Source organism: Mesorhizobium sp. M0296, from assembly GCF_040321675.1.
Taxonomy (GTDB): Bacteria; Pseudomonadota; Alphaproteobacteria; order Rhizobiales; family Rhizobiaceae; genus Mesorhizobium.
The window spans coordinates 56,995-114,665 of sequence record NZ_JAMYRZ010000014.1; the positions used below are offsets into that span (position 1 = coordinate 56,995).

Genomic DNA, 57,671 nt, shown 5'->3' on the forward strand with positions numbered 1-57,671 from the left:
CGTCGCCAAGGCCGGCGTCGAGGGCCTCACCCACAATTCCTTCATCGCCGCGACAATCGTCGTACTGGCATGGCTGAACTATCGCGGCGTGCTGATGACGCTCAACGTCAACTTCGTCATCACCGCCATCGCCTATGTCTCGATCGTCATCCTGTTCTTCTCGGTCAGCCCGTGGACGCAAGGCGCCGTGCTCAAGCTCAACGAGTTGGTGACCCCGGGCAACGCCCTGCCCTACGGCTGGATCGGCGTCATCGCCGCCTTCCAGTTCGGCATCTGGTATTATCTCGGCATCGAGGGCACCACGCAGGCCGCCGAGGAAGTGCGCTCGCCGGCGCGCTCGCTGCCCTACGGCACGATGGCCGGCATGATCACGCTTCTGATCGCCGCCGCCATGACCTGGTATGTCTGCGCCTCGATGATGCCCTGGGAATATCTCGGCATCACCTATTATCCGCTGTGGGACGCGGGCAAACTGACCGGCAGTGCGCTGCTGGAAAACCTGTTGTTCATCGCGACGCTGCTTGCCGCGCTCGCCTCCGCCAATGGCTGCATCAACGACGCCGCGCGCGCCTGGTTTTCGCTCGGCCGCGACCGCTATCTGCCGACCTGGTTCTCGGCGGTGCATCCAAAATACCGCACGCCCTATCGCTCGATCCTGTTTCTGCTGCCGATCGCGCTTGCCTTCGCCTTCATCGCCGACCTCAACCAGGCGATCACCTTCTCGATCCTGTCGGGCGTGCTGCAATACACTTTCATGAGCATCAACATCATCATGTTCAGGAAAAAGTGGCCGCTCGGCTCGATCCGCCGCGGCTACACCCATCCGTTCCATCCGCTGCCGGCTATCGTCTTGTTCTGCCTTTGCGTGGTCACCTTCTTTGCGATCTTCCTCGGCTTCGGCTCGCAGCTGATCGCCATGGTCGCCTTCTACTTCCTGATCTCGCTGTGGTTCCACTTCTACCGCTACAAATTCGTGCGCCGTGGCGCCCAGTTCACCATGCCGTGGCCGAAGCCGCAGGGCTACTGACGGCGCGCCCGGTCTGGGCGGGCATTTGTGTGACGAGGTGCGTTAGGTGATCTCAGCATTGCTCGCCGGGGCGGTTGCCCTGGCTCTCGTCCTCCACGTAGCCTGGCTTGCGCGGGCCAGCCGCGCCAAGGCTTCGACCGGGCTTGCCGCCGACGAAGCCGGCGTCCGCGCCGTCATCCCCGACGCGGCCAACGTCTCGGACGGCACTGCCGGCGTCGTTACCTTCGCCGGCTCGTGGAACGGCCGGCGGGTGCAGGTGCGGACCATCGTCGACACGCTGGCGATCAGGAAGCTGCCGGCGCGCTGGCTGAGCGTTTCGATCACCGAAAAGGTCGCGATACCAGGCACTTTCGATATGATGATGCGGCCGGGATCGCCGACGACTTTTTCCAATTTCGATCATCTCGTCCATCCGCTGCCGAAGGCGGCGGGGTTTCCGGCCGAGGCGGTGCTGCGGAGCGACCGCAAGGGCGTGCGCTTCCCCGAAGCCATCATCGTCGATCACCTCGATGTATTTGCCGAGGAGCGTGCCAAGGAATTGCTGATCACGCCGAACGGCGTGCGCATCGTCTGGCTGCTGGCCGAGGCCGAGCGGGCGCGCTACGGCGTATTCCGGCAAGCCGAATTCGGCGCGGTCAGGCTCGATCCGGTGCTGATCGAGAGGCTGCTGTCGTCGGCTTCGGCGCTGCGCGACGCCATCAATCAAAGCGAACGGCAAGCGGCATGACCAGCCAGATCACCACCTCCCCCGCACCACCGAGCCCCTATCTGGTTCTGGGCGCTGCGATCGTCTTGCCGGCAAGCGGGCATGTCGTGCTCGGCGTGCCGGTGCGCGGCCTGCAATTCCTGTTCTTCATGGTGATCCTTGCCTGGGTCACCGCCAAGATCGCGCCGCCCGACGCCAGCTTCGTCGGACGCCATGCCGGCGGCTTCCTGATCTATGCCCTGTCGATCCTGGATGCCTACAAGATCGCCCGCATCCGCTATGCCAAATGGGTTCACAATGGCGGCCAGCGCAGCGATAGTGCGGCCGGCGGCGCCTCAGCCGATATATAACGACAGGAAAATTTTTTTCATACCAATTGAATTCCCGGGACTCATTCGATACATCTCGGAGGGAACAAACTCGCGGAGGCTGACATGTGCGGAATCGTCGGACTGTTTTTGAAGGACAAGTCGCTCGAGCCCCAGCTTGGCGCGATGCTGTCGGAGATGCTGATCTCGCTCAGCGATCGCGGTCCCGACAGCGCCGGCATCGCCATCTATGGCGCGTCCTCCAATGAAGCCAAGATCACCATCCAGTCGGCCAAGCCGGAGCGCGATTTCCGCGGCCTCGACGCCGAACTCGCCAAGGCAATCGGCGCGTCGGTGAGCATTGCTGCGAAGTCGACGCATGCCGTGGTCCGGACGATGCCTGCCAAGATCGACGAAGCGCGCGAGGCGATCCAGACGCTGCGCCCCGACATCCGCATCATGGGCGCCGGCGACGTCGTCGAAATCTACAAGGAAGTCGGCTTGCCCGAAGCGGTCGTCGACCGTTTCGGCGTCCGCGAGATGACCGGCACCCACGGCATCGGCCATACCCGCATGGCGACCGAATCGGCGGTGACGACGATGGGCGCGCATCCGTTCTCGACCGGCGCCGACCAGTGCCTGGTGCACAATGGCTCGCTGTCCAACCACAACAATGTCCGCCGCGAGCTGATCCGCGAAGGCATGACATTCGAGACCGAGAACGACACCGAGGTCGCTGCCGCCTATCTCTCCTCGCAGATGGCGCATGGCAAGAATCTCGGCGAGGCGCTGGAAGGCACGCTGAGCGATCTCGACGGCTTTTTCACCTTCGTGGTCGGCACCAAGAACGGCTTCGGCGTAGTGCGCGATCCGATCGCCTGCAAGCCCGCCGTAATGGCCGAAACCGACCAGTATGTCGCCTTCGGCTCGGAATATCGTGCGCTCACCAAACTGCCCGGCATAGACAATGCGAAGGTCTGGGAACCCGAGCCCGCAACCGTCTATTTCTGGGAGCATTGAACCAATGCCGGCAAGCAATGCCTTCAATACGGGCAACCTCTCCAAGGCCGCGCGCGAGCCGGGCCATGCGTCACGGGTCTTCGACCTGGCCGAAATGTCGCTGCGCGAGCTCAACCAGGCGCTGCACGATCTGGCGCCCGGTTCGAACGAGACCGCCTGGGAGGTGCTCCACCCGCGAGGCAGCCATTCGGTCGCCGTCGGCGTCGACCAGCCGGTCGCCATCGATGTGCGCGGCAGCGTCGGCTATTATTGCGGCGGCATGAACGACGGCGGCACCATCACCGTGCATGGCTCGGCCGGGCCCGGCGTCGGCGAAAACATGATGTCCGGCCAGATCGTCGTCAAAGGCGATGCCAGCCAGTATGCCGGCGCCACCGGCCGGGGCGGGTTGCTCGTCATCGAAGGCAATGCGTCGTCGCGCTGCGGTATCTCGATGAAAGGCATCGACATCGTCGTCCATGGCAATATCGGCCACATGTCGGCCTTCATGGCGCAGTCCGGCAACCTCGTGGTGCTGGGCGACGCCGGCGATGCGCTCGGCGATTCCATTTACGAGGCGCGGCTTTTCGTGCGCGGCAAGGTCGAAAGCCTCGGCGCCGACTGCATCGCCAAGGAGATGCGGCCCGAGCATCTCGAATTGCTGCAAGGCTTGCTCGACCGCGCCGGTGTGACCGGCGTCAAGGCGGCGGAGTTCAAGCGTTATGGCTCGGCTCGTACCCTCTACAATTTCAATATCGACAACGCCGACGCGTATTGAGGCTCAATGACCTATCGCAACCCGCCGACGACGCCGCGCAAATCCGCGACCTTCGACGACTACACGCTTTCCGAGATCCGCCGCGCCGCGGCGACCGGCATCTATGACATCCGCGGCGCCGGCGCCAAGCGCAAGCTGCCGCATTTCGACGACCTTCTGTTCCTCGGTGCCTCGATCTCGCGCTACCCGCTCGAAGGCTATCGCGAGCGCTGCGACACCAGCGTCGTGCTCGGCTCGCGCTATGCGAAAAAACCGATCGAACTGAAAATCCCGATCACTATTGCCGGCATGAGCTTCGGCTCGCTGTCCGGCCCGGCAAAGGAAGCGCTTGGCCGCGGCGCGACGCTGTCGGGCACCTCGACGACCACCGGCGACGGCGGCATGACCGAGGAAGAGCGCGGCCATTCGAAGACGCTGGTCTACCAGTATCTGCCGTCACGCTACGGCATGAACCCGCGCGACCTGCGCCGTGCCGACGCGATCGAGGTTGTAGTCGGCCAGGGCGCCAAGCCAGGCGGCGGCGGCATGCTGCTCGGCCAAAAGATCTCCGACCGCGTCGCCGAAATGCGCACGCTGCCGAAAGGCATCGACCAGCGCTCGGCCTCGCGCCACCCCGACTGGACCGGGCCGGACGACCTCGAGATCAAGATCCTCGAATTGCGCGAAATCACCGATTGGGAAAAGCCGATCTACGTCAAGGTCGGCGGCGCGCGGCCGTATTACGACACCGCGCTTGCGGTGAAATCGGGCGCCGATGTCGTCGTCGTCGACGGCATGCAGGGCGGCACGGCGGCGACCCAGGAAGTGTTCATTGAAAATGTCGGCCAGCCGACGCTTGCCTGCATCAGGCCGGCGGTGCAGGCGCTGCAGGATCTCGGCATGCATCGCAAGGTGCAGCTGATCGTCTCCGGCGGCATACGCAACGGCGCCGACGTCGCCAAGGCGCTGGCGCTCGGCGTCGATGCGGTGTCGATCGGCACGGCAGCGCTTGTCGCGCTCGGCGACAACGACCCGCGCTGGGAGGCGGAATACAACGAACTCGGCACCACCGCCGGCGCCTATGACGACTGGCATGAGGGTCGCGACCCGGCCGGCATCACCACGCAGGATCCCGAGCTAATGAAACGGGTCGATCCGATTGCGGCCGGCCGACGGCTGGCGAATTATCTTAAGGTGATGACACTTGAGGCGCAGACAATCGCCCGCGCCTGCGGCAAGAACAGCCTGCACAATCTCGAGCCCGAGGATCTTGTGGCCTTGACGATCGAAGCCGCCGCCATGGCCGGCGTGCCGCTGGCCGGCACCAACTGGATACCGGGCAAGAACGGCTTCTAAAACAAACCAAATGCCAGTAAGCGAGGAACTATAATGGGGAACGATCTCGCCGCCTTCGCCAAGGAAAAGGGCGTCAAATATTTCATGATATCCTACACCGACCTGTTCGGTGGGCAACGCGCCAAGCTGGTGCCGGCGCAGGCGATCGCCGACATGCAGCGGGACGGTGCCGGCTTTGCCGGCTTTGCCACCTGGCTCGACCTGACGCCGGCGCATCCCGACATGCTGGCGGTGCCGGATCCGGCCTCGGTGATTCAGTTGCCTTGGAAGCCGGAAGTCGCCTGGGTCGCCGCCAACTGCATCATGGACGACAAATCGGTCGAGCAGGCGCCGCGCAACACGCTGAAGCGGTTGATCGCGGAGGCCGCTGGCGACGGCATGCACATCAAGACCGGCGTTGAGGCCGAATTCTTCCTGATCTCGCCGGATGGCAAGACGATTTCCGACGAATATGACACGGCGTCGAAGCCCTGCTACGACCAGCAGGCGGTGATGCGCCGCTACGATGTGATCGCCGAGATCTGCGACCACATGCTGGCGCTCGGCTGGGGCGCCTACCAGAACGACCACGAGGACGCCAACGGCCAGTTCGAGATGAACTGGGCCTTCGACGATGCGCTGGCGACCGCCGACAAGCATTCCTTCTTCAAATTCATGGTGAAATCGGTCGCCGAAAAGCACGGCCTGCGCGCAACCTTCATGCCTAAACCCTTCCAGGGCCTGACCGGCAATGGCTGCCATGCGCACATCTCGGTGTGGGACAAAGACGGCAAGACCAATGTCTTTGCCGATAATGCGATGGAGCTCGGCCTGTCGGCCAAGGGCAGGAATTTCCTCGGCGGCATCATGAAACATGCGTCCGCGCTTGCCGCCATCACCAACCCGACGGTCAATTCCTACAAGCGCATCAACGCACCGCGCACCATCTCCGGCGCCACCTGGGCGCCGAACACGGTGACCTGGACCGGCAACAACCGCACCCACATGGTGCGCGTGCCCGGCCCCGGCCGCTTCGAGCTGCGCCTGCCCGACGGCGCGGCAAACCCGTATCTGCTGCAGGCGGTGATCATCGCCGCCGGGCTCGACGGCGTCCGCTCGAAGGCCGATCCCGGCCGGCGCTACGACATCGACATGTACCAGTTCGGCCATACGGTCGAAGGGGCGCCGAAGCTGCCGCTCAACCTGCTCGACGCATTGCGCGAATTCGACAATGACAAATCGCTCAAGACGGCGCTGGGTGAGGAATTCTCGTCGGCCTATCTAAAGCTCAAGCAGCAGGAATGGAATTCCTATGCTTCCCACTTCACCCAGTGGGAGCGCGACCACACGCTCGACATCTGATCCGGAATTGTTGCACGCCCGGCGCGAAACAGGTTCATGAAATACTCGATCTTCTCCCTCGCCCGGGCGGCATTTTCCGGCCACAAGAACTGGCAGCGCACCTGGCGCGACGCCAGCCCGAAGAGCCACTACGACGTGGTGATCATCGGCGGCGGCGGCCATGGCCTGGCGACGGCATGGTTCCTCGCCAGCGAATACGGCATCAGGAATGTCGCGGTGCTGGAAAAGGGCTGGATCGGCTCCGGCAATGCCGGCCGCAACACCACCATCATCCGCTCCAATTACGGGCTGCCCGGCAATACCGGCTTCTACGAGCTGTCGATGAAGCTGTGGGAGCGGATGGAGCAGGACCTCAACTACAACACCATGGTCAGCCAGCGCGGTGTCATCAACCTCTACCATTCCGACGCGCAGCGCGACGCCTATGCGCGGCGCGGCAACACCATGCGCATCAACGGCATCAATGCCGAACTGCTCGATCTGGCGGCGGTCAGGAAGATGATGCCGTTCCTGAACTTCGACAACGCACGTTTCCCGGTGCAGGGCGGCCTCTTGCAGCGACGCGGCGGCACGGCACGACACGATGCCGTGGTCTGGGGCTACGCGCATGCGGCGAGCGCGCTCGGCGTCGACATCATCCAGAATTGCGAAGTGACCGGCTTTGTCCGCGATGGCAGCGGCAAGGTGACCGGCGTCGAGACGAGCCGCGGCAGGATCGGCGCGGCCAAGGTCGGCATGGCCGTCGCCGGCTCCTCGTCGCGCGTCGCGGCGATGGCCGGCATGCGGCTGCCGATCGAAAGCCATGTGCTGCAGGCCTTCGTCTCCGAGGCGATCAAGCCGCTGATCCCCAATGTCATGACGTTCGGCGCCGGGCATTTCTACGTCAGTCAGTCCGACAAGGGCGGCCTGGTCTTCGGCGGCGACATAGACGGCTACAATTCCTACGCCCAGCGCGGCAATCTGCCTGTCATGGAAGACGTCTGCGAGGGCGGAATGGCGCTGATGCCGATGATCGGCCGGATACGGCTGCTGCGTCAGTGGGGCGGCATCATGGACATGTCGATGGACGGCTCGCCGATCATCGACAAAACACCGGTCGACGGGCTCTATCTCAACGCCGGCTGGTGCTATGGCGGCTTCAAGGCGACGCCCGGCTCCGGCCTGGTCTTTGCCCATCTGCTGGCGCGCGACGAGCCGCACATGGAGGCTATCCGCTTTCGTCTCGACCGCTTCCGGCGAGGTGCGATGATCGACGAAAAGGGCCAAGGCGCCCAACCGAACCTGCATTGAAGGCTGGCTGAAGAAGCATGCGCATTGTCTGTCCCTTCTGCGGCGAACGCGAACTCGGCGAGTTCACCTATCTGGGCGACGCCAAGCCGGTGCGTCCGGCGGCCGGCGCCACCGAAGACCAGGTCTTCGACTACGTCTATCTGCGCGACAATGTCGCCGGGCCGATGAGCGAATTCTGGTATCATGGCGGCGGCTGCCGGGCCTGGCTGAAGGTCGCCCGCAACACGCTGACGCACGAGATTTCGGCGGTCGAACCGGCTGCAGGCGTTGGTGCCGCCGAGGTTGGGGCCTGATGGTTGGCCCCGCGCAGACACACCGGCTGGAGAGCGGCGGTCTCATCGATCGCGCCGCGCCGCTGGCCTTCCGCTTCGACGGCAAGAGCTTTGCCGGCTTCCAAGGCGACACGCTGGCCTCGGCGCTGATCGCCAATGGCGTCAAGCTGGTCGGCCGCTCGTTCAAATACCATCGGCCGCGCGGAATCCTGACCGCTGGTTCGGAGGAGCCCAACGCGCTGGTCGAACTGCGCAGCGGAGCGCGGCGCGAGCCGAACACCAAGGCGACCACGGCCGAACTTTATGACGGGCTCGAAGCCGCCAGCCAGAACCGCTGGCCGTCGCTGCGCCACGATCTGATGGCGGTCAACCAGCTGTTCGCGCCGATCTTCGTCGCCGGCTTCTACTACAAGACCTTCATGTGGCCGGCGAAATTCTGGGAAACGATCTACGAGCCAACGATTCGCCGCGCCGCCGGCCTCGGCCGCGCTGCAGGCGTCGCCGATCCCGACCATTACGACAAGGCGTGGGCGCATTGCGACGTGCTGATTGCCGGCTCCGGCCCGGCCGGGCTTGCGGCGGCATTGGCGGCCGGGCGCGGCGGCGCCCGCGTCATCCTGTGCGAGGAAGATTTTGCGCTTGGCGGCCGTCTGCTCGCCGACGGCGGCATGATCGACGGCGCGCCGGCGGCCGAATGGGTTACGCGCACGCTGGCCGAACTCGCCGCACTGCCCGATGTCCGCATCATGACCCGCACGACATTGTTCGGCGTCTATGATGGCGGCACCTACGGCGCCATCGAGCGGGTCAACGACCACCTGCCCTCGCCGCCCGAGCACCAGGTGCGCCAGCGGCTGTGGCGGATCGTGGCCAAGCGCTGCGTCGTCGCCGCCGGCGCCATCGAGCGGCCGATCGTGTTTGCCGGCAACGACACACCCGGCGTGATGATGGCGTCGGCGATGCGGACCTATGTCGCGCGCTACGCGGTTACTCCTGCCAAGAGGATCGCGCTGTTCACCAACAATGAGGATGGCTGGCGCACGGTCGAGACCGCGCTTGGCGCCGGTTTGCAGATCGCGGCGGTCGTCGATGCGCGCCCTGACGTCTCCGCCGCGCATCGCGCGCTTGCCGCCAAAGGCGGCTTTGCCGTGCTCAACGGCTCGGTCAGCGGGGTCGAAGGCGGCAAGGACGGGGTCCGGAAAATCGTGGTGGCGCTGACCGGCGGCGCACGGGCGGAAGTCGAAGCCGACGGGCTTGCCGTGTCCGGCGGCTGGAATCCGGCGGTCGGGCTGACCTCCTATCATCGCGGCCGGCCGAAATGGCAGGACGATATCGCAGCCTTCGTACCGGATGGTGCGCCGCCCGGCATGGTGGCCGTCGGCGCCGCCAACGGCGCCTTCGGGCTGGGCTACTGCCTGCGCCAGGGCTTTGCCGCGGGTGCTGTGGCAGCGCAGGGTGCTGGACGCAGCGGCAATGCCGGCACATCGCCGGTCGCCGACAGCGAGGCGTTTTCGCTGACGCCGCTTTGGTATGTGGCCGGCAAAGGGAAAGCCTTCGTCGATTACCAGCATGACGTGACCGCGTCCGACATCGAACTGGCGCAGCGCGAAGGTTTCGAATCGGTCGAGCATCTCAAGCGCTATACGACGCTCGGCATGGCCACCGACCAGGGCAAGACCTCGAACGTCGCCGGTCTCGCCATCATGGCGGCAATCAGCGGCAAATCGATCCCCGAAACCGGCACGACCATCTACCGCCCGCCCTATGTGCCGGTCGCCATCGGCGCCTTCGCCGGCCATCATCGCGACGAAGACTTCCACGCGACGAGGCTGACGCCGTCACATCACTGGGCAGCCGAACATGGCGCGGTGTTCGTCGACACCGGCCTGTGGAAGCGCGCGCAATGGTATCCGCGCGCCGGCGAAAAGGACTGGCTGGAATCGGTCACCCGCGAGGTCAAGGCGGTGCGCTCCGGCGTCGGCTTCTGCGATGTCTCGACGCTCGGCAAGATCGACGTGCACGGCCCGGACGCCGGCGCCTTCCTCGACCGTGTCTACATCAACACCTTCTCCAGTCTCGCCGTCGGCAAAGCCCGCTACGGGCTGATGCTGCGCGAGGACGGCATCGTCTATGACGATGGCACGACGTCACGGCTGGCCGAGGACCACTATTTCCTGACCACCACCACCGCCAAGGCCGGGCTGGTGATGCAGCATCTCGAATTCTGCCGGCAGGTGCTGTTCCCCGAATTCGACGTGCAGCTGACATCCGTCTCCGATCAATGGGCGCAGTTCTCGATCGCCGGGCCGAAGACCCGGGACCTGCTTCGGGAAATGGTCGATCCGGCGGAGGATTTGTCGAACGAGGGCTTTCCCTTCATGGGGGCGCGCGAAGTCGCGCTTCGCGATGGCATCAAGGCGCGGCTGTTCCGCATCTCGTTTTCGGGCGAAATGGCGTTCGAGATTTCGGTTCCCGCCCGCTATGGCGAGGCGCTGGTGCGCAATTTGATGCTGGCCGGCAAGCCATTCGGCGTTACGCCCTACGGCACCGAGGCGCTCGGCGTCATGCGCATCGAAAAGGGCCATGTCGCCGGCCCGGAGCTGAACGGCACGACGACCGCCGCCGACCTCGGGTTGGGCAAGATGATGTCCAGCAAGAAAGATTTCATCGGCCGCGTCATGGCCGGGCGCGAGGCGCTGATTGCGCCGGACCGCCAGGTCGTGGTCGGCATCAAGCCGGTCGACAAGACGCGCCGCCTGCGTTCCGGCGCGCATATCATCCCGAAGGGCGAGACGCCCGGTCCCGATAACGACCAGGGCTACGTCACCTCGGTCTGCTTCTCGCCGACGCTCGACCAGTGGATCGGGTTGGCACTGGTTGAGCGCGGCCGCGAGCGCATCGGCGAAATCGTCCATGCGCACGATCCGCTGCGCGGCGAAGATTACGATGTCGAGCTGTGCAGTCCCGTCTTCTACGATCCGGATGGAGGGCGCCAGCGTGGCTGAGTTTTCCTGGATTGCCCGCAGTCCGCTGGAGAAAGCGCTTGTTGTCGGCGGCTATGGCGCGCGCGGCACGGCGGCCGGCGTATCGCTCACCGAGATCCGCAATTTCGACCTGATCCAGGTGATGGCGCGGCGCGGCAAAGCGGCAGAACTGGCGAAGGCTGCCGAAACCCGCTTCGGCGTTGCCGCCCCGGAAACGCCCAAGGCGACCCGAGCTCCCGACGCTACGCTGATCTGGTCGGGACCGGATCAGTTCCTGGTCCTGTCCAATGGCGGCAAGCACGCGAGCGAACCGCTGAGCCAGGCGTTTGCGCAATCCGCCTCGTTGTCCGACCAGTCGCATGCCCGCGCGCTGATCAGCGTTTCCGGAGAAAAGGCGCGCGCGATGCTGGCCAAACTGTCGTCGCTAGACCTGCACCCCGCGGCGTTCCCGGCCGGCACCGCTGCGGCGACCTCGGTCGATCACACCAGCATCCATCTCTGGCGCGGCAATGACCGGCCGGACGGACAGGCGGTGTTCAATCTTCTGGTGTTCGCCACCTTCGCGGAAAGCCTGTGGCATACGATGCTGGACGCTGCCGCCGAGTATGGCGTCGAGATCAGCCACAGCGAGGAGTTGGCATAGCCTTGGCGCGTCTTCCCTTCTCCCCTTGTGGGAGAAGGTGGCCGAGCGAATCGGTCGGATGAGGGGTGCTCCAGCTTGGCTATGACGGCACTCCGTCCAACACCCCTCAACCGTCTCGGCGCTGCGCGCCGATCCACCTTCTCCCACAAGGGGAGAAGGAAGAGGCGCGCGCCTCGCCTTCACTTGCCAACTCCGGCTCTTCTATCCTATTCTTCCCGCTAAAATAATTTCACACACAGGCAAACTTGTTTCTCGAAACCAAGGTTGAGATGAGCCAGTCGCCCTACCCCGCCGTCGTCGCCGGACCGCCCCGGCCGAGCCTGATCCTGCGGCCAGGCCAGATTACGCTGCCGGCCGGGATGGAGCGCTACTCGGTTCAGGGCAATGGCGCGGTGCTGATCGAGGTCGAGGCCGGCGACATTGTCACCGTGCGCGATGTCGAGGGCGGGCAGGCCTGCGAGCTGCTGGCATGGGACAGCAGCGACGCGACCGATTCCGGCATTCTCGGCGAGAAATCGAACAGCAATGCCGCCGGCATCAAGGCGATGCTGGCCGAGGGCAACGATAACCTCGCTTCCTTGCGCCGAGGCCTCGAGCGGCGCCAGGTGCAGCTCGATCAGGCAGAGGCGGTTCGCATTTTCGGCGGCGCCACCCCTGCCGGTACCGAACAGGCTTTTACCGTCGCCCGCGATGGGTCGATGCTGATTGCCGCGCCCGGCGGGCCGATGCCGGTCGACGGCCACGATACGGCGACGCCGCTTAGCGTCATCGTCCGCCGCGCCACCATCCGCCCGACGGCGAAATCCAGGCTTGCCGACCCGCTGGCCGATCCCGTGCTCGACCTGCGCGTCCACTCGGCGACGGCGGAGGCCTACTTCGTCAAGGCGGGCGACTATCTGCAGATCATCGATGTCGACGGGCGCCAATGCACGGACTTCCAGTGCTTTTCGGCGCGCAAGCTGGACAAGGGCCGCGATCATCCGCTCGACGTGACGACGACGCGCACGCTGATGGGTTCGAGCTATCCGATGCCCGGTCTGCACTCGAAATACTACGACCAGGACATGGAGCCGCTGGTCGAGGTTGTGCAGGACACTTGCGGCCGCCACGATGCATTCGCGCTCGCCTGCGCGGCCAAATATTACGACGACATCGGTTATCCCGGCCATCCTAACTGCTCGGAGAATTTCAACCGCGCGCTGGCCGACAAGGGTGTCACGCCTCGCGCCGGCTGGATGGCGATCAACTTCTTCTTCAACACGGCCATCGACGCGCATGGCGTCGTGGTATCGGACGAGCCGTGGTCGCGGCCGGGCGACTATGTGCTACTCAGGGCGCTCACGGACATCGTCTGCGTCTCGTCCGCCTGCCCCGACGATACGACGCCGGCCAATGGCTGGAACCTGACCGACATCCATGTGCGAACCTATTCCGGCCAGCACAAATTCTCGCGAGCGATCGCCAGACGCATGACGCCCGATTCGGAACCGAAAATGACCCGCGAGACCGCCTTTCATTCGAGCTTTGCCAAGCACACCCGCAACTTCGTCGAGTACAAGGGCTATTGGCTGGCCAATTCCTTCGCCAGGCAAGGCCCGATCGATGAATACTGGGCCTGCCGGCAGGACGCCGTGATCATGGACCTGTCGCCGCTGCGCAAGTTCGAGGTCACCGGGCCGGACTCCGAGGCGCTGCTGCAATACACGCTGACCCGCGACATCAAAAAGCTCGGCGTCGGCCAGGTCGTCTATTCCGCCATGTGCTACGAGCATGGCGGCATGATCGACGACGGCACGCTGCTCAGGCTCGGCAAGGATAATTTCCGCTGGGTCGGCGGCGACGATCTATCCGGCGAATGGCTGCGGGAAACGGCGCAAAAACTCGGCCTCACCGTGCTGGTGCGCTCCTCGACCGACCAGATGCACAATGTTGCCGTGCAGGGACCGAAAAGCCGCGACGTCCTGCGGCAGATCATCTGGACCTCGCCGCTGCAGCCGTCGATCGACGAGCTCGAATGGTTCCGTTTCGCCGTCGCCCGCATCGGCGGCGGCAACGGCATTCCCGTCGTGGTTTCGCGCACCGGTTACACTGGCGAGCTCGGCTACGAGATCTGGTGCCATCCGCGCGACGCCGAAAAGGTGTTCGACGCGATCTGGCAGGCCGGCCAGCCGCACGGCCTGAAACCGATGGGGCTGCAGGCGCTCGATATGGTGCGCATCGAGGCCGGGCTGATCTTTGCCGGCTACGAGTTTTCCGACCAGACGGATCCGTTCGAGGCCGGCATCGGCTTCACCGTACCGCTGAAGACCAAGAGCGACGATTTCATCGGCCGCGAGGCGCTGATCCGGCGCAAGGAAAACCCGCAGAAGAAGCTGGTCGGCCTCGACATCGACGCCAATATCGCGGTCGGCCACGGCGATTGCGTGCATGTCGGCCGAGCCCAGATCGGCGTCGTCACCTCCGGCATGCGTTCGCCGGTGCTGAACAAGACCATCGCGCTGGCCAGGCTCGACGTCGCGCATGCGGCGATCGGCACCGAGATCGAGATCGGCAAGCTCGATGGTCACAGCAAGCGGCTGCCGGCGCGCGTCGTCGCCTTTGCCCATTACGACCCGCAGAAGACCAGGCCGCGCTCCTGACCGACGCTTCCTGGTTCTTCCCTTCTCCCACAACAAGGGGAGAAGGAAAGACCGCACCCGTTGGCAGCGCCAGCGAAGCTCGATTGTTTCACAAGCGCAATGTGCACAGCGTCACAAAGCGCTTGACGTGAAAGCGCGTTGGGTCAATCTTCACTGCTAAGAAAAAAATACTACTGAGCGGAAAACGCCTGGGGCCGTTCAACGTGAGCGTCGATGACGCCTCGCGAGATTGCGGCTGTTGCCGATGGGGAACATCAAAAATGGGGAATCCACGTAAATGAGCACGATAGTCACCACCTTGGTCTCGCCTGCCGAAGGGCAGCTGCACCGGAACATCGACTGGCGCGGCGCCTTCTGGGTGGCAAGCGGCGTTCCGGCCCTTGTCCTGTTTTCGATCGGCGGCATCGCCGGCACCACCGGAACACTGGCCTTCCTGATCTGGGCCGTATCCATGGTCATGGGCTTCCTGCAGTCCTTCACCTATGCGGAGATCGCCGGGCTGTTCCCGAACAAATCCGGCGGCGCCTCGGTCTACGGCGCCACCGCGTGGCTGCGCTATTCGAAATTCATCGCGCCGCTTTCGGTGTGGTGCAACTGGTTCGCGTGGTCGCCGGTGCTGTCGCTCGGCTGCTCGATCGCCGCCGCCTATATCCTCAACGCACTGGCGCCGGTGCCGCTGTTCACCGACACGTCGCCGGAGGTCGCCGCCTATATCGCGGCCCATGCCGGAACCAGCGCCGCCGACGCCATCACCGCGGTCACCGCGGCGGCGACGCCGGCGATCCGTAACTGGACGCTCTACGGTCACACGCTTGGCCCGGTTTCCTTCACCTTCAACGCCACCTTCTTCATCGGCGCGGTGCTGATGCTGATCATCTTCTCGATCCAGCATCGCGGCATCCTGGGCACGGCCAACGTGCAGAAATATATCGGCCTGCTGGTCATCATCCCGATGCTCATCGTCGGCGTGGTGCCGATCGTCACCGGCCAGATCAACTGGGCAAACTTCTCGCCGCTGGTGCCGCTCGCGGCAGCCTATGCGCCGGAGCCCGGCGCGTGGAACATCGCCGGCTGGACGCTGGTGCTCGGCGGCATGTTCATCGCGGCGTGGTCGACCTACGGCTTCGAGACCGCGGTCTGCTACACCTCCGAGTTCAAAAACCCGGGCACCGATACCTTCAAGGCGATCTTCTATTCCGGCCTGTTGTGCATGCTGCTGTTCATCCTGGTGCCGTTCACCTTCCAGGGCGTGCTTGGCTTGAACGGCATGCTGGCGACGCCGATCGTCGACGGCTCCGGCGTTGCCGATGCGCTGGCCGGCATGGTCGGCGGCGGACAGCTGATCCACAGCCTGCTGGTGATGCTGATGATCCTGGCGCTGGTGCTCTGCATCATGACGGCGATGGCCGGCTCCTCGCGCACGCTCTATCAAGGTTCGGTCGACGGCTGGCTGCCGCGCTATCTCAGCCATGTCAACGAGCACGGCGCCCCGACGCGGGCGATGTGGACCGACCTGATCTTCAACCTGATCGTGCTGGCCATCGCTTCGGCCGACGCAACGAGCTTCTTCTTCATCCTGGCGGTGTCGAATTGCGGCTACATCATCTTCAACTTCCTCAATCTCAATGCCGGCTGGATCCACCGCATCGACAATGGCCACATCGCGCGGCCTTGGAAGGCGCCGAGCTGGCTGCTCGGCCTCGGCGCCATCTTTGCCTACGTCAACGCGGTCTTCATGGGCGCCGGAGCCAAGGTCTGGAACCCGATGGCATTGTGGGCCGGGCTGATCACGGCAGCCTTGATCATCCCGGTGTTCTGCTTCCGGCATTACATCCAGGACAAGGGCAAATTCCCCGACCACATGCTGGCCGATCTCGGCATGAGCTCGTCCGACCTTGCGGTGAAAAAGGCGGGGATGCTGCCCTATCTGACGCTCGTCGCCGGCGTCGTGGTGATGCTGCTCGCCAACTGGCTGTTCGTCATCTGACGGCTTGCCTTGAGGGATCGGGCGCGCAAGGCGCGCTCGGTCCCTGCATTTTGTTCTTGCTTTGTGCCGGCAGCTATGCTACTAATTTCCGTATGGTGCTGATTCGCCCCGAGACCCCCCGCCGAGGCGGGTTTTTCTTTTTAGGGGCTATTCGGCAGCGGTGCCTGCGCGGGAGCGACCGCCAAGCGCTGCACCGATATCCTCGAGCACCTGTCCGACGCGCGCCTGGATCGTCTCGGACGCAAGCACGCCGTCGATGAAATCCCTGTCCGAAGCGTAGATCGCGGTCGGCAGCGTAAAGGCCTCGAAGAAGCCGAACAGCGGCCTCAGCTGGTGCTCGATGATCAGCGCATGCCGGTCGCCGCCGCCGGTCGCCAGCAGCACCACCGGCTTGCCCCTGAGCGCCGTTGGGTCGACAAGATCGAAGAAGTGCTTGAACAGGCCGGTATAGCTGCCCTTGTAGGTGGGCGAGCCAACGACGAGCACGTCCGCCGCGACGACGCGCTTGAGGATATCGCCGCTTGCGCATCCAGTTCACGCGCCCATTTGGCGCCACCGAGGCTGGGGCCGAGGTCGACGACGTCATGCGTGCTGGCGGCCAGGCCATATCTGCCGGCTACCTCGTTCACGATACGATCGACGAAGCCGCGCGTCTTGGACGGCCGGGTGAAATTGCCTGAGAAACCGACAACGGCCGGATTGGTCATGATGCAAAGCCCTCGCGATGATTTCGGGCTGCCAGCCCGCTGCTCATGACCCTATGGACATTCGGACCGAACGAAAAGAACGGATGCTTGCCACGGTCTAAAATCATTGCCGGTTCTAACCAGCTTTGCGGATCGCTGCCGTCTCAGGTTGGAAGAACCGGTTTGGCGGCCGCTTCAGCCCAAGATTTTCGCGCAGGGTCGATCCTTCGTATTCGCTTCTGAAAATGCCGCGCCGGTGCAATTCGGGCACGATTTTCTCGACGAAATCATCCAATCCGGCGGGAAGATAGGGGAACATGACGTTGAACCCGTCCGAGCCTTCGGTGACCAGCCATTCCTCCATCTCGTCGGCGATGGTTTTCGAAGTGCCGACGAAGGCAAGACCGGAATAGCCGCCCAGCCGCTGCGCAAGCTGCCTGACGGTCAGGTTTTCCTTGCGCGCCAGTTCGATGACGCGCTCGCGGCCGCTCTTGCTGGCGTTGCTTTCCGGGATTTCGGGCAAGACTGAATCCGGATCGAACCGCGACGCGTCGTGGCCGAGCGCGATCGACAGCGAGGCGACGCCGCTCTCGTAGTAGACGAGGCTGTCGAGCTTGGCCCGCTTCGTCTGCGCCTCCTCGACGGTCTCGCCGACAATGACGAAGGCGCCGGGCAGGATCTTGATGTCGTCGCGCGACCGGCCAAGTTTTTGCGCACGTTTCTTGACGTCGGCAAAGAAGCGCTGCCCCGAGGCGAGATCGGCATGGGCGGCGAAGATCACCTCGGCCGTTTCCGCGGCGAGCTGCCGTCCGGCCTCCGACGCGCCGGCCTGCACGATGACCGGCCAGCCCTGCACCGGCCGCGCGATATTGAGCGGTCCCCGCACCGAAAGATATTCGCCCTTGTGGTCGAGCACATGCAGCTTCGCCGGATCGAAATAGAGCCCGCTTTCGGCGTCGCGGATGAAGGCATCGTCGGCAAAACTGTCCCACAGGCCGGTGACGACATCGTAAAACTCCCGCGCCCGGCGATAACGCTCGTCGTGCTCGACATGCTCGTCGAGGCCGAAATTCAGCGCGGCGTCGGGATTGGATGTGGTGACGATATTCCAGCCGGCGCGCCCGCCGCTGATATGGTCGAGAGAGGCGAAACGACGGGCGATGTGGTACGGCGCGTCGAACGTCGTCGAGGCGGTTGCGATCAGCCCGATACGATCGGTGACGGCGGCAAGCGCCGACAACAGCGTGAACGGCTCGAAGGACGTGACCGTGTGGCTGCGCCGCAGCGCCTCGATCGGCATGTTGAGCACGGCCAGGTGGTCGGCCATGAAGAAGGCGTCGAACTTCGCCGCTTCCAGCCTTTGCGCGAAGTGCTTGAGATGCGCGAAATTGAAGTTGGCGTCGGGATAGGCGCCCGGGTAGCGCCAGGCGCCGGTATGAAGGCTGACGGGCCGCATGAAAGCGCCAAGCCGCAATTGTCGATTTTCTGCCATGGAAAAACGCACCGATGACGACGAGCGTAACGCTCCAATTGCTCGAGCATGGGATGGCTTTGCGGCCATGGGAAGGAATTCTGTTTTGCAAAACCAGCGTCGGGGAGCATTTTTTGTGCGGGCGGCGGACCGATCAATCGATCTTGATGAACACGCCCTTGGTGTTGAGATACTCGGCGAGGTGCTCGGCGCCGCCCTCGCGGCCGTAGCCGCTCATCTTGTAGCCGCCGAAGGGCACGGCCGGATCGATGGCGTGATAGGTATTGACCCAGACCGAGCCGGCGCGGATCTTGCGCGACAGCTGGTGGGCGGTGGCGAGATTTTGGGTGAAGACCCCTGCAGCCAGGCCGTAAGGCGTGTTGTTGGCCCGCTCGACCGCCTCGTCCAGCGTATCGAACGGCAAGGCTGAAATCACCGGCCCGAAGATCTCCTCACGGGCGATCTTCATGTCGTCCGAGACCCCGGCAAAGACGGTCGGCGCGACGAAATTGCCAGCGGCAAGCGCGCCTTCCACAAGCCGGGTGCCTCCGGTGACGAGTTTCGCCCCTTCCGCGGTGCCGGCCTCGAGGTAACCGGTGACCCGTTGCAGCTGCTTTTCGGAGACGAGCGGACCGATCTCGGTCGCCGGGTCGATGCCGTCGCCGACCCTGAGACCCTTGGCGTATGCCGCGAGCCGCTCGACGAACTCGTCATGGACGGCGCGTTCGACGAAAAGGCGCGAACCGGCGATGCAGATCTGGCCGGAATTGGCGAACACCGACATCGCCGCCACCGGCACCGCCTTGTCGAGATCGGCATCGGCGCAGACGATGACCGGCGACTTGCCGCCGAGCTCCAGGGAGACGCGCTTGAGGTTGCCGGCCGAGGCCCGCACGATCGACTGGCCGGTCGCCGTCGAGCCGGTGAAGACGATCTTGTCGACGCCCATATGCTCGGCGAGTGCGGCACCTGCCTCGGTGCCGGTGCCGGTGACGATGTTGACGACGCCTTCCGGAACGCCGGCCTCGTTCATGATGTCGGCGATCAAAAGTGGCGTCAGCGGCGCCTCTTCCGATGGTTTCAGCACGATAGTGCAGCCGGTCGCCAGCACCGGGCCGATCTTCCAGATCGACGCCGCCGTTGGCGCGTTCCAGGGAATGATGGCGCCGACGACGCCGACCGGCTCCTTGCGGGTGAAAGAGACGATTTCGCCGGGCAGCGAGTTGTCGATCGTCTCGCCGTGCAGCGCCGTCGCCATGCCGGCATAGTAGCGCAGCATGCCGATGACGCGGTTGCGATTGGCGTGGGTGCGTATGATCGGCATGCCCATGTCGGTGGTGTCGGAGCGGCTGATCTCTTCCCAGTGCTTTTCGAAGAGGTCGGCGATCCTCAGCAGCAGCACCTGCCGCTCATAAGGCTTGAACCGGCTCCACGGGCCCTCGAACGCCTTGCGCGCAGCAGTCACCGCCAAGTCGATGTCCTGGCGGTCGGCGCGCGGCACCGTGGCGATGACCGCGCCGGTGGCGGGATTGCGGCTCTCCATGGTCCGGCCGGAGCGGGCATCGACCCAGCCGCCGCCGATGAACATCTGGCGATGGCGCCCGTCGATCGGCAGCCGCAGCGGTGCCTTTGTCTGAGCCATGGTCATGACCGTCCTCCTCCGGCGCCTACGCCTGGTGGGCGGATTAAACCGCCGGAGGTCACATTTGCCAACAGCTCTATTCGGCCGCCAGGGCCAGTTGCGGCCTTTCGCTTTCTTCCGCCACCTTGGCCGCCTCTTCCGTTGCCACCACCTTCTTGGGCTCCCTGCCGAAGAACAGCGCATAGGCTGCCGGCAGGACAAGGATGGTCAGCACCGTGGCGACGAGAATGCCGCCCATCATGGCGTAGGCGAGCGGCCCCCAGAAGACGCCGCGCGAGATCGGGATCAGCGCCAGCACCGCCGTCAGCGCCGTCAGCACGATCGGCCGGAACCGGCGCACCGCCGAGCCGATGATGGCCTCGGAACGCTCCACGCCGGCGGCGATGTCCTGGTCGATCTGATCGACCAGAATGATCGAGTTGCGCATGATGATGCCGAGCAGGGCGATGACACCGAGGATGGCGACGAAGCCGAAGGGCGCGCCGCTGATCAAAAGTGCCGCCGCCGCGCCGATGATGCCGAGCGGACCGGTGGCCAGCACCAGCATCGCCTTGCCGAAATGCTGCAGCTGGATCATCAGCAGCACGACGATGACGGCCAGCATGACTGGAGCTTTCGCCGCAATCGAGGCCTGGCTTTCGGCCGCATCCTCGGCGCCGCCCTGGATCTCGATCTTGTAGCCGGGTGCGAGGCTGGCGCGCAGGCCCTGCATCTCACTGTACATTTTCATGGCGACATCGTTCGGCTGCACGCCGTCCGGCAGCGTGGCGCGTACGCTGATGGTCGGCAAGCGGTCGCGCCGCCATTCGACGCCTTGCTCCAGCACCGGGACGATCTTGGCGACCTGCGACAGCGGCACGGAGCCACCGAAATCGGTCGGGATGTAGACGGAGTCGACCGCCGACAGCAGGTGACGGCTTGCCTCCGGCTCACGGGCGACGATCGAAACCGTCTCCTCGCCGTCGCGGAAGTCATCGAGCGGCGCTCCCGACATGGTCGCCTGCAGTATCTGGCGGATGCGCTGCGAGGTGACGCCGAGCGCACGGGCGCGATCCTGGTCGATCACCAGCTTCATCGCCGGCACCGGCTCCAGCCAGTCGTCGTGGATGGCGCCGAGCAGCGGATTTGCCTGGAACTTCGCCTTCACCTCGTCGGCGATGCGGCGCACCTCCTGGCGATCCGGACCCATGACGCGCATCTGCACCGGCCAGCCGGTCGGCGGACCAAGGAACAAGCGGTCGACCTTGGCACGGATCGATGGGAAATCCTCGGCCAGGATGGTGCGCAGCTTGACGATCAGCCGCTCGCGGGCCGGTTCGTCATTGGCCATCACCAGAAGCTGGGCGAAGTTCGGGTTGCGAAGCTGCTGGTCGAGCGGCAGGAAGAAGCGCGGCGCGCCTTCGCCGATATAGGTGGCGATGAAGCGCTTGTCCTTGTCGTCCATCATCCTGGCTTCGAGCGCCTTGGCCTGGGTCTCGACTTCCTTGATGCTGGTGCCTTCCGGCAGCCAGAGGTCGACGAGGATTTCCGGGCGCGACGACTGCGGGAAGAAATTCTGCGGAATGAACTGGAACGCCCACAGGCTGGTGGCAAAGGTCATCAGCGTCATCACCAGGACGATGATGCGATGGCGCACCGCCCATGCCACGGTCGAGCGAAGACTGCGGTAGAAGCGCGTGTCGAAGACATCGTGATGGTTGCCGGCGTGCTTGCGCTGCTTCAGGATCATATGGCCGAGCCATGGCGTGAAATAGACCGCCGCGAACCAGGACACGATCAGCGCGATGCCGACGACGTAAAAAAGGGTGCGCACATATTCGCCGGCGGTCGAGGCAGCGAACCCGACGGGAATGAAGCCGGCCGTCGTGATCAGCGTGCCGGTCAGCATCGGGAAAGCGGTCGAGGAGTAGGCGAAGCTCGCCGCCTCGACCTTGACCAAGCCTTCCTCTAGTTTTCGCTCCATCATTTCGACGACGATCATCGCGTCGTCGACCAAGAGCCCAAGAGCGATGATCAGCGCGCCGAGCGAAATGCGCTGCAGGTCGATGCCGAGCTCGTACATGATGGCGAAGGTGGCGGCCAGGACCAGCGGAATGACGATCGCGATCACCAGGCCCGAGCGCCAGCCGATCGACAGGAACGATACAAAAAGCACGATCAGCAGCGCTTCGCCGAGCGCTTCCATGAACTCGCTCACCGCCTCCTTCACGACATGCGGCTGGTCGGAAATCTGATCGACCGAAACGCCATAGGGCAGCGCCTCTTCGAAGCGCTTGTAGGTCGCTTCGACGTCCTTGCCGACGTCGGTGACGTTGAAGCCCTTGGCCATGACGACGCCGAGCTGGACGCTGTCGTGTCCGTTGAAACGGTACTTGCGCTGGTACGGATCCTCGAGGCCCGAGGTCACGGTGGCGATGTCGCCGAGGCGCGTCACCTGGTTCCCGGCGCGCAGGCGAAGCTCGCGGATGTCGGCCGCCCTGGTGACATCGCCCTCGACCGAAATGCGCACCGAACGCTGGCCGGTGTCGACCGAACCTGCCGGGTCGACATTGTTCTGGCCTCGGATCGCATTCTGCAGGTCGGTCAACGTCAGGCCACGTTCGGCAAGCGCCTTGGATGAAACGTCGATGTAGAGTTTTTCCGGCTGGTCGCCGATGATCACGGCCTTCTCGACACCGGGCGTCGTCAGCAGCATGTCACGCGCCTGGATGGCGAATTTCTTCAGCTCGGGATAGCTGTAGCCGTCGCCGCTGATCGAATGCAGGGTGATGAACGTGTCGCCGAATTCGTCATTGAAGTAAGGCCCGAGCAGCCCCTGCGGCAGCTCATTGGCGATATCGCCGACCTTCTTGCGCACCTGATAGAAAGCATCGGCGACCTGCGCCGGATTGGTGTCGCCCTTGACCTGCAAGGTGATGATGGCGCTGCCGGCGCGGGTGTAGGAGCGGACGAAATCGAGGTGCGGCGTTTCCTGCAGCTTGCGCTCGATCTTGTTGACGACCTGGTCCTCCATCTCCTTGATCGAGGAGCCTGGCCAGATCGCCTGGACGACCATGACGCGGAAGGTGAAATCGGGGTCTTCCTTCTGGCCCATGCGCATCAGGCCGAGCGCACCGGCGACGATGATCAGCCCGAACAGGAAGCGGGCAATGCTCGGATGGCCGATTGCCCAGCGCGAAAGATTGAAAGACCGCTTTTCATTTGTGTCGATGGTCATCGGCGTCAGTCCGTTTCAATTTGATCAACAGAGCACGCGCTTTTGCATGCCCAAGGAACTTCCGATGTGGGCTTCCGGGCGGCGTGGCTTTCCGAGTTGAGAGATCTACATCGCGGTGGGACGCGAGGATCGACGTGGGGGTTACATCGACCTGAGATCTCGAAAATCGGGGGCGCCTGCCGCCCGGAAACCGTGAATTGCCTGGCCGTCAGCGCAAGCGCCTTGCAGCGTCATCGGCCGACGCCGACTGTTGCGCTGCATCACCGGTCAGCTTGACTTTCAGATTCTCGGTCATGAACTGCGTGCCGGCGGCGACGACGACGTCACCCGGCTTCAGCCCATCGGCGACACTGACGCCGTCGGGGGTGAAGGCGGCGACCTTGACCGGATGCGCATGGACGGTCCCGCCGTTGCGGTCGACTGTCCAGACGATCGATTGGCTGTCCTTTTGCGCCAACGCGGCCAGCGGGATCGACACCAGTTGCTGCCGGTTGTCCGCCGCGGCTTCGATGGAGGCGGTCATGCCTAGCAGCACGCGAGGATCGTTGGGCAGGCTGACGCGAACGGCAAAGGTGCGCGACTGCGGATCGGCGCTGCCGGCGACTTCGCGGACCTTGCCGTCGAGCGTCAGCGCCTCATCGGACCAGAAGCCAGCCTTGACGGTCTTGCCCGGCTTGAATTCGGCGATATCGGTTTCCGGAACAGCGATCAGGACTTCCTTCTCGCCGTCGATGGCAACGGTCACCACCGGCGTGCCGGAGCCGACCACCTGGCCGACATCGGCGGCAACTGATGTGACGATGCCGTTCTTGTCCGCCTTGAGATCGGTATAGCGGACCTGGTTCTGTGCCTGGGCAAGCTGCGAGCGGGCGGAGTCTCGCGTGGCGACCGCCTGATTATAGGCGAGCGTCGCCTGCTCGAGCTGCGACTTCGGCGCGAAATTCTTGGCATAGAGCTGTTCGGCCCGCTTGCGCGTAAGCTCGACTGTCTCGACCTGACGGTCGGCAGCATCGAGGCTGGCCTGAGAGCTTCTCACCGAGAGCTCGTAGTCGGTGGGATCGATGCGGGCGAGAACGTCGCCCGGCTTGACGCGGTCACCGATGTCGACAAGGCGCTCGGTGATCTTGCCGTTGATGCGAAAGCCGAGATTCATCTCGGTGCGGGCACGCACCGATCCGGAATAGGAGAGCTGACGGGTATCGCTCGCCTTGGCGATCTCGACCACCTTGACCGGGCGGATGATCTCGGTGACCTCGGCTTTCTCCTGCGAGCAGCCGGCGAGGCCGAGAGCGGCAACGACAATCAGTGCCAGGCCGGCGGCCGGTCGCCTGTAGGTGATGGACTTGGACAAAGACACTTTTCGTACTCCCGAACTGTGGAGATGAATTGCCGGTATCACCGCCCGACGGGCGGCAATGGTCATTTCTTCAAGGCTCTGATGGCAAACTCGGTAAGCTCGTCCGGCGTCGCCCGGTTCTTCTTGGCGAGGCACTGGGCCATTATCTGCGGATGAGAGAGGCTGATAATGGCAGCGCCGAAACACCGGGAAGCGATCACCGGATCCTGATCGATGAACTCGCCGGTAGCGATTCCCTCGCGGATCACTTCCGCGACCAGTTCATGGATGCTGTCGATGTGCTTTTCGATGACGTGCCAGTCGCGCTCGATGGCGACGATGACCATCTCATGCACCTTCTCCTGGTCGATCATGGTTTCCAGCGTCCACTGATAGTGCGTATGCACGTAGCGGCGGAGCTTTTCGCTGGCGGTGCCGGAACCATGGCAGGCTTCGTAGCTCAACCGGTAGCAGGTCTCGAGCATACGGCCGCAAACCGCCTGATGGATTTCCACCTTGGAGGCGAAGAAGCGGTAGATGTTGGCAGTCGACATGCCGAGTTCGCGCGCAATGTCGGCGACGTTGGTCTTGCCGTAGCCGTAGTGACGGAACAATCGCTCCGCGCAATCCAGGATGCGCGTGACATTTTCCTGGCGGGCGGAATCGGCGGTGGTGTCTAGGGTTTCAAGCATCTCGTTGGCCAATTTACGACTGACGAATTTAGAATTTCGTCACTCGTAAATTGAAAACCATCACCTGTCAAGGCTCGATTTTGGCTGCTGATGACAGATGGTGACATCCCTGGACGGAGTTGGCCCATGAAACGCATGTGGTTCTCGCCGGGCGCGCCTGCAACACCGCGCGTCTTTTTAAACGCAAAGGATTTTGAAATGATGCTTTTCCGAAACCGGTTCCGTTTTCGGATCAGGCGCTAAGGCTGCTTCGCCATCTCCCGCAGCCGGAACTTCTGGATCTTGCCCGTCGAAGTCTTCGGGATTTCGGCGAAGATCACCGCTTTCGGCACCTTGAAGCGGGCAAGCAGCGCGCGGCAGTGCTCAATGATTTCGGCCTCGGTCGCCGCCTTGCCCGGCTTCAGCTCGACATAGGCGACCGGCACCTCGCCCCATTTGTCGTCGGATCGGGCGACAACGCCGCAGGAGCCGACGGCGGGATGCTTGTACAGCGCCTCCTCGACCTCGATCGAGGAGATGTTTTCGCCGCCGGAGATGATGATGTCCTTGGAACGGTCCTTGAGCTGGATGTAGCCGTCCGGATGCATGACGCCGAGGTCGCCCGAATGGAACCAGCCGCCGGCAAAGGCCTCGTCGCTCGCCTTGCGGTTCCTCAGATAGCCTTTCATGACGATATTGCCGCGGAACATCACCTCGCCGATCGTCTCGCCGTCGGCCGGCGTCTCTTGCATCGTCTGCGGGTCCATCACCGTCAGGCCTTCGAGCGCGGCGTAGCGCACGCCTTGCCTGGCCTTCTTCGCCGCCCTCGCCCCTTTCTCCAGCCGGTCCCACTCGCCATGCCATTCGTTGACGACGGCCGGGCCATAGGTTTCGGTCAGGCCGTAGAGATGGGTGACGGCAAAGCCCGCATCGGCCATGCCCGACAGCATCGCCTCGGGCGGCGGCGCCGCGGCGGTGTTGAAGGTGACGGTCTGCGGGAATTGCCGCTTGTCCTCGTCCCTGGCGTTGATCAGCACCGACATGACGATGGGTGCACCGCACAGATGGGTGACGCCGTGATCGGCGATGGCGTCGTAGATCTGCTTCGGCCGCACCCAGCGCAGGCAGACATGCGTGCCGCCCTGCACGGCAAGCGTCCAGGGAAAGCACCAGCCGTTGCAGTGGAACATCGGCAGCGTCCACAGATAGACCGGGTGCTTGCCCATCCCGGCATGGATGGTATTGGCATAGGCCATCAGTGCCGCGCCGCGATGGTGACAGACGACGCCCTTCGGATTGCCTGTGGTGCCGGAGGTGTAATTGAGCGAAATGGCATCCCATTCGTCGTCCGGCATCGACCAGGCGAAATCCTCGTCGCCGTCGGCGACAAACGCCTCGTAGTCGAGCGTGCCGATCCGCTCGCCCTTGGCATAGGGCGCATCGGCGGCATAGTCGGGATCGTCGTAATCGATCAGCAGCGGCCTGACCTTGGCCAGGGTCAGCGCTTGCCGAACCACGCCGGCGAATTCGCGGTCGACGATCAGCACCTTGCTTTCGGCATGATCGAGCTGGAAGGCAATGACGGCGGCGTCGAGGCGGGTGTTGAGCGAATGGAGCACCGCCCTGGTCATCGGCACGCCGAAATGCGCTTCCAGCATCGGCGGTGTGTTGGACAGCATGACGGTGACGGTGTCGCCCTTGCCGATACCGCGCTTCGCCAGCGCCGAGGCAAGCCTCAGCGAGCGCTTCCAGAAATCGCGATAGGTCGTGCGCTGGCGGCCATGGATGATGGCGGTCTGGTCGGGAAAGGTTTTTGCCGCCCGCTCAAAATAGGTCAGCGGCGTCAGCGGCTGGTGGTTGGCCGGATTCCTGTCGAGATCCTGTTCGTAGGGATTGCCCATCCCGTCCTCCGAATGTCTGGTCGAGCCTTCTTACCACCAGATCCTGAGCGCGTACTGGATTCGTGCACCGCCATCAGACACTTCGTCCATTACTTGGGACGCCCCTCCCCGCCCTCACCCTCCGGCCACAAAACGTCGATGTCCCGATGCCCTTCCACGATATTCGCCACTTCGAAAAAGTCGCCATTATAGCGGAAGAAAATCACGTATCCCCTGAAAGCGAAACTTCGGACGTCCGGCCGGAGTTCGGGACGAGCACGACCAATCGTCGCCGGCAAGCTCGCCAGATCACGGCATTTCTGGCGCAGAGCATCCACAAAACGCCCGCCAATCAACAGGCTGCCGCTTTCACGAGTGATGTATTCAAGGATATTGACCAAATCTGCTTGTACCGACGGCAACATGCGCAGCCGTGGCACTCCTAAAAGCCTTCCCTTGCGAGCTGCTTGGCCTTGGCTTCCAAGGCGGCGTCAATATCCTGCTCGGTGGCTTCGCCGCCTTCAGCAAACGACTTGTCCACCATGGCACGGAGCGCCTTCAGCTTTTCCTCGCGCTCTTCGACAAGGCGCAGGCCCTCGCGCACGACTTCGCTGGCAGAACCGTAGCGGCCGCGCTTGACGATGTTGGAAACAAACGTTTCCCAACGCTCTCCCAATGACACGTTCATTGTCGGACCTCCTGATTGGTTCATTGTACCGAGATAACAATAAATGCGCAATTACTGACATCCAGAATGCTAGGTTTCGGATTAGGTGCGCAGCCTAAGGTTTGACTTTTGTCGAGAGCCGTGAATAATGTCAGCAAGGAGATGGCATGGCGATCCGACCGGCAGAACAGCTTATCCACAAGGCCGCCTGGCTTTACTATGCACACGGCCTGCGCCAGGACCAGGTGGCCAGCCAGCTCAAGATTTCCCGTGCCTCGGTGGCGATGTATCTGCGCAAGGCGCGCGAGACTGGCATCGTCAACATCTCGACCTCGACTCAGCTTTTCACCGACGACGTGCTGGCGCGCAAGCTGGAAGACGCGCTGAAGCTCGACGCCGTCTGGATCGCGCCGGAAAACGGCTATGTCGCCGACCCCTCGACCGACATCGCGGTGCTGGCGGCAAGCGTCTTTCTCGAGCTGGTCAGGAAGGGCGACCGTATCGGCGTCGCCTGGGGGCAGACCGTCTACACCATCGCCGACATCATGTCCTATGCCGATCTGCAGGACGTCACGGTGGTGCAGCTCTGCGGCAATCTGGGAGCCCCCTATTCGTACCGGCCGGACCAATGCACCATGGAAATCGCGCGCCGGCTCAATGCCAAGGGGCTGAATTTTTACGCGCCGCTGGTGCTGACGACGGAAGAACTGGCACGCGGCCTGCGCGCCGAGCCGGTGATCCGCGAGCAATTGTCGGGCATCGGCGAATGCGACCTAGCGCTGTATTCGGTCGGCTCGGTGGATACCGACAGCCATCTGGTCAAATGCGGCGCGCTGACGCCAAGCGAAATGACTGCACTGCGCAAGGCGGGTGCGGCCGGCGTCATCGCCGGGCAGATCATCGATACCGAAGGCCAGGCGCTCGACTGCAGCTACAACCGCCGGCTGATTTCGGCAGAGCTGTCATCGCTGCGCAGGATCGGAAAGCGCCTTGTGGTGGTGCAGGAGGACAGCAAGTTCGAACCGCTCGTCGCGGCGATCGCCGGCGGGCTCTGTACCCATCTGGTCGTCGGCGCGCACATGGCGCGACGGCTGCTCGACCATGCCGGAGCGGCAGCAGAAAAGGTCGCCTGATACCTAGTTTCAGCCGCCGACGCATTGTCATCAAGGCGTCGCGGTATTCCTGTTCACAACAAGAGAGAAATCGGACGAAGCTGACATGAAGAACCTGTGGAATGACGGCGAGGCGGAGAAGCTGGTCGCCGACTATGCAAAGAAGGGTGTGGCCCGCGACCTGGCGCTGCGCGTCTATACGACCAGGCTGCTGGGCGGCGAGCCGCGGCTCGTCCTGCATGGCGGCGGCAACACCTCGTGCAAGACCAGGGCCACCGACCTTGTCGGCGACGAATGGGACGTGCTCTGCGTCAAGGGTAGCGGCTGGGACATGGGCGTCATCGAGCCGCAGGGCCTGCCGGCGGTCAAGCTTGGCGCGCTGTTGAAGGCGCGGTCGCTCAAGAAGCTCTCCGACGAGGACATGGTCGCGCTGCAGCGGGCGAACCTCATCGATCCGTCCTCGCCCAACCCGTCGGTCGAGACGCTGCTGCACGCCTTCCTGCCGCACAAATTCGTCGACCACACGCATTCGACGGCGATCTTGGCCATCGTCGACCAGGAGGACAGCGAGGCGCTGAGCCGGAAGGTGTTCGGCGAAAAGATGGGCTTCGTGCCTTACATCATGCCGGGCTTCGATCTGGCCAAGGCGGCCGCCGATGTATTCGACGCCGATCCGACGGTCGAAGGCCTGATCCTAGACAAGCACGGCATCTTCACCTTCGGCGATGATGCCAGGCAGGCCTATGACCGGATGATCCATTATGTGAACGTCGCCGAGGATTTCATCGCCGGGAACGGCAAGCCGCGCACCGAAAAAGTGGCACTGCCGGCCAGGCTGGCGAAGCCCGCGGAGATTGCGCCGATGCTGCGCGGCGCGGTGGCGGTGGCACGCGGCGAAGGCCGCTTCGATCGGATGATCAGCGATTTCCGCACCTCGGATGCGATCGTCGATTTCATCAATTCGGCAAAAATTGCCGACTATGCCGGGCGCGGCGTGTCGACACCCGACCTGTCGATCCGCATCAAAACCGGACCGATGGCACTGCCGGCGCCCGACGCGGACCAGGTCGGCGACTACAAATCCGTCATCCGCAAGCATGTCGAGAAATTCGCCAAGGACTATCGCGCCTATTTCGAAACCAATGATGCGCTCGACGACGTGAAGCGCACCATGCTCGACCCGATGCCGCGGCTGACGCTGGTGCCCGGCCTCGGCATGTTCGGCCACGGCCGCACGCTCAAGGATGCGAAGATAGCCTCCGACGTCGGCGAAATGTGGATCGAGGCGGTGCGCGGCGCCGAAGCCGTCGGCGATTTCCGCCCGCTCTCCAAAAGCGATCTGTTCCCGCTCGAATACTGGTCGCTGGAACAGGCCAAGCTCGCAGCCAACAAGCCGAAGCCGCTGACCGGCCAGGTGGTGCTGGTCACCGGCGGCGCCGGCGCGATCGGTGCTGCCACGGCAAAGCTGTTCGCCGACAACGGTGCCCATGCCGTCGTCGTCGATCTCGATGGGTCAAGGGCTGCCGAGGCGGCAAAAAAGGCCGGTAACGGTTCGATCGGCATTGGCGCCGACATCACCGATCCGGCGCCGATGCGCGCCGCCTTCGACAAAGCGGTCGCCGTCTTCGGCGGCCTCGACATTCTCGTCTCCAATGCCGGTGCTGCCTGGGAGGGCCGGATCGGCGAGCTCGACGACGCCACCTTGCGCAGGAGCTTCGAACTCAATTTCTTCGCCCACCAGTCAGCGGCGCAGAATGCCGTGCGCATCATGCTGGAACAGGGCACCGGCGGCGTGCTGTTGTTCAACACCTCCAAGCAGGCGATCAATCCGGGACCGAAGTTCGGCGCTTACGGCATCCCGAAGGCGGCAACGCTGTTTTTGTCCAGGCAATATGCGCTCGACTACGGCGCCCATGGCATCCGCTCCAATGCCGTCAACGCCGACCGCATCCGTTCGGGGCTGTTGACCGACGCCATGATCGCCAGCCGCTCGGGCGCGCGCGGCGTGTCTGAAAAGGAGTACATGTCCGGCAACCTGCTCGGACAGGAAGTGACGGCCGAAGACGTCGCCCAGGCCTTTCTGCATCAGGCGCTGGCCGAGCGGACCACCGCCGATGTGACGACGGTCGATGGCGGCAACATCGCGGCGGCGTTGAGGTAGGCGCGATCGGGGATCACACTTGCGTAATTGGTATTTTGTAGCTACATTGTGGCTCTCTTAAGGAGTCACAACATGGCAACGGATACCGTGGTCCGCGCTCGGATCGATACGGCGACAAAGGATCAGGCAACGGAGGCCTTGGCGGCAATGGGATTGTCCGTTTCCGACGCCATCCGCCTGCTGCTGGTCCGCGTCGCCGCCGACAAGGAATTTCCTTTCCCGGTGAAAGTGCCGAACGCAACGACTCGACAGGCCATGACCGAATTGGAACGTGGCAAGGGCAAGCCTTTCGCCTCGGCCGATGAGTTGTTCAAGGATTTGGGAATGTGACGTGCTGACGCCCGTTCGCTCTGGGCAATTCCGTCGCGACGTGAAACGTGCGGAGAAGCGGGGCAAAGATCTTGGCAAGTTGCGCGAACTGCTAGGCCTCCTGCTCGCCGGAGATGAGCTACCGGCGAGCTATAAGGACCACTAGCTGAAAGGCGATTGGAAAGGCTTTCGTGACGCTCACATAGAACCGGACTGGCTCTTGATCTACCGAGTTGCCGGCGATGAACTCCAGTTAGCTCGCACCGGCTCCCATTCCGATCTGTTCAACGAGTAGCCGAGACAGGTGCGCATTTGAGAATTTTGCTAAAGCAGTTCTCGGATGCCTTCCCAAGCCTTTGTGCCCAGCTTTGAATCGGCCTCGTCATTGCCTCCGTGTGCATGCAAAGTCGAGTGTGGTGTGTTCTCGCCTGGTAAGAGAATGCGGTGACCGGCATCCCGCGACGAAATGAGATGCGTGACCTTGCCTGCTTCGCCGCGCCGCCTAACAATATCTCGGGCGAACGATAGGGAAGGCCACAGTGCATCGCCGCCACCGGCGACGAGCAGAAGCTCGGCCGATATGGTCTCAACGAGGATGGTCGCCGCATTCGCTTCCCGCTTGAACGTTTTCAAACAACTTTCGAAAAGCCCCCTGTAGGACACCTGGCCATCGACGTACTCTGGTGTCCAATCTGGATCTGTCGGCACAAACGGCAGCGCGATGCCGTCGAGCGACCATGAGGATCGTTCAGGCCAGCTGACACCATCGCGGCCCGCACCGATATTGCCCCAAACTACGGATGACGCCTAATCGCGACCACTGCATCAATTCGCTGGTCATGGACCGCGGCAAGCAATGACGCCTCGGCACCCTTGGACGTGCCCACATAGACGATACGACGGCACCCTGTTTCAATGAGATAATCGATTGCCGCAAAGAACGTTTCCAGGGGAATCTCACATATTCCGGGAACCTGGCTTTCACCGCCAAACCACTGCAGAGCCAAGGCCGATGCACCCGCATTTGCAAAGAGCCGCGCGCGACCGACGTCAACACGGCCGCTCGATCCACCCAACACCACAACGCCCGTGGTGGCCTTCAAGCATCGAAAAAATGTTCCGGCGACGGTGCCGGTAAGACTTTCCTCTACCGCCCGCACCTCCATGTACCCGTCAATCCTGGGTTTCGATTGTCCAATCGGCCCGCAAAACCGGTGGCTGCGACAATTGCAATTCGGCGGTCCGGCACGCCAGACATCTTCGACAAAAAGGCCGCCTGCAACAAGCTGCTGCAGACGGCTATTGTTTTGCTCGTGCCGAAAATTACTTCGCGTTCGGGTTCGGCATCCAGGTCGGCATCGCGACATCGGCATGGGCGAATTGCGGCAGCTTGGCCGAGAGGTCCTCCATGTTCTTGATGTCCTTGTCGATCAGATCCTTTTGGGTGATCAGCGTCGGCGGCACGATGACGTTGTGGCCCGGGTCTTCGCCGGCCAAGAGCTGCGCTAGCGCACGCACCGAGACCTGGCCGACGACGGCCGGGTTGGTGGCGGCGGTTGCCGCCCAGGCGCTGTCCGGCTCGCGCATCGCGGCGATGTCCGAGGTCGAAATGTCGGCCGAATAGATCTTGATGTCCTTGTTCAGCCCGGCCTCGTCGACGGCGATCTTCACGCCCTTGGCGAATTCGTCGTAGGGCGCGAACATCACCTTGATGTCGGGATGGGCCGATAGCACCGAACGGGCCTGGTTGGCGACCGAATTGGCGATCGGATTGTCGAGCGTGCCGAACATGGCGGCTTCGTTGATGCCCGAATATTTCTTCTTGAATTCGACCCAGGTCTCGTTGCGGCGATCGAGCGGCGCGATGCCGGCGACATAGACATAGCCGGCCTTCCAGCTCTCGCCATTGTCCTTGACCGCCTGTTCGAGCGCCAGGCGGGCGAGGTCGCGGTCGGACTGTTCGATCTGCGGGATCTTGGGGTTTTCGACATTGACGTCGAAGGCGACGACCTTGATGCCGGCATCGACGGCACGCTGGGCGGCGTCCTTCATCGATTCCGTCAGGCCGTGCTGGATGATGATGCCCTGGACGCCGAGCGCGATGGCCTGGTCGACCATGTCCGCCTGAAGCGCCGCATCCTGGCGGCTGTCGAGTACGCGCAGATCGACGCCGAGCGCCTTGGCCTGCGCCTCGACGCCGGACAGATAGGCCTGGAAGAAATCGCCGGTCGAGAGATAGCGGACCAGCGCTATCTTGACGGCGCCCGGCTTGTCGAACGGCGCCGGCCTGTCCTGCGCCATCGCCGGCAACTGCATCAGCAATGTTGCGCCGGCAAGCCCGAGCGCTGCCTTCCCCAAAAGTCTTCTTGTGATGTTCACGTCGCTTCCTCCACTTGTTGAACCCAAAATGTGACCCGGTCGAACCCTATCTCCTGCCGCTGCCGGACAGGGCGAAGGTAAAGACAAGGGCGACCACGAGAACCACGCCCTTGACGAAATCCTGCGTGTAGTAAGGCGCGTTCATCATCGTCAGGCCCTGCAGCAGCACGCCGACAAACACCGCGCCGACAGCCGTGCCGAAGGCGTTCGGCTTGGCGGCGCCGAGAACCGCATAACCGATGAGTGCCGCAGCCACCGCGTCGAGCAACAGATTATTACCCGAGGCGATGTCGCCGCGTCCAAGGCGGGCAGCGAGCAAAATGCCGCCGATCGAGGCAAAAACTCCCGAAATCACATAGGCCCAGATTTTGTATGCCTTGACAGGCGCGCCGGCGAGTTCTGCGGCGCGTTCGTTGCTGCCGACCGCATACATCATGCGCCCGAAACGGGTGTATTCGAGAAAGAACCAGATCAGCACCGCCAGCACGAGCAGGACGACGACCGACACCGGAATGAGGTTCGGGATGAAGAAATCGAAGCGATGGCGGCCAAGCGCCAGGAACGCGGCGCCGAAACTGCCGTTGGCGACCGAGCCGTCGGGCATGGTCATGCCAGTGGCGATCGAACGGCCCTCGGTCGGTATGCGCTGCAGGCCGACAAGCAGGAACATCATGCCGAGCGTCGCCAAAAGGTCCGGCACCCGCATATAGACGATCAGCCAGCCATTGATCAGGCCGACCACGGCGCCGATCACAAGGCAGACGACGACCGCCATGACGGCGTTCTGCCCCAGCACCACCATGACATAGGCAGCCGCCATCATGGCGCTGGTGGCGACCGAGCCGATCGACAGGTCGAAGCCGCCGACGACCAGCGTGGCGGTGACGCCGAGCGCCAGAACGCCGGTGATGGCGACCGACTGGAAGATGAAGACAGCACTTTGCGGCGAGACGAAACCATCGGCGGCGGCGGCGAAATAGGCGATCAGCCCGAACAACAGAACGATGAAGCCGTAGCGAATAGCATTGTCGCGCAGGATCATTCAGCGCTCCCGCACGCTGGCACCGTCTTTATCCAACCCGAATTCATGCCCTCTCCATTCCAATTCTCATCGTCTTCCCGCTCTCAGGCTGCGCTGTGCAGCGGCCCGCCCGCCACTTCGGCCAGTAGCCGCTCGAGATCGACATCGGTATTGCGGTGCTCGCCGACGATCGTCTGCTCCGACATCACCAGGATGCGATCGGCCGTCTCCAGGGCTTCGTCGAGTTCGGTGACGAACAGCAGCGTCGCGCGGCCGTGGGCGCTGGCCCGCAGCTTGGCGGCGATGTCGCGCCTGGCCGAGATGTCCACACCTTGAAACGGCTCGTCGAGGATGAAAAGCCTTGCCGCCTGCGACATCCAGCGGGCGACCATCACCTTCTGCTGATTGCCGCCGGAAAGCGACTCCATCTCGTCCCTCTCCGAGCGGCAGACGATGCCGAGCTCCTGGATCTGCTGGCGGGCAATGGCGCGTTCGATACGGCGCTTGAGAACACCGAGACGCGACATGCGGCTGTGGAACGGCAGGCTGATATTCTCCTGGATGTTGAAGTCGCCGACGATGCCGTTTTCCCCCCGGTCCTTGGCGACGAGAAACACACCGGCGGCAATCGCTTCGCCGGTCGATGCCGGCGCATAGGGTTTCCCGTTCAGCACCATGGTCCCGGCCAGCGGCTGGCGCAGGCCGAACAGCGTCTCGGCGAGCGCGGTCTTGCCGACACCGACAAGGCCGGTGATGGCAACGACCTCGCCATCGCCGAGCGTCAGCGAGATCGGCCTGGCGCCTTCAGCAATCCGCAGCGCGTCGGCAGTGAAAATTGCTTTGGCCGAATTCCTGGCGACGATCCGCTCGAGCTGGATCTTACGGCCGAGCATGGCATTGACCGCACCTTCGTAATCCAGCGGCTTCTTGTCGAAGATGCCTGAGATGACCCCATCACGCATCGAAATGATGCGATCGGCAAGCCGCCTGATGTCGGACATACGGTGCGAAATGTAGAGGATGGCCACGCCTTGCTGGCGAAGCCGGTCGAGCAATGCGAACAGCCGGTCGGCCTCGGCGCTGGACAGCGAGGAAGTCGGCTCGTCGAGGATCAGCACTTTCGGCCGGTGCGCCATGGCGCGGGCGATCGCCACCATCTGGCGGTCGGCCAGAGAGAGATTGCTGATCCGGGCCTTGAGGTCGATGGCCAGTCCCATGCGGTCGGCCACCGCCTTTGCCTCGCGACGCACCCGGCCCGGATTGAACAGCGTCGGCACGCCGCTGCCGCTCAGCCTGTCGAGGGTAAGGTTGGTTGCGACGTCGAGGTCGGCGACGACACCGTCATTGATGTTCTGGTGGACGGTAACGACGCCGGCGCGGATCGCCTCCGCCGGCGTTTTCGGGTCGAACTCGCGACCGGCAAGCGACATCGAGCCGCCGCCATGGTCGTAGACGCCACTGATGATCTTGACGAGGGTGGATTTGCCGGCGCCGTTGGCGCCCATCAGCACGGTCACTTCGCCGGCATGCAACTCGAGCGAGACGCCGCCAAGCACCTCGATATGGCCAAAGGATTTCCTCAGGCCGTCGACGCGGAACACGGCATCATTGCCCATTCGTTCCTCCCTGACCATGACGCTATGGGCTATATCGGCAATTGTCAACACGATTGACAATTGCCAGCAGGCTTCCTAGCTTGGCCCGACCGCGTTGGCTCCGCTATCATCGGAGCACATGAGCGGGAGGTGAGGATGACTGGGAAATCGCCGTTCGAAGCACTGTCGGTCGAGACACTGGCGGGCCGTCTCGGTGCCAACGAGCCCCTGTGTTCGCAGATCGGCAAGGATACGAGCCAGTGGAAGGTTCGTGAAGTCGGCGACGGCAATCTGAACCTGGTGTTCATCGTCGAGGGTGCTGAGGGTGCGGCCGTCGTCAAACAGGCCCTGCCCTACGTCCGGCTGGTCGGCGACAGCTGGCCGCTGCCGCTAAAGCGCTCCTTCTTCGAATACCATGCGCTGACGCGGCAACAGGCGCGGGCGCCGGGTTCGGTGCCCGATATCTATCACTTCGACGAAGGCCAGGCGCTGATCATCATGGAGTATCTGTCGCCGCACATTATCCTGCGGCGGGCGCTGATCGAAGGCCGGCAATTGCCCAACATCGCGACAGACATCGGCTTGTTCATGGCCCGCACGTTGTTTCGCGGCTCCGACCTGCATATGGCGACCAAGGACCGCAAGGCCGATCTGGCACTGTTCGCCGATAATGTCGAACTCTGCGACATCACCGAGAACCTGGTTTTCTCGGATCCGTATTTCGATGCCAAGATGAACCGGCACACCAGCCCGCAGCTCGATGGCATTGTCGCCGAGCTGCGCGCCGACCGCGACCTCAAGGTCGAGGCGCAGCGCATGAAGCACATCTTCGCTGCCAATGCCGAGACGCTGCTGCATGGCGACCTGCATTCCGGCTCGATCATGGTCACCGACACCGAAACGCGGATGATCGACCCCGAATTCGCCTTCTACGGGCCGATCGCCTTCGACGTCGGCATGCTGCTCGCCAATTTCTGGATGGCGTTCTTCTCCCAGCGCGGCCATGAACAGGACGGAAGCCGCGACGCCATGCGTGACTATCTGCTCGGCGTTACGGTCGAGACATGGTCGGTGTTTCGCGCCGAGTTCTCGCATCTGTGGCGAACCGAGCGTACCGGCATGCTCTACCAGAAGAGCCTGTTCGAAGATCAGGACGACAGGCTTGGCGCCGAGCAGGCGCTAGACCATATGCTGCATTCGATCTGGACCGATCTGCTCGGCTTTGCCGGCGTCGAGGTTCACCGGCGAATTCTCGGCCTTGCCCACAATGCCGATTTCGAGACCATTGCCGATCCGGATCTGCGCGCCAGATGTGAAGCAAAGGCGCTGAAATTCGGCCGCCACCTCGCCGTCAACCGGCGCCATATCCACAGCATCGACGAGGTCAACCGGTTGGCCGCGCTGATCGAACGGGAGAGCAGGATTTGAACGTCGGCGACCGCCACTACCGCACCATCTGGCCGAGTGACGACGGGCGTTCGGTGGAGATCATCGACCAGCGCTGGCTGCCGCATGATTTCCGCATCGAAAAGATCGATACCGTCGCCGGCATCGCCACGGCAATCCGCGACATGTGGGTGCGCGGGGCGCCGCTGATCGGCGTCACCGCGGCCTATGGCGTCGCCATGCAGATGGCCGACGATCCGTCGGATGCAGCACTCGACGCCGTCTGGGCAACCTTGCACGAAACGCGCCCGACGGCGATCAATTTGCGCTGGGCGCTGAACGAAATGCAGCGCTTCCTGCTGACGCTTCCCCTGGCAGAACGTGCCGCGGCTGCCTATCGGCGTGCCGGCGAGATCGCCGACGAGGATGTCGGCCTCAACCGCGCCATCGGCGCTCATGGGCTCGAAATCATCAAGGCGATCGCGGCGCGCAAGCAGCCGGGCGAACCGGTCAATATCCTGACCCACTGCAACGCCGGCTGGCTGGCCACGGTCGACTACGGCACCGCCACCGCGCCGATCTATCTGGCGACGGAAGCCGGCATTCCAGTCCATGTCTATGTCGACGAAACACGACCCCGCAACCAGGGTGCCCAATTGACCGCCTGGGAGATGGCCGGCCACGGCGTGCCGCATACGCTGATCGTCGACAATGCCGGCGGCCATCTGATGCAGCGCGGCCAGATCGACATGGTCGTCGTCGGCACCGACAGGACCACCGCCGACGGCGATGTCTGCAATAAGATCGGTACCTATCTCAAGGCGCTCGCCGCCGCCGACAACGACGTGCCGTTCTATGTCGCGCTGCCGTCGCCGACGATCGACTGGACCGTGGGCGACGGGCTGGCCGACATCCCGATCGAACAGCGCTCGCCCGACGAGGTCTCACTGGTCTGGGGCAAGACCGCTTCCGGCGAGATCGCCCAGGTCCGCGTATCCCCGGAAGGCACGCCGGCGGCCAATCCGGCCTTCGACGTGACGCCGGCGCGGCTGGTCACCGGCTTGATCACCGAACGCGGTGTCGCTACGGCCTCGCGCGAAGGCCTGAGGGTGATGTTTCCCGAGCGCGGATGATCGGCTTTTCCGGGAGGGCGCTCCGGATTTGCCTGATCTCACGATTTCTTGAACACGGCACGGTTAAAAACGCCCGTTGCCTGTCCCACATGGACGGCCGGATGCGTAGCGGCGGGGCGGCGCCCAACGCTCGAAGCCGGGGCTGCCCACGGCTCGGCGAGTGAACCAGCGGGATACCGCGATGTCATTCAGACCGTTGCTTGGTGACGGACGGGTTCGGAGCCAGGACGAGAAGTCGGAGCCCCTGCAAACCGCGTCATGGGTCAGCTCCTCGATCGTCTTCGACAACCGGCGGTGGGCGTGCCGGGAGGCGGAGCTCCGCTGGACAGCCCCTCATCATCTGATCGTGCTGACCGAAGAAGGCGGCACGTCCCATACATCCATCCGGCACGAGGCACGATCCCTTTACGACGGAATGGACCGTCCCGGAGCCCTCACCTTCGTCCCGGCAGGCGCGGAACGACAGGGCTTCTATCGCGATGTAAACCTCTCCTATTCAGCCCTGTGGATCGATCCCGATATCGGGCTTCCCGGATGCGAACGCCTGAGGAACCTGCCTATACTGGTAAACAAGAAAGACGCGGTCGTCGCCACGCTCTTGAGTTCGCTTCGTGACGAGATGGCACTCGGCCACAAGCCAGACACTGCCTATGTCGAGCATCTGGTCGCCCTCGTCAGTCTCCGCGTGGCCAACCTGAGCCGGGAGCAACCGCGGTTTGTACGTCACGGCTGTCTCAGCCGCCGGGCACTTGGTCGCGTTCGGGATTACATCGATGCGCATATGAATTCCGACATTTCGCTAAGCGAGCTGGCAGCCGCCGCGGGCATGGCCGTCGACAGTTTTGCGCGTCGCTTCAAGGCGACGACCGGCCTTGCACCCTACGCCTATGTGATCGAGGAACGGGTGCGGCGAGCGGAGGCGCTACTGCGCGAAACGGGTTTGTCGATCGGTGTCATTGCCTTTCGGCTCGGCTTCTCAAGCCAGAGCCACTTCACCACGACCTTCCGACGTCTGAGGGGCATGACGCCTCGTGCCTATCGGGTGAATTCTTCTCCAGAATCCTGATAGTGCCGCCGGTTTCTTGAAAGAAAGCCGCCGCCCGCACTCCCACCTCCAGTGTCGTTGGGTGACAGAACCCGAGGGTTCGCTCGGGTCAAGTTGCCGTCTGCGCCTCATTGCGGCTGGGAGATCATGCATGGCCAAAACGGACAACAGGAGCGGGCCGACGCGTCGGATGGTATTGGAAGGCGGTGTTGCGACCGGGGTGCTGCTGGCTACCGGACTACCGGTTGACGCCGAGCCGGCCGAGACCGTCACGGCGGCTGCATCGTCCTCGCCGCTACCGACGATGACGATGTCGTTACGGATCAACGCGAAGGATCTTGCCGTCGAGCTCGACCCGCGGACGACGCTGCTCGACGCCCTGCGCAACCATGTCGGCCTCACCGGCTCGAAGAAGGGCTGCGACCACGGCCAGTGCGGCGCATGCACGGTGCTCGTCGATGGGCGCCGGATCAATTCCTGCCTGACGCTTGCCGCAATGCATGAAGGCGACGAGATCACCACGGTCGAGGGCCTTGCCGAGGGTGACCGGCTGCATCCGGTCCAGGCCGCCTTCGTCGCCCGCGACGGTTTCCAGTGCGGCTACTGTACGCCAGGCCAGATCTGCTCGGCGGTTGGCATGCTGGGCGAGGCGCGGGCCGGCTGGCCAAGCCATGCGAGCGCCGACGTGGCAGCGGCTTCCGTCGCTCTCACCCATGCCGAGATCCGCGAGCGGATGAGCGGCAACATCTGCCGTTGCGCCGCCTATCCGAACATTGTCGCTGCAATCCGCGACGCGGCAGAGGAGGCATGAGCAATGCAGTCCTTCACTTATGAACGTGCGGCGAGTGCTGAGCAGGCGGCGGCCGCGGTTGCGGCCCGGCCGGACGCCAAGTTCATCAGCGGCGGCACCAACCTGCTCGACCTGATGAAGCTCGAGATCGAGCGCCCAGCGCATCTCGTCGACATCAGCCGGCTGCCGCTTGATCGGATCGAGGAGACGGCGGAAGGCGGACTTCGGATCGGTGCCCAGGTCCGCAATAGCGATCTTGCCGCCGACCCGCGGGTAAGGTCGCGCTATCCGATGCTCACGCAAGCGCTGCTGGCGGGAGCGTCCGGACAGATACGCAACAAGGCCTCGACCAGCGGCAATCTCCTGCAGCGCACGCGCTGTCCCTATTTCTACGACCGCAACATGCCCTGCAACAAGCGCCAGCCGGGTTCGGGCTGCGCGGCACTTCAGGGCTTCAATCGCATGCACGCCGTACTCGGCGCGAGCGAAGCCTGCATTGCGGTCCATCCCTCCGACATGGCGGTCGCCATGTCCGGGCTCGACGCCAGGATTGAGACCGTCTCGCCCGGCGGCGAGACCCGCACGATCCCGATCGGCGATTTCCATCGGTTGCCCGAGGCGACGCCCCAGGTGGAGACCGTGCTCGGCCACGGCGAAATAGTCGTCTCGGTTGCCCTGCCGCCGCCGCCACCCGGCCGACAGGTTTACCGCAAGGTGCGCGACCGTGCTTCCTACGCCTTCGCGCTGGTGTCGGTGGCAGCAATCGTCGAGAAAAGCGGCGACCGTATCCGAAGCACTCGGATCGCCATGGGCGGCGTGGCAGCGAAACCCTGGCGCGCGACGGAGGCGGAGCGCGCGCTGGCAGGCGCGGCGGCATCCGACGGTGCCTTTAGCGACGCGGCCGAAGCCGCGCTCGCCGGAGCCGTCGGTCATGGCGCCAATGGTTTCAAGATCCCGCTGGCGAAACGGACGATACGGCACACGCTGGCTGCTGCCGCCGAGAGTGCATGAGGCGATGCGATGACAGAGACGACGACCCCGAACCGCTGTTCCCAGATGCCGGCGCCGAGCAGGAGATCGATATGAAACTCACGCGACGCGCCGTTGCCGCCGCGGGTGGCGGCCTTCTCGTCTCTGCCGCCACAGCCTGGGGCGCCACATCCGACCCGGGAGCTCGTCACGGGCTCGAGGCCGCCGTAGACGCCTTCTTTGCCGGCTGGGCCTCTGGCGACTGGACGGCATTCCTTGACTGTTTGGATGAGACGATGACCTTCCAATTCCCTGTCGGCGAGCAACGAGGCCGACACGGACCGCCAGAGGGCAAACGGGCACTCGCAGCCTGGACCGCCGCGCATCAAGCGCAGGGGAACAGGACCACGAAATCGACCGTCGATCTCAAGCTCTTCGCCGCCGACTGGGTCATCGTATGCGATCGCGGGAGCGGGACAATCGGTGGCGCACCCTACACTGGCCTGCATGCGATCTTCATGCGAGCCGGCCCAACAGGGAGGCTGGTCGAGTTTCGCGAGTATTTCGGCGAGATCGCCGCGTGAGCTCCGGCCGCCGCGCGACGAACATAAAGGTGCGAGGAAGCGCGTCGTCGCGGCCTCGATGCCTCCGAACTCCAGATGAAAAATCTTTAGGTGACTTATGAACGAGACCATACCCGGACTGCCCGGCTCCGCCACCCATTCAAGGGTGAAACCTCGTGCCGATGCTGGCATCATCGGGCGGCCGATCGACCGCATCGACGGTCCGCTCAAAGTGACGGGCGGCGCCACATACGCTTACGAGAATGAGCTGGATGGTACAGCCTATGGCTACATTCTCGGCGCCTCCGTCGCCAAGGGCCGCATCGCCGAGATCGACACGGCCGAAGCCGAACGGGCGCCGGCAGTGCTGCTCGTCATGACGCACCGGAATGCGCCGGCCCAGCCGGATTTCGGCCCAACGGTCACGCCAACGGTGCCGGAGGTCTTCACGCGCCCCCGGCCCGCGCTCAACAGCGATCGGGTACGGCATTACGACGAGCCGGTCGCGCTGGTCATTGCGGAGACGTTCGAGGCTGCACGCGCTGCTGCGGGCCTCATCAGAGTACGCTACGACGAGGAGCCGGGCCTCTACGATCTACCGGGACATATCGCCGACGCCTACGCGCCAAAGCGGACCAATGCCGGCTTCGAGACCGACAGCGTGGTCGGCGACTTCGAGCGCGCCTTTGCGACGGCGCCGATTAAGATCGACTCCACTTACGGGACCCCCTTCGAACATCACAATCCGATGGAGCCGCATGCGACGCTTGCTGCCTGGTCAGGCAACGAGCTGACGATCCGAACATCGGCGCAGACCCTCGCGAACTTCCGGGCCGGGGTCGCCAGCACGCTTCGCATCCCGCTCGAGCGAGTGCGCATCGTCAGCCCCTTCATCGGCGGAGGCTTCGGCTCCAAGCTGATTGCCCATGCCGACACGATCCTGGCCGCACTTGCAGCGCAGGTGCTGCAGCGCCCCGTGAAGATCGCGCTGACGCGACAACAGATGTTCGCCAATGCCGGTCATCGCGCAGAGATGGTCCAACAGGTACGTCTCGGCGCGGACACTGACGGGCGGCTCACCGGGATCGCGCACGATGTCTGGTCCGCAACGTCCAGCTTCGAGGAGTACTGCGAACAAACGGCAGTTTTTGCGCGCTCGCTCTACGCGGCGCCGAACCGTCTCACCCGCCATCGCCTGGTTCCGCTGGACATCAACCGCGGCGAATGGATGCGCTCGCCCGGCGAAGCGCCCGGCATGCTGGCTTTCGAATGCGCCATGGATGAGCTCGCCGAGCGCGCCGGTCTGGACCCGATCGAACTCAGGATCCGCAACGAACCGGCACAGGATCCCGAGCGCGGCGTGCCGTTCTCCACCCGCAATCTCGTCGCCTGCATGGAGGAAGGCGCCCGCCGTTTCGGCTGGGAGCGGAGAAACCCGACACCGGGCCAAACTCGGGAGGGCCGCAAGCTTATCGGCCACGGCATGGCGGCGGCGATCCGTCCGAACTATATCGGCGCGGCGACGGCGCGGGTTGCGATCGACCGGGACGGTCGGGTGACGGCGCGGCTCGACATGACCGATATTGGGACCGGCACCTATACGATCCTGACCCAGATTGCCGCCGAGAGCCTCGGCCTGCCGATCTCGTCCGTCAAGGTGGAGCTCGGCGACAGCCGCTTCCCGCGTACCGCCGGCTCCGGCGGATCCTGGGGCGCAGCAAGCGCGGGTTCGGCCTTGCATAATGCATGCAACGTCCTCAAGAAACAGATCCTGGAGGCGGCGCAGTCGAACGAAGCCTCGCCGTTGCGCGGCGCGAACGCCACCGAGGCAAGCTTTGCCGACGGCGAGGTCAGGGTCGGCCAGCGATCGGCGAGCCTGACCGATCTTATCCGAGGGATCTCTCCCGACGGGCTCGAAGCCGAAGGCTCCGTAGCCGCGGGCGCCACCACCCAGTCATACAAGACCTATTCGCAGCATTCCTATGGCGCGCATTTCGCAGAGGTCGCTGTCGATTGCGATACCGGTGAAATCCGCATGCGCCGGATGCTGGCTGTGATCGGCGCGGGCCGTATCCTCAACGCCAAGACCGCGCGCTCGCAAATCATCGGCGGTATGACCTGGGGGATCGGTGCAGCGCTGATGGAGCAGACGGTGCTCGACCCGCGCTACGGCCACTTCGTCAATCACGATCTTGCCGAGTATCATGTGCCGGTCAATGGCGATGTCCCCGATATGGAGGTCGCCTTCCTCGAGGAAGACGACGACAAGGCCAACCCGCTTGGCGCAAAGGGTCTCGGCGAGCTCGGCGTGTGCGGTGCGGGGGCTGCTGTCGCCAACGCCGTTTACAACGCGGCCGGCGCGCGAGTGCGTGAATTTCCCATCACCTTGGACAAGGTGCTGCCTGCCTTACCGGTGATCGCCATTTGACGCTCTCCTCCCTCGCCCTCAACGGTGACCAGGTCGAAACGAATCGCTATTTCTGCGCCATCGACGACGACGCCGGTGGTTGACAGCGCTTTCCGGCCCTTCCATACAAACGCCGTCAATGTTCTCAGGGCGGGGTGAAAGTCCCCACCGGCGGTAAGGGTCTCGGCCCAAGCCCGCGAGCGCTTTCCGGTTAGCCGGAGGGGTCAGCAGATCCGGTGTGATTCCGGAGCCGACGGTCACAGTCCGGATGGAAGAGAACGAAATGGAAGACGGTCCGCTTTCGCGGTTCGGACTCCGTATCGTGCGTCCTGATTCTGGTTCGAAACGGAAGGATGGACCCATGAATCAGCATTCCCACAACGACTATGAAACGATCCGCGTTGCCGTCATTCGCGCGCGTTGGCACGCCGATATCGTCGACCAATGCGTTGAAGCATTCGAGGCGGAACTGGCGGTTCTCGGAGAGAAACGCTTTGCCGTCGATGTCTTCGATGTGCCTGGCGCTTATGAGATTCCCCTGCATGCAAAGACGCTTGCCGTGACCGGCCGCTATGCCGCTATCCTCGGCGCCGCGTTCGTCGTCAATGGCGGCATCTACCGGCACGAGTTTGTTGCAAGCGCGGTCATCGACGGCATGATGAATGTGCAATTGTCGACTGGCGTGCCGGTGCTTTCGGCGGTGCTGACGCCGCATAATTACCATGACAGCGCGGACCATCACCGCTTCTTCTTCGAGCATTTCAGGGTCAAAGGCAAAGAGGCGGCCCGTGCCTGCGTGCAACTGCTGGCAGCACGCGAACACATCGCGGCGTGAAACCTCCACCGCCGGGTGGAAATCCCGGTAAGGCGCTGTAGTATCTCACGAAGCAGGAGGATGCCGGTGCAGACCAAGAAGATCATCAATGACGGCAATCGATCCGTCGACGAGATGCTGGAGGGTATTCTGGCCGCGCATCCGCGCCACCTCAGAAGCGCGGACGGCAGTCCGCGCGCCATTATCGCCCGCGACGGACCGCGCCCAGACAAGGTCGGCCTTGTCATCGGCGGCGGCTCGGGCCATGAGCCGACCTTCCTCGGCTTCGTCGGCAAGGGGCTGGCCGACGCCGCCGCGATCGGCAATGTCTTCGCCTCGCCGCCGCCGGACCCGATCCTCGAATGCGCCAAGGCGGCCAGCGGTGGCGCCGGCGTGCTGTTCATGTACGGCAACTATGCCGGCGACGTGATGAACTTCGACATGGCCGCCGAAATGGCGGCAATGGACGACATTGAGGTGCGCACCGTGCTGACCACCGACGATGTCGCCTCGGCGCCGCGCGACCAGAGGCAGAAGCGGCGCGGCGTCGCCGGCAATTTCTTCATCTTCAAGGCCGCCGGTGCCGCATGCGACCAGATGCTGTCATTCGATGAATGCGAGCGTATCGCCAGGAAGGCCAACGATCGCACCTTCACCATGGGCGTGGCCCTGTCGCCCTGCTCGCTGCCGCAGACCCGCCGGCCCAATTTCGAGATCGGACCGGACGAGATGGAGATCGGCATGGGCATCCATGGCGAGCCAGGCATCGCGCGCGGAAAATTGAAAACCGCCGACGAGATCACAGACGAAATGCTGGACAAGGTCCTCGACGAGATGGCGCCGGCGCGCGGCGATAAGGTCGCGGTGCTGGTCAATTCGCTCGGCTCGACGCCGCTGATGGAGCTCTACATCATGAACCGACGCGTCAAGCAGAGGCTCGACGAGATCGGCGTTTCCGTCCACGCGACCTGGGTCGGCAATTACTGCACCTCTCTCGAAATGGCCGGCGCCTCGGTGACGCTGATGCATCTCGACGGCGAGTTGCAGGCGATGCTCGATCATCCTTGCGACTGCGCCATGTTCCGCGCCGGCTGAGAAAGCATCATGACGTCGATCGATTCAGTCGGCTTGAAAAGAATGTTCGATGAGATCGCGGCGGCGATCGACGCCGACAAGGACAGGCTCTGCCAACTCGACGGCGTCATCGGCGACGCCGACCATGGCATCGCCATGGCACTAGGCTTCACTGCTGCGCGCGATGCACTAGCGCAACTTGACCTCGCGGCGACCGAGCCGACGGCGCTGCTCAACACTGCGGCGAAATCCTTCCTCAACGCGGTCGGCGCCTCGTCAGGCCCGCTCTATGCGACCGCCTTCATGCGCGGTGCCGCCGCCGTCAAAGGCAAGGCAATTCTGGAGGACGCTGACATTATCGCCATGCTCCGGGCGATGGCGCAAGGCATCCAGGATCGCGGCAAGGCCGAGCTCGGCGAAAAGACCATGGTCGACGCCTGGCTGCCGGCGGCGCAAGCAGCGGGTGCCGCGCAGCAAGCCGGCAAGAGCCTGTGCGGGAGCCTGGAAGCCGCACTCGCCGCAGCCGAACAAGGCGCCGAGACGACCAAGGGCATGATCGCCGCCAAGGGCCGCTCATCGCGGCTCGGCGAGCGCTCGCTCGGGCATATGGACCCCGGCGCCGCGTCGGCCGTGACGATCATCAGGGCGATGCGGAACAGTCTGGCTTAGCCCCGCTTCGCCGCGTCGAGCCTGTCGATGGCCTGGACATTGCCGGCCGATGGTCCCTTCTCATCGAATTCCGATGCGAGCCAGGCGTCGACGATCGACTTGGCCAGTTCCGGGCCGATGACGCGCGCGCCCATGGTGATGATCTGGGCGTTGTTGGATTTCGCGGCGCGCTCTGCCGAATAGGTGTCGTGGGTGAGTGCGGCGCGAATGCCGGGCACCTTGTTGGCGGATATGGATACGCCGATGCCGGTGCCGCAAAACAGGATGCCGCGATCGTTTTCGCCGTCCAGGATGGTCTGGGCGAGCTTCTGTGACAGGTCGGCATAGTAGCCCGACTGGCTGAGGTCGCTAACCGTGAGGCCGGGCTTGGTAGCGAGGTGAGCGGCAATGACGTCGAGCAGCGGCTTACCGGCGCTATCAGCTCCAATGGCAATTTTCATGTTCCGTTTCCTTCCTGTTTGGTGATTCAGATCGCCGCCGAGGCGCGCTTGAGGATGTCGATATAGCCGTCCGCCTGCCAGGCCGAGCGGCCGATGAACAAGCCGTCGATGTTGGGCTGGCCGACCAGTTCGGCGGCATTTTGCGGATTGACGCTGCCGCCATAAAGCACCGGCGGCACCACCGGCAGCAGGTCGCGTGCGATTTTCTTGATTAGCGCCTGCTGCCTGTCGGCATAGTCCGAACTGGCCGGCACGCCCTTGTCGCCGATCGCCCAGACGGGCTCATAGGCAAACAGGATCGTCGCCGCCTTCGCCGCGCCTTCGAGAAACTGCAGCGCGCCGTGCACCTGCAAGGCCAGCACCGCAGCGGCCTGCCCGCTGTCGCGTTGAGCCAGGGTCTCGCCGACGCAGATGAGTGGCACGAGACCATGCTTCACCGCCGCCGCAGTCTTCAGACCGACGGCGTTGTCGGTCTCGCCGAAATGCTCGCGCCGTTCGCTGTGGCCGAGCTCGACCATGTCGAGGCCGCAGTCTTTCAGCATGACCGGCGAGATCTCGCCGGTCCAGGCGCCGGCGTCGGCCCAATGCATGTTCTGCGCGCCGACCTTGATGCGCGTCGGCGACAGCGCTTTCTTGACCTCGCGGATCGCCGTGAAGGGCGGGATGACGAAAGGCTGGATGCGCTCGTCGAAACCGGGGACGAACTCCGCCAGCGCCTCGGCGAAAGCCATCGCCTCGGCGAGCGTCTTGTTCATTTTCCAGCTGGTGCCGACCCAATAAACCATACGTGCCCTCCTATTCTGCGATCACTGTCAGCGAAACGCCGGCACCATCCAGCGCGGCGCGCATCTGCGGCTGCGGCTCGCGGCCGGTGAAGACCGTGTCAAAGGCCTTGAGATCTGTCAGGAAGTGCAAGGCAGTGCGGCCGAATTTCCCATGATCGACCAGCAGATATTTGCGCGCTGCTGCGGCCATCATCAGCCGTTTGGTCTGGACCACTTCCTGATCCTGGTGAAAGGCAGAGGCACCATGGATGGCCGATGACGACAGGAACGCGACATCGGCGCGCAATGATTTCAGCGTGTCCTCGGCGAGCAGGCCGAAGAAGCCGTGAAACTTCTTGTTGTATTGGCCGCCGAGCGCAATCAGGTTGATGCCGGCAACGCCCGCCAAATCCTGGATGACGGCCAGATTGTTCGAGATCACCGTCAGCGGACGCAGATCGGCAAGATGCCGAGCAACGCCGCCCGCGGTTGAGCCATCGTCGATGATCACCGTCTGACCCGGTTCGATCATCGTCACGGCAGCGGCGGCGATGCGCTTCTTCTCGTCGCCGGCCAGCCGCTGGCGGTAGCGGAAATCGCTCTCGAAAAGGCTGCTCGGCTGGATCGAGGCGCCGCCGCGCACCTTGCGCAGGAAGCCGCTTTCCTCGAGCTCGTCGAGGTCGCGGTGGACAGTCATCTTTGACACGCCGAAGCGTGAGGCAAGATCGTCGACACTGGCGGTGCCGATGTCCATCAGAAAATCCATGATGCCTTGCCGACGGCCGTCGCTCTTCATTTCCGCGGCTTCCTCGTGCAATCCGGTTCCGAGATATAACACCAAACGTCGCACAAGCCACCAAATTTTTGTGATAATGTTATATCTCTATGGGATATCATGACGCTTCTGGTCGCGTCCTGTAACAAGAATTGCTGCCGGCCGAGCGCCCAGCGGTTGCGGTGCCGCGGAAATCCGGCCAGAAGCATCAGGGGCTCGACGACAACCGAACGGCCCGCAAACACTGGCTCGAAACCGGATACGGGAGACTACTGAGTGGCTCGCATCACACTGAGACAATTGCTCGATCATGCCGCCGAATTCGGCTATGGCGTGCCTGCCTTCAACATGAACAATATGGAACAGGGCCTCGCCATCATGGAGGCAGCCGAGGAGACCAAATCGCCGGTTATCCTGCAGGCGAGCCGCGGCGCCCGAGCCTACGCCAACGACGTGGTGCTAGCCAAGCTGATCGACGCGCTGGTCGAAATCCATCCCGATATCCCGGTCTGCATGCATCTCGACCATGGCAACAACGAAGCCACCTGCGTCACCGCGATCCAGCACGGCTTCACTTCGGTGATGATGGACGGATCGCTGAAGGAAGACGGCAAGACGCCGGCCGACTACGCCTATAATTCCGGCATCACCCGCCGCGTCGTCGACATGGCGCATTGGGGCGGCGTCTCGGTGGAAGGCGAGATCGGCGTCCTTGGATCGCTTGAGATGGGCGGCGGCGAGCAGGAAGACGGCCATGGCGTCGAGGGCGTCATCAGCCACGACCAGCTGCTGACCGATCCCGTGCAGGCCGAACAGTTCGTGCGCGACACCCGTGTCGATGCGCTGGCAGTCGCCATGGGCACCAGCCACGGCGCCTACAAGTTCAGCCGCAAGCCGGACGGCGCTGTACTGGCCATGAACGTCATCGAGGAAATCCACCGCCGTCTGCCGAGTATGCATCTCGTCATGCACGGCTCGTCCTCGGTGCCGGAGGAGTTGCAGGAGATCATCAACAAATATGGCGGCCAGATGAAGCCGACATGGGGCGTGCCGGTCGAAGAGATCCAGCGCGGCATCAAGCACGGGGTGCGCAAGATCAATATCGATACCGACAACCGCATGGCGCTGACCGGCGCAATCCGCAAGGTGCTGACCGAGAACCCGAGCGAATTCGATCCGCGCAAATATCTGACGCCGGCAATGGCCGCGATGCGGAAGCTGTGCAAGGAGCGCTTCGAGCAATTCGGCACCGCCGGCAACGCACCGAAGATCAAGCCGCTGCCGCTGTCGGAAATGGCCAAGCGCTACAAGTCCGGAAGCCTCGATCCGAAATTTGGCTGACGTATTCCGGCTCTGAGCAGGAGCTGCCTCAGCTCCTGCTCATCCGATCATGCTCGCGGCAAGAGATCGGCCCTGCCGGTCTCGATAAAGGGTGCCCAGTAGTCGACCGACTCGCGGATCATGGCGATGACCTGGTGGTCGACGGGCTCGCGCTCGCGGAACGACAATTCGAGGCAGATCTCGTTGTCGACGCCGCCGCCACGGCGAACCGTCTCCAGCAGCTTTTCCGGCGTGATGCGGCCGTCCTTGTTGTGAGCGGCAATGAACGGCCAGTGACCCCCCTTGTTCATCGACGACTGCTTGACGTGGATGATCGGCGATTGCCTGGGAAAGGCTTCGGCCCAGGCATAAGGGTCGGTGTCCGCCGGATTGCTCGAGGTCACGTCGCCATGGTCGATGTCGACCATCATCTTGAACGGGACGGCCATGCCGGCCGCTTCGATCTCGCGCTGCAGTGCCCGGCAGCTTTCGATCGTATGGCCGAATTCGCGGCCGACCGACATCGGCTCCCAGAACAGGTAGGTCAAGCCGGCTGCTTTGGCATGCTCGGCGACCTCGCGCCAGCATTCCAGCGCGATGTCGAAAAGCCGCGCGCGACGTTCAGGATTGTCGTAATCCCGGTGCGTGAAGATCGCGAATTGCGTGCCCATGCCCGCGGCGCCGAGCTCGGCCGAAACTTCTGAAAAGATCTTGAACCAGTCGACGTAGTAGCGCCGCACGTCGGCATCGGGATGGCCGAAATGATTGAGCCGGCCGTAAGGGCCGGTCATCGCGGAGGTCACGCGCACACCGGTGCGGTTGAGCGCGGAGCGGAACAGGCGGACGAATTTGGCGATCGTCGCCGCCGGCCAGCCGGGATTGACGAATTCATGGGTGAGTTGGACGTCCCTGATACCGATCTGATAGGCGATCGCGTCGATCAGGTCGTCCGGCTCCGCAAAGCGGTTGACCAGCGGATTGGTGTTGAGCGAAAGCGTAAAGGCCATCAGCCGGCCTTTGCCAGCCGGCTCGAGCACCAGTCCTCGAAGGCGGTTCTTTCCGCGGCGGACAGATGCAGGCCGTGCTTGGTGCGCCTTTCGAGAATATCGGCGGCGGTCTCGGCCCATTCATGCTCGAACAGGTAATTGGCTTCGCGCTCGAAAAAATCCTTGCCGAAGCGCCGGCCCAGTTCGGCGAGCGAGGTGGCCGCGCCGACCAGATCGCGCGTCCTTGTGCCGAAGAGCCTGCCGTAATGCTTGACCAGCGATGCCGGCATCCAGGGAAATTCATGGCCGAGGTCGCCGAGGAACTGCTCGAAATCGGCATTGGCGATATCGCCGCCCGGCAGGTGCCCTTTCGAGGTCCACGGCTTGCCCATTTTCGGAAAGAACGGGGCGATACGGTCGAGCGCGTGCTCGGCCAATTTGCGGAAGGTGGTGATCTTGCCGCCGAAGACCGAAAGCAGCGGCGCCTGCCCAGCCGGTGCGTCGAGTTCGAATATGTAATCGCGGGTCACCGCGCTCGGATTGTCGGCGTTGTCGTCATAGAGCGGCCTGACGCCGGAAAACGAGTAGACGACGTCGCTTCGTGCGAGCTGGCGCTTGAAGTAGCGATTGACTGCCTTGATCAGGTAATCGATCTCGCTCGCATCGGCGGTCACGTCCTCCGGCCGCCCTTCATAGGGAATGTCAGTGGTGCCGATCAGCGCCAGATCGTCCTGATAGGGATTGATGAAGATCACCCGCTTGTCGCTGTTCTGAACGAGATAGGCCTGCCGCCCTTCCCAGAATTTCGGCACAACGATGTGGCTGCCCTTGACCAGGCGCACGTTGCGCCTGGAATTCTGGCCGCCGACGCGGTTGATGACGTCGTTGACCCAGGGTCCGGCGGCGTTGATCAGCGCCCGTGCCCGGACTGTGGTCCTGACGCCGGTTCGACCGTCGCGCATCTCCACCGACCACAGGCCGTTTTCGCGGCGGGCAGCGGTGCAGGCAGTGCGGGTGAATATCCTGGCCCCACGCTCCGCGGCGTCGAGCGCATTGATGACGACCAGGCGGGCGTCGTCGACCCAGCAGTCGGAATATTCGAAGCCGCGCTTGAAGCTGTCCTTGATCGGCGCGCCTTCTGGCGCGGTGCGCAGGTCGAGCGTGCGGGTGGCCGGCAGTCGCTTGCGGCCGCCAAGATGGTCGTAGAGGAACAGGCCGAGCCGCACCAGCCAGGCCGGCCGATCATCGGGGCTGTGTGGCAGCACGAAGCGCATCGGCCAGATGATGTGTGGCGCGGATTCGAGCAGCACCTCGCGCTCGATCAGCGCCTCCCGCACCAGGCGGAACTCGTAATATTCGAGATAGCGCAAACCGCCATGAACGAGCTTTCCCGATCGCGAACTGGTGCCCTCGGCAAGATCGTCCTTTTCGCAAAGAATGACCGACAGACCCCGGCCCGCCGCATCGCGCGCGATTCCGGCGCCATTGACACCGCCGCCGATGACGAAGAGGTCGACGATTTCGGTTTCACCGTTCATCTCGCTCTATGCCCTGTCGTCAGCATGGATTGACCGGAGGCAGCCCGGCGATGTAGCGGCGCACTTCCTCGGCCGCCTGCTCGGCCGCGTAGGTCACGGTGCGTACCGACGCGCCGGCGATATGCGGCGTCAGCGTCACGTTCGGCAGTTGCAACAGCGGCCAGTCGGCAGGCACCGGCTCGATGGCGAACGTCTCCAGCATAGCGCTGCCGATCTGCCCCGAGACGAGCGCATCGTAGAGCGCATCGTAGTCGACCAGCGGTCCGCGCGCGGTATTGACGAAGATTACGCCGGGTTTCATCCGGGCGATGGCGTTCTTGCCGATCAGGCCGCGCGTCTCCTCGGTGACCCGGGAATGCAGCGTGACCACATCGGAGCGCGACAGCAGATCGTCCAGCGCAACCAGTTCGACGCCGGCATTGCGGTCCTCGGCGCTCAATTGCACATAGGGATCGCAAACCAAGATGCGGCAGCCGAAGGCGCGCAGCAGGCGAACCAGCCTGGTGCCGATATTGCCGTAGCCGATGACGCCGACGGTCATTTCGTTGAGCTCGCGGCCGGTGCGATCGGCGCGGTAGAGATCGCCGCGCCATTCGCCCTTGCGCAAGGCTTCGTGACCGACGCGGATCAGCCGCGTTTCAGCGAGAATGGCGCCGATGGTGAACTCGGCCACGGCGCTGGCGTTGCGGCCGGGCACATTGACCACGGTGATGCCGTGGGCCTTGGCGGCGGCCATGTCGATGTTGATCGGTCCGCCGCGCGAGACCGCAACCAGCTTGAGCGTGGGCAGGCGCTGCATCATGCTTTCGGAGAGCGGCGCAAGCTGGGTGACGAAGATTTCGGCGTCGCCGATGAAATCCACCACCTCGTCGGGATCGCCGAAATACTCCTTGACCTTGTCCAGACCAAGTGCGGCATTGCCGAATTGCATCGGCTCGTCGGGCCAAGCGGTCTCAATGCTGCGGATGTCGAGATTGTCGCCGCAGGCCGCCTCGATTTTCTCGCGAAACACTTCCGGAAGCATGAAGCGGTCGCCGATGATCGCAATTTTCTTGGGCATGCTCTTCTCAATTCACGTCGGTTTGCCTGGACGCGGCCATCGAGCGCCAGACCGGCCGCAGCGCCTCATGCGCCAATGTGTAGGACGGAGCCATCGCCTCATAGGCAGCGGCAAGTTTCCGGTCGCTGGGTTCGGCCGTACGGAGCAAAGGCGTGACCCATTCGCTGACGCAATCGTCCATCGATGCGTATTGGCCGACGCAGACCGCAGCAATCATTGCGGCGCCCGCAGCACCGGCCTCCTCGCGCTCGCTGGTGCGAATTTCGGCTCCGACCGCAGCACCCAGGATCTTGCGCAGAGCCGGGCTCCTGGCCGCTCCGCCGGTCAGGCGGATTTCCTTGGGCAGTGGCCCCATGGCGGCGTAGCAATCGCGCGCCGCGAAAGCCAGCCCCTCGAACACCGCGCGGACCATGTCGGCATAGCCGTGCCTGGACGAAATGCCGATGAAGCCGCCCCTGGCATTGGCATCGACGAACGGGCCGCGCTCGCCGGCCTCCGAGACATAGGGCTGGTAGAGCAGCGAGCCTGGCTCGGACGACGATATCCACTGGTCGACCAGCGCGATCATCTCGCCATTGGTCCGCGTAATACCTTGCGAGGCGAGAATGCCGGAGGCGAGGCCAAGGACCCAGTCGATATTGAGCGTTGCCGCCATGTTCGACTGCATCTGCGCAAAGACGCCGGGTGCCGGCATCGTCATCGTGTAGCCGGTTGCAGCCTCGTTGAGCAGAACCTCGTCCGGCGTTTCGGCAAGCCGCATATGCATTCCGGTGGAGCCGATGATCGAGCATCCCGGCTTGCGTTCGCGATCGAACAGGCCGGCGCCGAGCGCCGTGCAGGCGACATCGACATAGGCCAGAACGACCGGTGTGCCGGCGAGCAGGCCGGTCGCATCGGCTGCTGCCGCCGACAGCGAGGTGCTTTGCCTGGTGCCATCGACGATGGGCGGCAACAGATGCCGGAGATCGGTGACGCCGAGTACCTCGAGCACATCATCGCAATAGCCGCGCGTGCGGAAGTCGCCGAAGGTGAAGGTGCCCTCGGACGGGTCGGTGGCGCGGTGGCCGGTCAACTTGAAATAGAGCCAGTCCTTGCAGTGGAACGCCGTCGCTGCATTGGCAAGCATCGCGGGCATGTGGCGCTTCATGAACGCGAACTGCGATCCCTGCTGGCAGGCAGCGAGCCCGCTGCCGGTCTTTTCGAAGCGCAGCCGGTCCTCCGGCCGCGCGCGGATCTCCTCGACGACCGCGGCAGCGCGCGCGTCGAGCCACAGCCAGCCCTTGGCAACCGGCTCGCCATCCTTGTCGATCAGCCAGGTACCGTCGCCCTGCCCGGTCACGGCGATGGCAATGGTCCGGCTGGCGAGATCCGGCACCTTGTCGGCAAGCTCGCACAAGGTCGTCGCGGTATCGGCCCAGGTGCGTGTCAGGTCCTGCTCGGCGCCGCCGCCCGGCAGTGTCTCGTATTTATTGGGCAGCGCGGCGGACGCGATCTGCCTGCCCGCCGTGTCAAAGGCGACGGATTTTATGACAGACGTGCCGGCGTCGATGCCGATCAGCACATCCTGCATCAAGCCAGCTCCGTGCCGTGCGAAATGGCATTGCCGCTCGCCTGATCGAAGACGTGAAGGTTTTTCGGATCGATGCTGATCTTGATCGGCGCGCCAAGCTCCAAGCGGGTTCGGTCATGTTCGACCAGGACCAGCGAACCGCCGGCGAAATCGGCGGCGATATGGGTCTGGTCGCCGAGCCATTGATTGGCCGAAACCGTCGCCGGCACACCATCCTTCGAGCGGCGGACCGCATAGGGCCTGACGCCGATGACGACGCGCTGCCGGTTGAGCAATTCGTCGCGAACCGGGCCGCTGAACGCATCCTTGTCGTAGTCGAGCGAAAGCCCGTCGGGCAGCTTGAGACTGATCTTGCCGGCGGCCGTGCCGACATAGGCCTCGAAGACATTCATCGGCGGCTCGCCAACGAAGGTGCCGGTGAACAGGTTTGCCGGCCGCTCCTTGAGCCTGTCAGGCGTATCGAACTGCTGCAGCACGCCGCCCTCCATGACGGCAATGCGGTCGGCAAGCGCGTTGGCCTCGGTCTGGTCGTGGGTGACCAGGATCGCGGTCAGGCCGCGCTCCTTGATGAAATGCTTGATGCGGCCGCGCAGCACGGCGCGAAGCTGCGGCTCGAGCTGGCCCATCGGCTCGTCCAGCAGATGCAGGTCGGCCTCGCGGATCAGCGCCCGGCCGAGGCTGGCGCGCTGCTGCTGGCCACCGGAGATCGAGCTCGGATAGCGCTCGAGAATATCCTCGATCTCAAGCAACTTGGCGATATTGGCAACCTTTGCATCGACCGCACTCTTGGCCAGCCTGGCCGCCTTGAGGGCGAAGGCCATGTTTTCGCGCACGGTCAGCGGCGGATAGAGCGAATAGCCCTCGAAGGCCATCGCGACGTTGCGCTTGACCGGCGGCAGCATGTGCACTTTGCGGCCGGCAACCGCGATGGCGCCGCGCGAGACCTCTTCGAAGCCTGCGATCATGCGCAATGTCGAGGTCTTGCCGCAGCCGGACGAGCCGAGCAGCGCCACGATCTCGCCCTTGGCGATTTCCATCGTCAGGTTCTTGACGGCGTGTACGCCACGGTCGATCGGACCGTAGAACTTGTCGACGCCCGAAATGGTGATTGCGGTCGGGCTCATGCCGCTTCTCCGCTGCGCAAATTGACGACATTTTTCGAGCCGATGCGCTCGCCGCTTGTGCGATCGAACAAAAGGGCGCTTTTACTGTCGACGGCGATGTAGACCTTGCCCTCGGATTGGCCCGGTGTCCCGGAAGGACGCGAAACCAGGATTTCACGGCCGCGCACGGTGCGCACCAGCGTGACGATCTTCTCGTTGAGCGGCGTCTCAGCCTCGACCGTCACCGGGATGGCGCCGAGCGTGCGTTCATCGACAAACGCCAGCGCCTCCGGCCGCAAACCGATCACGCAGTCGCGGCCGACCGCCGCCTCATGAGCGCCGGCAAGATGGACCTGGACGTTGGACAGGCCGACATAGATGCCCTTGGCGTCCCGCGCCGGCTTGACGTCCAGAAGGTTGATGGTCGGGTCGCCGAACAGCCGGGCAATCTCGACATTGGCCGGCTCGCGATAGATCTGCTCGGGCGTGCCGAGCTGTTTGACGACGCCCTGCGACATCACCGCGATGCGGTCGCCGAGCGCCATCGCTTCCTTGTAGTCCTGGGTGACGTAGATGACGGTCGCGCCACGATCCGCCAGCAGTCTTGGCAATTCCAGCCGCATTTCAAAGCGCAATTTGGCATCGACATTGCGCAAGGGATCATCGAGCAGCAGCAGCGGCGGCGAGCCGACCAGGGCGCGGGCAAGCGCGGTGCGTTGCTTCTGGCCATTGGACAGCGCCCGCGGCTTGTGGCTGAGCACATGGCCGATTTTCAACAGCTTGGCGACGCTCTCGACGCCGGTCTTTAT

The 57,671-nt window shown here is 63.7% G+C and carries 47 protein-coding genes, 3 pseudogenes and 1 riboswitch (2 of these 51 only partly in view); of the genes and pseudogenes, 28 read left to right on the top strand and 22 right to left on the bottom strand.

Annotated elements, in window-relative coordinates:
- The 13 genes from NKI97_RS15815 to NKI97_RS15875 all read left to right on the top strand — a co-directional run.
- Nucleotides 1–1,027: the 3' portion of an APC family permease gene (locus NKI97_RS15815; RefSeq protein ID WP_352612301.1), read on the top strand. It extends 374 nt beyond the left edge of the window; only the last 1,027 of its 1,401 coding nucleotides appear in the window; the start codon falls outside the window, past its left edge; the stop codon is at nt 1,025–1,027.
- A 46-nt stretch (nt 1,028–1,073) separates the two neighbouring features.
- Complete coding sequence (locus NKI97_RS15820) at nt 1,074–1,754, top strand: hypothetical protein (protein ID WP_352746175.1); 681 nt, start codon at nt 1,074–1,076, stop codon at nt 1,752–1,754.
- Entirely contained in the window at nt 1,751–2,083 is a 333-nt protein-coding gene (locus NKI97_RS15825) for a hypothetical protein (RefSeq protein ID WP_352542207.1), read from the top strand. Before NKI97_RS15820 ends, NKI97_RS15825 begins: the two co-directional genes overlap by 4 nt.
- Before the next feature lie 84 nt (nt 2,084–2,167).
- The gene (locus NKI97_RS15830; RefSeq protein WP_352746170.1) at nt 2,168–3,061 is read left to right on the top strand and encodes a class II glutamine amidotransferase; all 894 of its coding nucleotides are present in this window, start codon (nt 2,168–2,170) and stop codon (nt 3,059–3,061) included.
- Between the two features lie 94 nt (nt 3,062–3,155).
- Complete coding sequence (locus NKI97_RS15835; RefSeq protein ID WP_245274607.1) at nt 3,156–3,818, top strand: GltB/FmdC/FwdC-like GXGXG domain-containing protein; 663 nt, start codon at nt 3,156–3,158, stop codon at nt 3,816–3,818.
- 6 nt (nt 3,819–3,824) lie between these two features.
- Nucleotides 3,825–5,153 carry an FMN-binding glutamate synthase family protein gene (locus NKI97_RS15840; RefSeq protein WP_023673984.1) on the top strand — a complete coding sequence of 443 codons (1,329 nt, stop codon included), beginning with the start codon at nt 3,825–3,827 and terminating at the stop codon, nt 5,151–5,153.
- Nucleotides 5,154–5,186: 33 nt separating this feature from the next.
- Nucleotides 5,187–6,494 (top strand): type III glutamate--ammonia ligase, encoded by a 1,308-nt coding sequence (glnT, locus tag NKI97_RS15845; RefSeq protein WP_352453796.1) that lies wholly within the window; start codon nt 5,187–5,189, stop codon nt 6,492–6,494.
- A 36-nt stretch (nt 6,495–6,530) separates the two neighbouring features.
- Nucleotides 6,531–7,784: a sarcosine oxidase subunit beta family protein gene (locus tag NKI97_RS15850; protein WP_352835212.1), complete on the top strand. Its 1,254-nt coding sequence runs from the start codon at nt 6,531–6,533 to the stop codon at nt 7,782–7,784.
- Nucleotides 7,785–7,801: 17 nt separating this feature from the next.
- Nucleotides 7,802–8,077: a sarcosine oxidase subunit delta gene (locus NKI97_RS15855; RefSeq protein ID WP_352835215.1), complete on the top strand. Its 276-nt coding sequence runs from the start codon at nt 7,802–7,804 to the stop codon at nt 8,075–8,077.
- Complete coding sequence (locus NKI97_RS15860; RefSeq protein ID WP_352835217.1) at nt 8,077–11,061, top strand: sarcosine oxidase subunit alpha; 2,985 nt, start codon at nt 8,077–8,079, stop codon at nt 11,059–11,061. The genes NKI97_RS15855 and NKI97_RS15860 overlap by 1 nt, the downstream gene beginning before the upstream one ends.
- Complete coding sequence (locus tag NKI97_RS15865; protein WP_352835220.1) at nt 11,054–11,683, top strand: sarcosine oxidase subunit gamma; 630 nt, start codon at nt 11,054–11,056, stop codon at nt 11,681–11,683. Before NKI97_RS15860 ends, NKI97_RS15865 begins: the two co-directional genes overlap by 8 nt.
- A gap of 269 nt (nt 11,684–11,952) precedes the next feature.
- Nucleotides 11,953–14,322, top strand: a complete 2,370-nt coding sequence (locus NKI97_RS15870) for a trimethylamine N-oxide demethylase (protein WP_352835223.1) — start codon at nt 11,953–11,955, stop codon at nt 14,320–14,322.
- Between the two features lie 277 nt (nt 14,323–14,599).
- On the top strand, nt 14,600–16,309 hold the full coding sequence (locus NKI97_RS15875) for a trimethylamine N-oxide permease (RefSeq protein ID WP_352453258.1): 1,710 nt from the start codon (nt 14,600–14,602) through the stop codon (nt 16,307–16,309).
- A 147-nt stretch (nt 16,310–16,456) separates the two neighbouring features.
- Here NKI97_RS15875 and msuE read toward each other — a convergent pair.
- From msuE to NKI97_RS15920, 9 genes and pseudogenes are all read right to left on the bottom strand, one after another.
- Nucleotides 16,457–17,016, bottom strand: a pseudogene (msuE, locus tag NKI97_RS15880) (FMN reductase).
- A 115-nt stretch (nt 17,017–17,131) separates the two neighbouring features.
- Nucleotides 17,132–18,487, bottom strand: coding sequence for an LLM class flavin-dependent oxidoreductase (locus NKI97_RS15885; protein WP_352835226.1), 1,356 nt, complete (start codon nt 18,485–18,487; stop codon nt 17,132–17,134).
- A 133-nt stretch (nt 18,488–18,620) separates the two neighbouring features.
- Nucleotides 18,621–20,114 (bottom strand): aldehyde dehydrogenase family protein, encoded by a 1,494-nt coding sequence (locus NKI97_RS15890; protein ID WP_352835228.1) that lies wholly within the window; start codon nt 20,112–20,114, stop codon nt 18,621–18,623.
- A 70-nt stretch (nt 20,115–20,184) separates the two neighbouring features.
- Nucleotides 20,185–23,325 (bottom strand): efflux RND transporter permease subunit, encoded by a 3,141-nt coding sequence (locus NKI97_RS15895; protein WP_352835231.1) that lies wholly within the window; start codon nt 23,323–23,325, stop codon nt 20,185–20,187.
- Nucleotides 23,326–23,533: 208 nt separating this feature from the next.
- On the bottom strand, nt 23,534–24,682 hold the full coding sequence (locus NKI97_RS15900; protein WP_352455219.1) for an efflux RND transporter periplasmic adaptor subunit: 1,149 nt from the start codon (nt 24,680–24,682) through the stop codon (nt 23,534–23,536).
- Between the two features lie 62 nt (nt 24,683–24,744).
- Nucleotides 24,745–25,353, bottom strand: a complete 609-nt coding sequence (locus NKI97_RS15905; RefSeq protein WP_352502064.1) for a TetR/AcrR family transcriptional regulator — start codon at nt 25,351–25,353, stop codon at nt 24,745–24,747.
- A 239-nt stretch (nt 25,354–25,592) separates the two neighbouring features.
- Nucleotides 25,593–27,233 carry an acyl-CoA synthetase gene (locus NKI97_RS15910; RefSeq protein WP_352835235.1) on the bottom strand — a complete coding sequence of 547 codons (1,641 nt, stop codon included), beginning with the start codon at nt 27,231–27,233 and terminating at the stop codon, nt 25,593–25,595.
- 89 nt (nt 27,234–27,322) lie between these two features.
- Nucleotides 27,323–27,652, bottom strand: a complete 330-nt coding sequence (locus NKI97_RS15915) for a type II toxin-antitoxin system RelE/ParE family toxin (RefSeq protein WP_352453249.1) — start codon at nt 27,650–27,652, stop codon at nt 27,323–27,325.
- Between the two features lie 2 nt (nt 27,653–27,654).
- Nucleotides 27,655–27,900 (bottom strand): type II toxin-antitoxin system ParD family antitoxin, encoded by a 246-nt coding sequence (locus NKI97_RS15920; RefSeq protein WP_352453248.1) that lies wholly within the window; start codon nt 27,898–27,900, stop codon nt 27,655–27,657.
- A 146-nt stretch (nt 27,901–28,046) separates the two neighbouring features.
- On the opposite strand from NKI97_RS15920, the gene NKI97_RS15925 reads away from it, so the two are divergent.
- The 4 genes and pseudogenes from NKI97_RS15925 to NKI97_RS15940 all read left to right on the top strand — a co-directional run bounded on the left by NKI97_RS15925 (nt 28,047) and on the right by NKI97_RS15940 (nt 31,756).
- On the top strand, nt 28,047–29,012 hold the full coding sequence (locus NKI97_RS15925; protein WP_352835238.1) for a sugar-binding transcriptional regulator: 966 nt from the start codon (nt 28,047–28,049) through the stop codon (nt 29,010–29,012).
- 85 nt (nt 29,013–29,097) lie between these two features.
- Nucleotides 29,098–31,152: a bifunctional aldolase/short-chain dehydrogenase gene (locus NKI97_RS15930; protein WP_352835241.1), complete on the top strand. Its 2,055-nt coding sequence runs from the start codon at nt 29,098–29,100 to the stop codon at nt 31,150–31,152.
- Nucleotides 31,153–31,224: 72 nt separating this feature from the next.
- Nucleotides 31,225–31,482: a type II toxin-antitoxin system RelB/DinJ family antitoxin gene (locus NKI97_RS15935; protein WP_352746122.1), complete on the top strand. Its 258-nt coding sequence runs from the start codon at nt 31,225–31,227 to the stop codon at nt 31,480–31,482.
- Nucleotides 31,454–31,756 (top strand): annotated as a pseudogene (locus NKI97_RS15940) (type II toxin-antitoxin system YafQ family toxin). The gene NKI97_RS15935 and the pseudogene NKI97_RS15940 overlap by 29 nt, the downstream one beginning before the upstream one ends.
- A gap of 29 nt (nt 31,757–31,785) precedes the next feature.
- On the opposite strand, the pseudogene NKI97_RS15945 reads toward NKI97_RS15940, so the two are convergent.
- The 4 genes and pseudogenes from NKI97_RS15945 to NKI97_RS15960 all read right to left on the bottom strand — a co-directional run bounded on the left by NKI97_RS15945 (nt 31,786) and on the right by NKI97_RS15960 (nt 36,477).
- Nucleotides 31,786–32,627, bottom strand: a pseudogene (locus NKI97_RS15945) (acyl-CoA thioester hydrolase/BAAT C-terminal domain-containing protein).
- Between the two features lie 157 nt (nt 32,628–32,784).
- Nucleotides 32,785–33,840, bottom strand: a complete 1,056-nt coding sequence (locus NKI97_RS15950) for a substrate-binding domain-containing protein (protein ID WP_352746117.1) — start codon at nt 33,838–33,840, stop codon at nt 32,785–32,787.
- A 46-nt stretch (nt 33,841–33,886) separates the two neighbouring features.
- Entirely contained in the window at nt 33,887–34,882 is a 996-nt protein-coding gene (locus NKI97_RS15955) for an ABC transporter permease (RefSeq protein WP_352746114.1), read from the bottom strand.
- An 83-nt stretch (nt 34,883–34,965) separates the two neighbouring features.
- A complete protein-coding gene (locus NKI97_RS15960; protein ID WP_352746112.1) occupies nt 34,966–36,477 on the bottom strand; it encodes a sugar ABC transporter ATP-binding protein in 1,512 nt (503 codons plus the stop codon).
- A gap of 135 nt (nt 36,478–36,612) precedes the next feature.
- On the opposite strand from NKI97_RS15960, the gene mtnK reads away from it, so the two are divergent.
- From mtnK to dhaL, 10 genes are all read left to right on the top strand, one after another.
- Nucleotides 36,613–37,884, top strand: a complete 1,272-nt coding sequence (mtnK, locus tag NKI97_RS15965; protein ID WP_352746109.1) for an S-methyl-5-thioribose kinase — start codon at nt 36,613–36,615, stop codon at nt 37,882–37,884.
- On the top strand, nt 37,881–38,975 hold the full coding sequence (mtnA, locus tag NKI97_RS15970) for an S-methyl-5-thioribose-1-phosphate isomerase (protein ID WP_352612266.1): 1,095 nt from the start codon (nt 37,881–37,883) through the stop codon (nt 38,973–38,975). The genes mtnK and mtnA overlap by 4 nt, the downstream gene beginning before the upstream one ends.
- Nucleotides 38,976–39,156: 181 nt before the next feature.
- Nucleotides 39,157–40,041, top strand: a complete 885-nt coding sequence (locus NKI97_RS15975; RefSeq protein ID WP_031211585.1) for a helix-turn-helix domain-containing protein — start codon at nt 39,157–39,159, stop codon at nt 40,039–40,041.
- A 130-nt stretch (nt 40,042–40,171) separates the two neighbouring features.
- The gene (locus tag NKI97_RS15980; protein WP_352835246.1) at nt 40,172–40,831 is read left to right on the top strand and encodes a 2Fe-2S iron-sulfur cluster-binding protein; all 660 of its coding nucleotides are present in this window, start codon (nt 40,172–40,174) and stop codon (nt 40,829–40,831) included.
- A gap of 3 nt (nt 40,832–40,834) precedes the next feature.
- Nucleotides 40,835–41,821: an FAD binding domain-containing protein gene (locus NKI97_RS15985; protein ID WP_352743510.1), complete on the top strand. Its 987-nt coding sequence runs from the start codon at nt 40,835–40,837 to the stop codon at nt 41,819–41,821.
- A gap of 71 nt (nt 41,822–41,892) precedes the next feature.
- A complete protein-coding gene (locus tag NKI97_RS15990; RefSeq protein WP_352835249.1) occupies nt 41,893–42,363 on the top strand; it encodes a nuclear transport factor 2 family protein in 471 nt (156 codons plus the stop codon).
- A gap of 97 nt (nt 42,364–42,460) precedes the next feature.
- The gene (locus NKI97_RS15995) at nt 42,461–44,770 is read left to right on the top strand and encodes a xanthine dehydrogenase family protein molybdopterin-binding subunit (protein WP_352835252.1); all 2,310 of its coding nucleotides are present in this window, start codon (nt 42,461–42,463) and stop codon (nt 44,768–44,770) included.
- Between the two features lie 116 nt (nt 44,771–44,886).
- A riboswitch (FMN riboswitch) is annotated at nt 44,887–45,033 on the top strand.
- Between the two features lie 77 nt (nt 45,034–45,110).
- Nucleotides 45,111–45,584 (top strand): 6,7-dimethyl-8-ribityllumazine synthase, encoded by a 474-nt coding sequence (locus NKI97_RS16000; protein ID WP_352835254.1) that lies wholly within the window; start codon nt 45,111–45,113, stop codon nt 45,582–45,584.
- 66 nt (nt 45,585–45,650) lie between these two features.
- Nucleotides 45,651–46,658 carry a dihydroxyacetone kinase subunit DhaK gene (locus NKI97_RS16005; RefSeq protein ID WP_352835257.1) on the top strand — a complete coding sequence of 336 codons (1,008 nt, stop codon included), beginning with the start codon at nt 45,651–45,653 and terminating at the stop codon, nt 46,656–46,658.
- 9 nt (nt 46,659–46,667) lie between these two features.
- On the top strand, nt 46,668–47,306 hold the full coding sequence (gene dhaL, locus NKI97_RS16010) for a dihydroxyacetone kinase subunit DhaL (protein WP_352835260.1): 639 nt from the start codon (nt 46,668–46,670) through the stop codon (nt 47,304–47,306).
- Here dhaL and derI read toward each other — a convergent pair.
- From derI to NKI97_RS16025, 3 genes are read right to left on the bottom strand one after another with little or no spacing between them, the layout of a single operon-like run.
- The gene (derI, locus tag NKI97_RS16015; RefSeq protein ID WP_023676015.1) at nt 47,303–47,746 is read right to left on the bottom strand and encodes a D-erythrulose-4-phosphate isomerase; all 444 of its coding nucleotides are present in this window, start codon (nt 47,744–47,746) and stop codon (nt 47,303–47,305) included. The genes dhaL and derI overlap by 4 nt on opposite strands.
- A 26-nt stretch (nt 47,747–47,772) precedes the next feature.
- On the bottom strand, nt 47,773–48,531 hold the full coding sequence (locus NKI97_RS16020; RefSeq protein WP_352472271.1) for a triose-phosphate isomerase: 759 nt from the start codon (nt 48,529–48,531) through the stop codon (nt 47,773–47,775).
- 10 nt (nt 48,532–48,541) lie between these two features.
- Nucleotides 48,542–49,306 carry a DeoR/GlpR family DNA-binding transcription regulator gene (locus NKI97_RS16025; protein ID WP_023676017.1) on the bottom strand — a complete coding sequence of 255 codons (765 nt, stop codon included), beginning with the start codon at nt 49,304–49,306 and terminating at the stop codon, nt 48,542–48,544.
- A 255-nt stretch (nt 49,307–49,561) separates the two neighbouring features.
- Here NKI97_RS16025 and fba point away from each other — a divergent pair, with 255 nt between their 5' ends.
- Nucleotides 49,562–50,626, top strand: coding sequence for a class II fructose-bisphosphate aldolase (gene fba, locus NKI97_RS16030; RefSeq protein ID WP_352612250.1), 1,065 nt, complete (start codon nt 49,562–49,564; stop codon nt 50,624–50,626).
- A 47-nt stretch (nt 50,627–50,673) separates the two neighbouring features.
- Here the strand turns inward: fba and NKI97_RS16035 are convergent, their stop codons facing one another.
- The 6 genes in view from NKI97_RS16035 to NKI97_RS16060 are tightly spaced (at most 19 nt apart) and all read right to left on the bottom strand, a layout consistent with a single transcriptional unit that may run on beyond the window.
- Nucleotides 50,674–51,612, bottom strand: coding sequence for a sugar phosphate isomerase/epimerase family protein (locus NKI97_RS16035; RefSeq protein ID WP_352835295.1), 939 nt, complete (start codon nt 51,610–51,612; stop codon nt 50,674–50,676).
- Nucleotides 51,612–53,129, bottom strand: a complete 1,518-nt coding sequence (locus NKI97_RS16040) for a glycerol-3-phosphate dehydrogenase (protein WP_352542233.1) — start codon at nt 53,127–53,129, stop codon at nt 51,612–51,614. Before NKI97_RS16040 ends, NKI97_RS16035 begins: the two co-directional genes overlap by 1 nt.
- 19 nt (nt 53,130–53,148) lie before the next feature.
- Nucleotides 53,149–54,189, bottom strand: coding sequence for a 2-hydroxyacid dehydrogenase (locus NKI97_RS16045; RefSeq protein WP_352612246.1), 1,041 nt, complete (start codon nt 54,187–54,189; stop codon nt 53,149–53,151).
- Between the two features lie 7 nt (nt 54,190–54,196).
- Complete coding sequence (locus tag NKI97_RS16050) at nt 54,197–55,759, bottom strand: FGGY-family carbohydrate kinase (RefSeq protein WP_352835264.1); 1,563 nt, start codon at nt 55,757–55,759, stop codon at nt 54,197–54,199.
- A complete protein-coding gene (locus NKI97_RS16055; protein ID WP_352835267.1) occupies nt 55,759–56,883 on the bottom strand; it encodes an ABC transporter ATP-binding protein in 1,125 nt (374 codons plus the stop codon). The genes NKI97_RS16050 and NKI97_RS16055 overlap by 1 nt, the downstream gene beginning before the upstream one ends.
- Nucleotides 56,880–57,671 carry the 3' portion of an ABC transporter ATP-binding protein gene (locus NKI97_RS16060; protein ID WP_352835270.1) on the bottom strand. 327 nt of this gene lie beyond the right edge of the window, so 792 of the gene's 1,119 nt are visible here — the last part of the coding sequence; the start codon falls outside the window, past its right edge — the gene reads right to left on this strand; its stop codon occupies nt 56,880–56,882. The genes NKI97_RS16055 and NKI97_RS16060 overlap by 4 nt, the downstream gene beginning before the upstream one ends.

Excerpts from the sequence above, each read along its gene's own strand:
- NKI97_RS15825 (WP_352542207.1), top strand. The coding sequence starts at position 1,751 with ATGACCAGCCAGATCACCACCTCCCCCGCACCACCGAGCCCCTATCTG.
- NKI97_RS15830 (WP_352746170.1), top strand. The coding sequence starts at position 2,168 with ATGTGCGGAATCGTCGGACTGTTTTTGAAGGACAAGTCGCTCGAGCCC.
- NKI97_RS15835 (WP_245274607.1), top strand. The coding sequence starts at position 3,156 with ATGTCGCTGCGCGAGCTCAACCAGGCGCTGCACGATCTGGCGCCCGGT.
- NKI97_RS15840 (WP_023673984.1), top strand. The coding sequence starts at position 3,825 with ATGACCTATCGCAACCCGCCGACGACGCCGCGCAAATCCGCGACCTTC.
- glnT (WP_352453796.1), top strand. The coding sequence starts at position 5,187 with ATGGGGAACGATCTCGCCGCCTTCGCCAAGGAAAAGGGCGTCAAATAT.
- NKI97_RS15850 (WP_352835212.1), top strand. The coding sequence starts at position 6,531 with ATGAAATACTCGATCTTCTCCCTCGCCCGGGCGGCATTTTCCGGCCAC.
- NKI97_RS15855 (WP_352835215.1), top strand. The coding sequence starts at position 7,802 with ATGCGCATTGTCTGTCCCTTCTGCGGCGAACGCGAACTCGGCGAGTTC.
- NKI97_RS15860 (WP_352835217.1), top strand. The coding sequence starts at position 8,077 with ATGGTTGGCCCCGCGCAGACACACCGGCTGGAGAGCGGCGGTCTCATC.
- NKI97_RS15870 (WP_352835223.1), top strand. The coding sequence starts at position 11,953 with ATGAGCCAGTCGCCCTACCCCGCCGTCGTCGCCGGACCGCCCCGGCCG.
- NKI97_RS15875 (WP_352453258.1), top strand. The coding sequence starts at position 14,600 with ATGAGCACGATAGTCACCACCTTGGTCTCGCCTGCCGAAGGGCAGCTG.
- NKI97_RS15885 (WP_352835226.1), bottom strand. The coding sequence starts at position 18,487 with ATGGCAGAAAATCGACAATTGCGGCTTGGCGCTTTCATGCGGCCCGTC.
- NKI97_RS15890 (WP_352835228.1), bottom strand. The coding sequence starts at position 20,114 with ATGACCATGGCTCAGACAAAGGCACCGCTGCGGCTGCCGATCGACGGG.
- NKI97_RS15895 (WP_352835231.1), bottom strand. The coding sequence starts at position 23,325 with ATGACCATCGACACAAATGAAAAGCGGTCTTTCAATCTTTCGCGCTGG.
- NKI97_RS15905 (WP_352502064.1), bottom strand. The coding sequence starts at position 25,353 with ATGCTTGAAACCCTAGACACCACCGCCGATTCCGCCCGCCAGGAAAAT.
- NKI97_RS15910 (WP_352835235.1), bottom strand. The coding sequence starts at position 27,233 with ATGGGCAATCCCTACGAACAGGATCTCGACAGGAATCCGGCCAACCAC.
- NKI97_RS15920 (WP_352453248.1), bottom strand. The coding sequence starts at position 27,900 with ATGAACGTGTCATTGGGAGAGCGTTGGGAAACGTTTGTTTCCAACATC.
- NKI97_RS15925 (WP_352835238.1), top strand. The coding sequence starts at position 28,047 with ATGGCGATCCGACCGGCAGAACAGCTTATCCACAAGGCCGCCTGGCTT.
- NKI97_RS15930 (WP_352835241.1), top strand. The coding sequence starts at position 29,098 with ATGAAGAACCTGTGGAATGACGGCGAGGCGGAGAAGCTGGTCGCCGAC.
- NKI97_RS15935 (WP_352746122.1), top strand. The coding sequence starts at position 31,225 with ATGGCAACGGATACCGTGGTCCGCGCTCGGATCGATACGGCGACAAAG.
- NKI97_RS15955 (WP_352746114.1), bottom strand. The coding sequence starts at position 34,882 with ATGATCCTGCGCGACAATGCTATTCGCTACGGCTTCATCGTTCTGTTG.
- NKI97_RS15960 (WP_352746112.1), bottom strand. The coding sequence starts at position 36,477 with ATGGGCAATGATGCCGTGTTCCGCGTCGACGGCCTGAGGAAATCCTTT.
- mtnK (WP_352746109.1), top strand. The coding sequence starts at position 36,613 with ATGACTGGGAAATCGCCGTTCGAAGCACTGTCGGTCGAGACACTGGCG.
- NKI97_RS15975 (WP_031211585.1), top strand. The coding sequence starts at position 39,157 with ATGTCATTCAGACCGTTGCTTGGTGACGGACGGGTTCGGAGCCAGGAC.
- NKI97_RS15980 (WP_352835246.1), top strand. The coding sequence starts at position 40,172 with ATGGCCAAAACGGACAACAGGAGCGGGCCGACGCGTCGGATGGTATTG.
- NKI97_RS15985 (WP_352743510.1), top strand. The coding sequence starts at position 40,835 with ATGCAGTCCTTCACTTATGAACGTGCGGCGAGTGCTGAGCAGGCGGCG.
- NKI97_RS15990 (WP_352835249.1), top strand. The coding sequence starts at position 41,893 with ATGAAACTCACGCGACGCGCCGTTGCCGCCGCGGGTGGCGGCCTTCTC.
- NKI97_RS15995 (WP_352835252.1), top strand. The coding sequence starts at position 42,461 with ATGAACGAGACCATACCCGGACTGCCCGGCTCCGCCACCCATTCAAGG.
- NKI97_RS16000 (WP_352835254.1), top strand. The coding sequence starts at position 45,111 with ATGAATCAGCATTCCCACAACGACTATGAAACGATCCGCGTTGCCGTC.
- dhaL (WP_352835260.1), top strand. The coding sequence starts at position 46,668 with ATGACGTCGATCGATTCAGTCGGCTTGAAAAGAATGTTCGATGAGATC.
- derI (WP_023676015.1), bottom strand. The coding sequence starts at position 47,746 with ATGAAAATTGCCATTGGAGCTGATAGCGCCGGTAAGCCGCTGCTCGAC.
- NKI97_RS16020 (WP_352472271.1), bottom strand. The coding sequence starts at position 48,531 with ATGGTTTATTGGGTCGGCACCAGCTGGAAAATGAACAAGACGCTCGCC.
- NKI97_RS16025 (WP_023676017.1), bottom strand. The coding sequence starts at position 49,306 with ATGAAGAGCGACGGCCGTCGGCAAGGCATCATGGATTTTCTGATGGAC.
- NKI97_RS16035 (WP_352835295.1), bottom strand. The coding sequence starts at position 51,612 with ATGGCCTTTACGCTTTCGCTCAACACCAATCCGCTGGTCAACCGCTTT.
- NKI97_RS16040 (WP_352542233.1), bottom strand. The coding sequence starts at position 53,129 with ATGAACGGTGAAACCGAAATCGTCGACCTCTTCGTCATCGGCGGCGGT.
- NKI97_RS16045 (WP_352612246.1), bottom strand. The coding sequence starts at position 54,189 with ATGCCCAAGAAAATTGCGATCATCGGCGACCGCTTCATGCTTCCGGAA.
- NKI97_RS16050 (WP_352835264.1), bottom strand. The coding sequence starts at position 55,759 with ATGCAGGATGTGCTGATCGGCATCGACGCCGGCACGTCTGTCATAAAA.
- NKI97_RS16055 (WP_352835267.1), bottom strand. The coding sequence starts at position 56,883 with ATGAGCCCGACCGCAATCACCATTTCGGGCGTCGACAAGTTCTACGGT.